A 56258-nucleotide genomic window follows, 5' to 3' on the forward strand; every position below is an offset into this window, starting at 1 on the left:
GACCGCAAGGCCGTCGGCCTGCCGAGCGAGGAAGAATATGTCGCGCTCTACTGCCGGCGGCGCGGCATCGCCGGCATCGACAACTGGACGTTCTATCTCGCCTTCTCCTTCTTCCGGCTCGCCGCGATCTGCCAGGGCGTCTACAAGCGCGCGCTCGACGGCAATGCGTCCAACCCGGAAAAGGCGAAGACCTATGGCGAAGCGGTCCGCCTCCTGTCCGCACTGGCTGTTGAACTGATCGACGGAGAATGATGTGGCGCGTTTTTCAGGGCTGACCGCGATCATCACGGGCGCCACGGGCGGCTTCGGCCGCCGCACGGCGGAACGGCTGGCCGAAGAGGGGGGGCGCCTCGTGCTCTCCGACGTGCGCGAGGAACCGCTGCGGGAATTCGCCGCCTCGCTGCCGACCGAGACCGCGATCCGCGCCGGCGACATTTCGGACGAGGCGCTATCGGAGGCGCTGGTCGCGCTCGCAGTCGAGCGCTTCGGCGGGCTCGACATCGCCATCAACAATGCCGGCGTGGCGCAGAGCTTCGTCAAGCTGCCGCTGGTGCCTTCGGACGAAGCTCGGCGCATCCTCGAGATCGACCTGCTCGGAGTGTTTTTCGCGCTCAAGCACCAGCTGCCGGTGATGGAGAAGCAGAACCGCGCTTCGGGCCGGCTCGGTGCCATCGTCAATATCGCGTCCGTGGCAGGCGTCTCCGGTGCGCCGCGGCTCGCGGTCTATTCCGCCGCCAAGCACGGCGTCGTCGGCCTCACCCGCTCGGCGGCGGCCGAATACGCCACCAAGGGCATCCGCGTGAACGCGGTCTGCCCCTCCTTCGCCCGCACCGCGATGGCGCTCGACTTCCTGAAGATGTCGCCGGCCGGCATCGAGGAAAGTGCCGCCAACCTGACGCGCGGCGTGCCGATGAAGCGGCTGGCCGAAGTGGACGAGGTGGTCGAGGTGATCCTCTTCGCCTGCGACCCCAAGAACACCTTCATGACCGGCCAGACCTTCGGCGTCGACGGCGGCATCACCGCCATCTGAGCCGCCTACTGGACAAGCGCAGCGTCGGCCGCCGCCTCTTCCAGGAAGTCGAAGGCATAGGCCGAGAACGACCGCCAGCACTCGACACGGAACGTCGCCTCGCCGGTGCGCCAGATCACGACCTCGATCTTGCCGAGGATGGTGCGCGAGCACGCGCCGACCGGGAAAGCGGACAGCGACAGGTCCTGCGGGCAACCGGCATTGAGCGTCGCCTCCGCTCCCCTGCCCTCGACCAGGATCGCGGTGTTGCGGTGTGAGATGTCGACGGCGGAGTGAAGCGCCTTCGCCTTGGCGCAGTCTGCAAGCGGATCGCCGCTGGCGGTGTCGATGACGAGCCACTCGTCGGGGCCGAGCCAAAGGGCTGCGCGCCCGCCGGACTTCGACAGGGCGGATGTCTTCGGCTTCACCGGCAGCTTGACACCGACAGCCTTGGACAGCGCAGCGACGCCATCCGGCCCGGCGCGCAGCGACAGGCGCGCGGCGGGTTCGGCGGGCGTGACCGTCACGGCGGGATTGGCGACCGTGCGGCCGGCGAGCGGGTGGGTGCGCAGCAGCTCAGCCATGGAGACGCTCTCCCTTCTCATCGAAGAACACCTGCCCGACCACCTCGACCTCGATGGTGCGATCCGGCATCGGCACGTGAAGCGTCTCACCCATGCGGTCGAAGCCGCCGGCGACCAGCGCCAGCGCGATGGAGCGGCCGCAGTTCTCCGACCAGTAGCTCGACGTCACATGGCCGATCATCTTCATCGGGATCGGCTGTTTCGGGTCCTCGACGATCTGCGCGCCCTCTTCCAGAACCACCTTCGGATCCTTCGTCCTCAAGCCGACGAGCTGCTTGCGGCCCTTGGCCGTGAGGTCCGCGCGCTTCAGGCCGCGGATGCCGACAAAATCGGTCTTCTTCTTGCCGATCGCCCAGTCGAGGCCGGCGTCCTGCGGCGTCACCGTGCCGTCGGTGTCCTGGCCGACGATGATATAGCCCTTCTCGGCGCGCAGGATGTGCATCGCCTCGGTGCCATAGGCGCAGGCGCCGTGCTTCTGGCCTTCGGCCCAGACGGCATCCCAGACAGCGGCGGCGTAGTCGGCCGGCACGTTGATTTCAAAGCCGCGCTCGCCGGTGAAGGACATGCGGAACAGCCGCGTCGGCACACCGCAGATCCTGCCTTCGCGCACCGACATGTGCGGCATGGCGGCGTCGGACATGTTGATGCCCTCGACCAGCGGCTGAATGATGTCGCGACTCTTCGGACCCTGAACCGCGATGACCGCCCACTGTTCGGAGATCGAGGTCAGCCAGACGTCGAGATGCGGGAACTCGGTCTGGAGGTAGTCCTCCATGTGGTTCATCACGCGGGCAGCGCCGCCGGTCGTCGTGGTGACGTGGAAGCGGTCGGCTGCCAGCCGGCCCACGACGCCATCGTCGTAGATGAAGCCGTCCTCGCGCAGCATGATGCCATAGCGGCAGCGGCCGGGCTCCAGCTTCTCCCACGGATTGGTGTAAAGCAGTTCCATGAACTTCGCCGCATCCGGGCCGACGATCTCGATCTTGCCGAGCGTCGATGCGTCGAAGATACCGGCGGCCTTGCGCACGGTGACGCACTCGCGGTCGACGGCCTTGTGCATGTCCTCGCCGGCGCGCGGATAGTGCACCAGGCGCGCTTCCACTGGCCGACATCCTCGAACACCGCGCCGAGCTTTTCCTCCTGCGCATGGAACGGCGTGCGGCGGGTCGGGTCGAACAGCTTGCCCTTGGCGTGGCCGATCAGCGCGCCGAAGGTGACGGGCGTGTACGGCGCGCGGAAGGTGGTGAGGCCGACCTCCGGCATCTCCTTGCCGAGCGCTTCCGCCGCGATCGCCAGGCCGTGGATGTTCGACGTCTTGCCCTGGTCGGTCGCCATGCCGTTGGTGGTGAAACGCTTGACGTGCTCGATCGAGCGCATGCCCTCGTGCACGGCCTGGCGGATGTCCTTCGCCGTGACGTCGTTCTGGAAGTCGACGAAGGCCTTTCCGGTCGATCCCGATCCGGCGCCCGGGGCAGCACCCACTATGCCGCCGGCCCAGCTCTCGGTCGTATCGGCCTTCAGCTTCGTTCCTGAAACCTTGGCAGCACCGGCGGCTTTCGCCGCCTTCTCGCCGGCGGCGAGCGCTTCCTTGACGGTGTCGGCGAGCGTGTCGGTGCCGGCGCAGGCGCCGACCGAAACGCAGTCCTGCGCATAGGTGCCCGGCAGGAAGCGGCGCGTGGCGCTGTCGAAGGCGACCTTGCCGCGCGACTGCGAGAAGAGATGCACCGACGGCGTCCAGCCGGCCGACATCAGCAGCGCATCGACCGGGATCGAGCGCTCCGGCCCGCCCGCGGACGCACGGACGGAAATGGAGGAGACACGCAGGCCCCCCCGACGCCTTGACCACCGTGCGGCCAGGCAGAACCTCGATGCCGAGGCGGCGCGCCTCGTCGAACAGCGGTCCAGCCGGGTTGTCGCGCAGGTCGACGATCGCCGCGATGGAAGCGCCGGCCTTCTTGAGGTCGATCGCAGCGGCATAGGCCGAATCTCCGGCCGTGAAGACGCCAACATTCTTCCCGACCAGCACGCCGTAGTGGTTGAGATAGGTGCGCGCGGCCGACGCCAGCATCACGCCGGGCTTGTCGTTGCCGTCGAACACCATATGCCGCTCGATCGCGCCGGAGGCGAGGATCACGCGCTTCGCCCGAACCTGCCACAGCCGCTCGCGCGGCAGGTCGCCGGGGGCGGCGAGATGGTCGCTGACGCGTTCGACCAGACCGACGAGGTTCTGGGCGTAGTAGCCGAAGGCGGTGGTGCGGGTGAGCACGCGGACGTTGCCGAGCGCCGCGAGCCGCACCGCCGTCGCCTGCGCCCAGTCCCAGCCGGCCGCGCCATCGATCGTGGCGCCTGCCTCGAAGCGCAGCGCGCCGCCAAGCTGAGCCTGCTCGTCGGCGAGGATGACACGCGCGCCGCTTTCGGCCGCGGCAAGGGCTGCGGACAGACCGGCCCCGCCGCCGCCCAGCACCAGCACATCGCAATGCGCGTAACGCGAGGCGTAGCGGTCGGGGTCGGCCTTGTCCGGCGCGACGCCCAAGCCCGCGGCTGCGCGGATGTTGGGCTCGTAGACCGATTTCCACGCCGCCTTCGGCCACATGAAGGTCTTGTAGTAGAAGCCGGCCGAGAACATTGGCGAGGCGATGTCGTTGACCGCGCCGACGTCGAAGGCGAGCGACGGCCAGCGGTTCTGCGACACGGCGGTCAGGCCGTCATAGACCTCCTGCACGGTGGCGCGGACGTTCGGCGTTTTCCTTGCCTCGTCGCGGTGTATACCGACCAGCGCGTTCGGCTCCTCGGCGCCGGCCGAGAGCACGCCGCGTGGCCGGTGATACTTGAACGAACGACCCATGAGATGAACGCCGTTCGCGAGCAGCGCGGAGGCCAGAGTGTCGCCCTCGAGCCCCTGATAGGACGCGCCATCGAAGGAAAAACGGACGGCCTTGCCGCTGAGGCGGCCGGCGCCGGTGGTGCGAAATGCCGCGGTCATTTGCCCGCTCCCTTCGGCTTCTCGTTCAGCTGGTCCGGCGGGCGGTTGCCCCACGCGGCGGGGCCGCTGTCGCTGGCGCTGATCGCCGGCTTCTTCTCGCCGGCCTTGTATGTCGTCAAAAACTTGTCGGAGACACTGTCGCGCACCGCGTTGAAGAACCGCCCGCAGCCGTGGATATGCCGCCAGCGCTCGTAGACGAGACCCTTCGGATTCGAGCGGATGAAGAAGAACTGCGCGAATTCCTCATCGGAAATCTCGGCGATGTTCGCCGGCCGCGCGATGTGCGCCTCGCCGGCGCCGCGGAACTCAAGCTCCGGGCGCTCTTCCTCGCAATAGGGGCAGTGAATCAGAAGCATCAGTGCGTAACCCCCGAAGGAGACAGTGTTTCGATCGATGCGAGGATGCGCCTGCCGGCTAGGTCGGGTGCTTCCAACTGCGGTAGGTGTCCAACGTCCTTCAGCACCTCGAAGGTCGAGCCCGGCATGATCGCATGCAGCTGGCGACCGCGTGAGAGCGGAATCCACGGATCCTTTTCGCCCCACAGAATGGCCACGGGGCACCGCATCTGGTCGAGCTTCTCGGCGAACTCGCTTGTGTAGCGTTCGTCGGCCTGTGCGAACTGCCGGTAGAAGCTGACCCGTCCTTCCGCGCTCAGCCACGGATCGCATAGCTGCTGGAAGTCGTCATCCGCGAGATCGTTGATCAGCGCACCCTCGATATAGGCGCCGACGATCGCGCGATGGATGTGCGGTGGAACGCCGACGAACGCGTCGATATGGCGCCTGACATGGTCGAAGAATTCGGACCCCCAGGGGTTGAGCGCAACGACATTCATCATGACGAGCGCCCGGTAGTCGACCCCGTGCAGAAGGTGGGCCCGCAGAGTGACGGCCCCGCTCATATCATGCGCGACGACGCAGGGGTTCTCCAACCCCCAGATTTTCAGCATCTCGGCGAAGACCTCGCCCTGCACATTCAATGCCGTTGAAGCGCGGGCCGGCATTTCTGACCTGCCATAGCCGGGCATGTCGAACCAGTAGACCGTGTGGCTCTTGGCAAGCAGGGAAATCACCCGGTGCCAGCTGAACGACGACCAGGGCCAGCCATGCGCCAGGACGAGGGATGGGCCGTTGCCGGCCATACCCCACGCAACCTCACCGGCTCGTGTGTCGGTCCTGTGATCGACGGTCCACACCCGCGTTGACCTCAGTGCGCCACGGCGGCCGCGGCCGCTTCGTCGATCAGCCGGCCGGAGCGGAAGCGCTCCAGCGTGAAGCCGGCATTGATCGGGTGCGGGTTGTCGTTGGCGATGGTGTGGGCGAAGACGTGGCCGGAGCCCGGCGTCGCCTTGAAGCCGCCCGTTCCCCAGCCGCAGTTGACGTAAAGGCCCGGCACCGGCGTCTTGGCGAGGATCGGCGAGCGGTCGGGCGTGACGTCGACGATGCCGCCCCAGGAACGCAGCATCTTCATGCGGCCGAACATCGGGAACATCTCGCAGATGGCGTCCAGCGTATGCGTCAGGATGTGCATGCCGCCGGTCTGCGAATAGGAGATGTACTGGTCGGTGCCGGCGCCGATGACCAGTTCACCCTTGTCGGACTGGGAAATGTAGGCGTGCACCGTGTTGGACATGACCACGCAGGGGAAGACCGGCTTGACCGGCTCCGACACCAGCGCCTGCAGCGGGTAGCTTTCGAGCGGCATCCGCACATCGGCCATCTGCATCAGCACCGACGTGTGGCCGGCCGCGACCACGCCGATCTTCCTCGCGCCGATGAAGCCGCGCGTGGTCTCGACGCCGGTGACATGACCGTTGGACGAGCGACGGATGCCCTTGACCTCGCAGTTCTGGATGATGTGGACGCCGCGGTCCGACGCCGCGCGCGCATAGCCCCAGGCGACCGCGTCATGGCGGGCCGTGCCGCCGCGCCGCTGCAGCGTCGCGCCGACGACCGGATACCGCGCGTCGGCCGAAATGTTGAGCGGCGGGCAGTAGTCCTTGGCCTGCTGCGGCGTCAGCCATTCGTTGTCGATGCCGTTCAGCCGGTTGGCATGCACGTGACGCTTCAGCGACTGCACGTCGTGGACGTTGTGCGCCAGCATCATCACGCCGCGCGCCGAATACATGACGTTGTAGTTGAGGTCCTGTGACAGCCCGTCCCACAGCTTGACGGCGTGGTCGTAGATACCGGCGCTCTCGTCATACAGATAATTGGAGCGGATGATCGTGGTGTTGCGGCCGGTGTTACCGCCGCCGAGCCAGCCTTTTTCCAGCACCGCGATGTTGGTGATGCCGTGCTCCTTGGCGAGGTAGTAGGCGGTCGCGAGCCCGTGGCCGCCCGCGCCGACGATGATGACGTCGTATTCCGAGCGGGGCTCGGGCGAAGACCACTGCTCCTCCCAGCCCTTGTGGGCGCGCATGGCCTCGCGGGCAATCGCGAACACGGAGTATTTGCGCATCGTCTTGACCTCTGGACGGGTTCGGCACCGGGAGCATGGCGGCCCCGCGGACACCGAGCGTATCACTACCGAAAATGCGTCGGAAGCAAGTGCGCTGTTTGCGACGGCGCTTGCCGCTTTGCGCCATCGCGCAAACAACCCGTTCTCCGACCCCGGCCGAACCTTTCCACCTGCCGTACCACATCCCGGTTGTATTAACTTTTAGTTGCATTAAAGAGGATATACTGTAATCTTAAGTTGCATATCGATCTTGGGGAGGGGAAGGATGGCGGCTGATCTCGGTTTGTTGGTGCCCGAGTTTGGGAAAGCATGCCGTGAGCTGATCAAGAATTGTCAGGCACGCGGCATCGAGATGCGACCCAATGAAGGGCTGCGAAATCCGTGGAAGCAGGCGAAATACTGGCGGCAGTCGCGCTCGATCCAGGAGATCAACGACAGGATCGCAGGACTGAAAGCAGCGGGTGCTCCGTTCATCGCTCACATGATCGACAGTGTCGGCCCCCAGCACGGTCCTCCGGTCACCAACGCCTTGCCGGGCGCGAGCTGGCATCAGTGGGGTGAGGCACTCGATTGCTTCTGGGTCGTTGGCGGCAAGGCCGAGTGGAGCACGACTAAGAAGGTCAACGGTCTGAACGGATACCGCACCTATGCCGAGGAGGCGGTGAACCTCGGCCTCACTGCCGGCGGCTTGTGGACCTCGATCAAGGACTGGCCGCACGTGCAGAAACGTGCGGCTGCCAGTCCGCTCAGCGGCGGCTTGTCCTGGCCCAAGATCGACGCGGAAATGCGCACCCGCTTTCCGAATCCATAGTCTCCGCCGAGCGGGAGTTGCAGCAAGTGCCAAGAACATATTTCCGCAAGGCAAATGCCGGCGACGTTCTGGTCTCGGGAATTGCCGTTTCCTCGCTGCAAGAGGGGCTGAATGCCCTGTCGGTCGTCAACATTGTGGCCGACGGCATCTACGGTTCGAACACGCGGGATGCCGTAAAGGCTTACCAGAGCTCTGCCGGCCTTCCGCCCACCGGCGAAGTCGACGACGCGACATGGCGATCGCTGATGCGCAGCGACGAACCCTCGATCTTCGCCCGCTGCCTGCAGGTGACAGCACATTTTGAGGGGACCGGATTCGAACGCTGCGTCGGCAACTTCGATGGCGCAGGCCTCACCTGGGGCATCATCGGCTTCACGCTGTCCAACGGCGAACTGGGTGCGGTGCTGAAAACGATAAATGCAACGGTCCCCAACCTCCTGAGCAAGGCATTCGGCAGCGACGCCAAGACGATCATGGAGGTGGTCGCGCTGCCGGCGGCTGAACGCATCGCGTGGGGGAATTCAGTTTCGCGAGGGTCAAACAATTTGTCCGTCGCCGAGCCCTGGCGCACCTACTTCCACGATCTGGGCACTTACCGCGAAGTCCAGTTGATCCAAATGGCACGCGCGCGCGACATCTACTGGGCTATCGCGACGCGCGACGCGGACAGTCTCGCCATGCACGAGGAATGCGACTACGCACTGCTGTATGACGTGGCGGTGCAGAACGGCGGTATGGAGAGCAAAGGTCGGCGCAAGACGGCGCTGCAAGAGTTCGCCAAACTGAACCCGGACACGCCAACCGGTCGGCGTCGCGTCGTCACCGAAACAGTGGTCGTCACATCAAAGAAGGTTTGGCAAGCGGACGTGCGAAGCCGCAAGGCGGCGATCTCCGACGGCGCCGGCACGGTGCACGGCGGGAGATATGTCCTGGAAGATTGGGGCATCATGGCAGGCGTAACACCGCTCGATCGGAACGCCTGAACACGCGCCTGTGGCCTGGACCCGTCGCGCGGACGAGCGGCGACGTCAACGAAACTTGCGCTGCGCGTCGAGCGCAAGCCCGAGACCGACGCTGCCGAAGGCGTCGCCCTCGACGACACGCGCACCCGGAAACATGGCGCGGACGGCGTTGCGCATCTGCGGGATTGCGGTCGAGCCGCCGGTGAGGAACAGCGTCTCGATCTGCGCCGGCGCGAGACCGGCGTCGCGGACCGTGGCCGAAGCGATCTCGACGATGCGGGCGATGGCGGGCGCGATCGCCGCGTTCATCCGCTCCTGTGTCAGCGGAATGTCGACCCTGTCGTCGACGAGCGGCAGCGGAATCGATGCGAGCGGCTGCGCGGTCAGCTCGATCTTGGCCTGCTCTACGCGTCCGGCCAGCGCATGCCCCTGGCGATGGCGGACAATGTCGATCATGCGCTCGACCAGATCCGGCTCGGCCGCCTCCTGCCGGATCTGCCTGAGATCGGTCATGGCGCGATTGGAATAGAGCTGGTTGATGCGCTGCCACGTGGCGAGGTCGTTGAAATAGGAGACCGGCAGGTTGCGCTTGCCATCTTTGGTCGGCGTGCCGTAGCCGAGAGCCGGCATGACGTTGGCGATGCTGATCAGCCGATCGAAATCCGTGCCGCCGACATGGACGCCGGAATTGGCGAGCACGTCGGCCTTGCGGTCGGGCCGGCGCGCGCCTTGCGGCGATACGCGCACGATCGAGAAGTCGGACGTGCCGCCGCCGATATCGACGATGAGCGCCAGTTCCTCGCCGCTCACGCTCTGTTCGTAGTCGAGCGCGGCGGCGATCGGCTCGAACTGGAACTCGATGTCGCGAAAGCCCTGCGCGCGTGCCGCCTGCTCCAGCTCGGACTGCGCGGCGCGGTCGGCGGTCTCGTCGCCGTCGACGAAATGGACCGGGCGCCCGAGCACGACGCGCCCGACGTCGCCGCCCGCGGCCGCGTCGAGCTGCCGCTTCAGGTTTTTCAGGAACAGGCCGATGATGTCGGTGAAGGCCATCGAACGCGCCTTGATGCGCGTCTTCTCATTGACCAGCGACGAGCCGAGCACGCTCTTGAGCGCCCTCAGCAGCCGGCCTTCCGAATTCAGCGTGTAGTCCTCGATCGCGCGGCGGCCGTAATAGGTGCGATCGTCCTCGAAATTGAAGAAAACGGCGCTCGGCAGCGTGACATGGTCGCCCTCGAGCGGCACGAGGCGCGGCCGCCCGGCCCGCATGATGCCCACGGTCGAATTTGACGTGCCGAAGTCGATCCCGCCGAAGCTGGTCTGCATGATGGTGGCTCCGCTCGGGATGCTGGAAAGAGGAGCGGGATAGTCGCGCAGGCGCGGCAAGTCCACCACCAAACACGAAAGGCAGGTATCCTCTCGACAACCGCGATCGATTCTGCTAACAGCCGCCGCAATTCGCGGTGGGTGTCCATCGCGGACGCCTTTCGCTTACCCGTCCGTCTCACGACCAGCCAGGCCAGCGACAGCGTTTTATCCCGGTTTCGAAGCTACAGGATCGCACGTGCAGGTGCTCGTCCGCGACAACAATGTTGACCAGGCGCTCCGCGCTCTGAAGAAGAAAATGCAGCGCGAAGGCATCTTCCGCGAGATGAAGATGCGCGACCACTACGAGAAGCCGTCGGAGAAGCGCGCCCGCGAGAAGGCGGAAGGCATCCGCCGCGCCCGCAAGATGGCCCGCAAGAAGCTGCAGCGCGAAGGCCTGCTGCCGCCCTCGCCCAAGCCGGCGGCGACTGCCCGTCCCGCGGCTCGCTGATCTCCGCCGCTATTTCGTCCCTTTCGGGCCATAGGAACGTGGCGCGGTTTCGGCCGCGCCATTTTCGTTTCATCGCCTGTGGGGACAGGTTGCATTCGAGCGAAAGCCGGTCGCGGGGGGAAGACCGGTCAGAGGACGAAGGGATTCGCCTGCGATGAATGATGTGCGTCTCAACCGCTCGGCCACCAGGGGCGCGGCAGTTGCGCTGCTTCTGGCCGCCGCACTCGGGCTCGCCGGCTGCCAGACGGCCGCGATCAGCGACATCGCGACCGTCGAGGAGGCGCAGGGTTCTTCGGAGAACATCTCCTCGCTGACGGCGGTGATCGCGCGCAACCCGAACGATCCGGAAGCCTACAACGTGCGCGGCTTCGCCTATGGCCGCGGCGGGCGCTACACCGAGGCGCTGAAGGACTTCGACACCGCCATCAAGCTCAATCCCGGCTTCTACCAGGCCTATGCCAATCGCGGCTTGATCTACCGCTTCCTCGGCAGGAACGCGGAAGCGATCGCCGACTACAACCGCTCGATCCAGCTCAATTCGAGCTACGACACCGCCTATATCGGCCGCGGCGAGGTCTACCGCACCTCCGGCCGCACCCAGGAGGCCTTCAACGACTTCGAGAAGGCTATCCAGCTCGACACGACCGATCCCCGCGCCTACCATCGCCGCGGCCTGCTCTACCAGATCCGCGGCCAGCACGACTTCGCCATCGAGGATTTCTCGACCGCGATCTCGATGTCCGGCGGCTCGCCCGAGCCGTACAACGGCCGCGGCCTGTCCTATCTGGCACGCGGCGACGAGGACAATGCGTTCGCCGACTTCAATACCGCCATCAGCCTCAACGACAAGGTCGCCGAGAGCTGGGCCAACCAGGCGCTGATCTACGAACGCCGCGGCGACAAGGCACGCGCGGCCAAGTCCTACGCCCGCGCGGTGCAGCTCGATCCGAACTACAAGCCCGCCGTCGACGGCCTCTCGCGTACCAAGACCTCCTGATCCGGCATGCCGGCCGGGAACCATGCGCCGCGCCGGAAGTTGTGCTGTCTCAGATGGACATGTGCTCAGCTGGAGTTTCCAAGATGATGAAGGTTCTTGCTTCCGTCACCCTTCTCGCAGCGATCCTGGCGACGCCCGCCGGTGCGCAGAAGCAGGGCGTTGAACTCGGCGTGCTCGACTGTGTGATCGATGGCGGCACCGGTTTCGTCTTCGGCTCGACAAAGGATCTGAGCTGCACATTCCGTCCCGCCAACACCGCCAATGCGCCCGAGGACTATTTCGGCGTGGTGCGTAAATACGGGCTGGACGTAGGTACCACCGGCACGACCTTCATGCAGTGGGTGGTGCTCGCTCCGACCGCCAACATCTACGCACCCGGCGCACTGGCCGGCGACTATGTCGGGGCAAGCGCCGGCGCGACGGTCGGAGTCGGCGCCGGCGCCAATCTCCTGGTCGGCGGCTCCGGTTCCTCCTTCACGCTCCAGCCGCTGAGCGTCGAGGCGCAGACGGGCCTGAATCTGGCTATCGGCGTCAGCTCGTTCCAGCTGCGCAGCGCGGACTGATCCTTGCCCGCACGAGCCGCCCTTCCTGGGCGGATTCTCGACCGATGATTGCATTGACGCGCATCGATTTCACCAATCCTTAAACGCGCCTGTCTAGGGTGCCTCCCGTGTGGAGGTGCCTGAGTTGCGGCGTTTGAACAGACTGTCGATCTTCAAGAAGAACGGCGGACGTCGCAGCCTCCAGTCCCATCTCTTCGCGATCATGCTGTTTGCCGTAGTGCCGGTGGTTGCAGCGACTGCGCTTGCCGTCTGGCAGGCCGGCACAGCCTTTCACAGCTCGTCGGAAAGCCGACTGCGCGATACTGCACAAACCCTCGCAAACGCCGTCGAGGCGGAACTCGTCGGCACATTCACCTCGCTCTCGACCCTTGCCAATCTCTATGCCGGCGGCCGCAATACCGCCCAGTCGTTCGAACCCTGGCTGAACGAGGCCGGCACCCATCTCGGCGGAACGCTGCATGTCGTGGCCAGGGGATCGACCGACACAGGGCCGGGCAACGCGGCATACGCGACCGGACTGCGCGCGATCGAGAGCCGCAGCCGCGCCATCTCGAACCTGATCGATCCCGCCCTGGGCAAGGACGCCCGCATCGCCCTCGCGGTGCCGTTCGAAACCGTCGGAGGGCAGCTCCAGGCGCTCGTCTTCGTCGCGGGACCTGACAGGCTCGTGCACCTGCTCCAGGGGGCCGGACTGGAAGGGTCGGATTTCCTCGTCGCCGTGACCGACGGCGCCGGCCATCTCGTCGGGCGCTCGCGCGACGCCGACAGGTTCATCGGCAAGCCGGTGCCCGACTGGGGCAAGCTTCAGGGCATGGACCGTGCCAGCGGCATCTTCGACGCAACGACCAAGGAAGGCAGCGAGGTCATGTTCTCCTTCCGCAAGCTCGCCGGCACACCGGGCTGGGTCGTGGTCGTCGGCGAGAATCTGGATGCGTTCAACGCGCGCTGGCAGGGGCCGCTCGCGACCCTTGCGCTCAGCGCGATGATCGCCTTTTCCATCGCGCTCCTCGGCGCCGTGTGGATGGCACAGCGCATCCTGGCGCCCGTGAAAGCGCTGGCCGCCTATGGCCGCGGTATCGCCGAGGGCGAGCAGCTGTCCGACGGGGCACACCTGCGGCGCTCCTCGATCGCCGAGTTCGAAAGCCTCCGCGAGAGCTTCATCGCCGCGCAGACGGAGCTGCGCGAGCGGGCGGAGCGCGAGAAAGAGATCGCCGGCACGCTAGCGTTGAGCGAACGGCGCTACCGCGCGGTCGCCGAGGCGGGCGCGCTGGTCTTCTGGCAACGCGACCGCGCCGGCCCGATCACGCAGGTCACCGGCTGGCGCGAACTCACCGGCCGCAGCGACGCCGACGCCGTCGGCCTGGGCTGGATGGCCAGCGTCCATGCGGAGGACCTGCCGGTGGTGGAATCCGCCTGGGCCGAATGCGTTGCGAAGGGCAGCGACGTCGATGTCGAGGCTAGGGTTCTCACGCCGGCGGGATGGAAATGGGTCAGGGCCCGCGGCGCACCGATCCGCGATGCGGCGGGAGAGATCGTCGAATGGGTCGGCTCGCTGGAAGACATCGATGCCCGCCGCAACGCCCAGGCGCGCATCGCCCACATGGCGCACCACGATTCGCTGACCGGGCTCGGCAACCGCGCCCTCATGGCCAGGCGCATGGCCGAGGCGATCCAGGCAACACGCGACGGCGGCTGCTCGGCTTTGCTGTGCATCGACCTCGACCGCTTCAAGCTGGTGAACGACACGATGGGCCACCCGGTGGGCGATGCCCTGCTGTGCGCGGTCGCCGCGAGGCTGAAGCAGTGCGTGGCCGACACCGATGTCGTCATCCGCACCGGCGGCGACGAATTCGCCGTCATCCAGGCGAACTCCAGCTGGGCGACGGCGAGCCAGCTGTCGGCGAAGATCGTTAGGTCGCTGTCCGATCCTTTCACGCTGCGCCGCCAGCCCGTGTCCATCGGCGCGAGCATCGGCGTCGCGTTCATCGACGATCCGCGCATCGGGGACAGCGAGTTGATGCGGCGCGCCGACCTCGCCCTTTACGCAGCGAAGACGGCCGGGCGCGGGCAGTTCCATCTCTTCGACCCGAGGACGGACCTGCCGCGCCGACCGGCAAGACCGAAGCCGGCCGTGCGCGAGAAGATGCGCAGCCGCTGACCGGCCGCCCTGGCGCAAGTGCTCCGCCGGACTGCCTCCTGCCCCCGAGGCGCATCTCCGGTAATTGCTTCGACAGGCAAAGGCGCTGCGAAATGGTCGAACGATCCGGACAGCGGGTAGACTGGCGCGCGCTGTGGGCGAGCGGCGACCTCGGCCTGTTCTGCTTCGTCAGCCTCGGTATTCTTCTCCACGCCACCATGGAAACCATGATGGCGACGATCATGCCGGCCCTCGTAGGCGACCTCGAGGGCGTGACGCTCGTCGGCTGGACCTTCGCCATCTACGAACTCGGTGCGATCGTGGCCGGCACGGCCGCCGGCCGGCTGGTGTCCTATGTCTCCCTGCGCGGCAACATGGTCGGCGCGGCCACTCTCTACGGCTGCGGGGCGCTGATTTGCGCGCTGGCGCCGACGATGCCGATCCTGCTGGCCGGGCGGCTGATCGAAGGGCTCGGCGGCGGCGGGCTCGTCTCGCTCGCCTATGTCTCGGTCGAGCGGTTGTTCGCGCGGGCGATCTGGCCGCAGCTCTTCGGCATCATGTCCGCCATCTGGGGCGTGGCCGCGTTCAGCGGGCCGCTGCTCGGCGCCCTGATCTCGACGGCCTTCGGCTGGCGCTGGACCTTCGGCGCCTTCGCGATCGCCGGTGTCGCCATGGCGGCGGTCAGCTATGTGGTGCTGCGCATGCCCGAGGCGCGGCGCGTCACCGGCGACGAGCCGCCGCCATTTCCGGTTCCAGCGCTCGCCACACTGGCCTGCGCTGTGATCCTGATCGCGTTTGCCGGTGTCACGGCCAGTGCCTACGCCTCGCTCGCGCTGCTGGCGGCAGGCGTCTTCGGCCTGTGGCTGTTCTTCAGGGTGGACGCGCTGATGCCGCGGTCGCGCCTGTTTCCGCACCGGCCCTTCGACTGGTCGACGGCGCTGGGATCGGGCATGACGATGGTCGCCGCCCTGTCCGTCTCGACCGTGTCCTTCGCGATCTATGCGCCGTTGCTGCTGACCAGCCTGCACGGCGTCCCAGTGCTGACGACGGGCTACATCATCGCGGCCGAATCGATCGCGTGGTCGATCCTGTCGATCCTCGTGGCGGGCGCACCGCCGCATCGCGAGCGCCTCATCATCGTCGGCGGCGCACTGATGATCACGGCGGGGCTGGCCGGCTTCTCGGTGGCGATCCCCGCCGGCAACATCCCGGCGATCCTCTTTTGTGCGCTGCTGCAGGGCGGCGGCTTCGGCATCGCGTGGCCGTTCGTGACGCGGATCATCGTCGCATCCGCTCCCCCGCAGGACAGCACGGTCGCCTCCTCGGCGGTACCGGCGCTGCAGCGGATCGGCTACGCGACGGGGGCGGCGGCCGCCGGCATCGTCGCCAATTCCAGCGGCTTCGCCGAGGGGCTTTCGGGCGAGACCGCGGCAGGCGTCGCCCGCTGGCTGTTCCTCGCCTTCCTGCCGCTAGCGCTGATCGGCTGCGCGGCGGCGATCAGGATGTCGCGCGCCGGCTGACGGCTACAGCTTCTCCGCCCAGTCGAGCACGTAGGCCGCCACCTTCTCGTGGCCCGGCTCGGCCGCGAGGAAATGCGACAGCCCGGGGAACTCGACGAAATCGGTGCGCGCAGCCGACTTCTTCTGCTTGCGCCAGATGGCGCGGGACAACGCGGGCGCCACGGTACGGTCGTGCTCGGCCGCGGTGACCAGCAAGGGCTGCTTGCGCGCCTTCGTATCAACGCCGACGCCGATGCCGGTGGCCGCCTGCGCGAAGAGACGGCCCGAGGTCGGCACAACATACTTGTCGTAAGCCTCGTCACGCAGCGCCGGCGGCGCGGTGTTGGCGAAGCGGGCGTCGAACGTCGCCTTCGGCAGCGTGTAGGTGCGGTTCCAGGCGTTCCAGCGCAGCAGCACGGGAATGGCCGCGGTGAGCGACAGAAAGTCGGGGATGACACCCGCGATTGGACCCGGGTCCAGAGCCACGCCGGCGACGCCGTATCCCCTGTCGAGCAGGAGCTGGGTCACCAGCCCGCCCATCGAATGGCCGATGATCAGCGGCTTTTCCGGCAGCGTGTCGATGAACTTCGCGTAGTGATCGGCGATCGCGCCGGCGGTCAGCCGGCCAAGACCTTCCGGCGGGTTCGCGCGCAGTTCCGCGGCGGTGCCCTTCTCAAGATAGGGCCAGGTCGGCGTATGGACGGTGTAGCCAGCTGCCTCCAGCGGCTTGCGGAAGTTGTCCCAGGACGCCGACGTCATCCACGCGCCGTGGATGAGGACGATCGTATTGGTGAGGCGGTTGGGGTGGGAAGTCGTGGCCATCTCGGTGCTCTCCTATGGGGGGTGGCGGCATCGCTGTGTCTCTATAGTTTTGATTTAATCGTGCGCGATCTAATCGTCAACGAGTTCACAATTAGTTGATCGGCATTGCGATAAGATCGCGCACGATCTAAATGGACCGCATGACCGACGCCCCTTCCCCGCTCGACATCGATTTCGTCGCCCACCCCGAACTTATGGATCAGGTCACGCTCGACGTGATGCCCTGCTTCGCGATCTATTCCGCCGCCAATGCGGTGACGCGATTCTATCGCAAGGCGCTCGCCGAGACCGGGCTGACCTATCCGCAATATCTGGTGATGATGGTGCTGTGGGAGACCAAGGGCGTCACCATGAAGGCCCTGGGCGAACGCCTCGGGCTGGACTCCAACACCTTGACCCCCCTGGTGAAGAAGCTGGAAACGCGCGGGCTGGTGACACGCGCCCGGAGCAAGGCGGACGAGCGCCTGCTCGACATCGCGCCCACCGAAGCCGGCATGGCGCTGCGCCGGACCGGCTGCGAGGCGGCGATCGCCATGACCGCCAACTCGGGCGAAACCTTCGAGAGTCAGGCGGAGCTTAGGGCGCGCATCATGCGGGTGCGCGACGGGCTTGACGCCTTCGCCGCGGACATGCCGGCCGATGCGGCCTGAGCTCAGTCCAGCGGCTTTGCCATGTTGGTGGAGTGCGAGCGGAAGCCGAACTTCCGATAGGCCTCGGCTGCGCCGTCATTACCTTCGATGACGTGCAGCATCATCCGCGACAGGCCGCGCTCCCGCGTCAGGCGCTCCGCCTCTTCGAGGAGCGCCTTGCCGACGCCCTTGCCACGATGCCTTGTCGCGACCACAAGCGCGTCGACCTTGCCGTAGCGGCGGAATTTCTCCGCGAGATAGCTCTCGCCGGTGGCGACGTGACCAGATCAGCAGGCCCGCCGGCTCGCCGTCGATTTCGGCCAGCACCACAGCCGCGTCCCATTCGGCCAGGATCTCCTCCGCCTCTATCGCCCCGATCTCGGCCGTTTCCGCATCGACCAGCGATTCGCCCGAGATCGCGTTCTCATGCCGATTGAGATCGAGCAGCAGCGCCGTCATGACGGCACGGTCGGAAGGCTGATACGGCCGCAGCAGGATCGTCACGGCGCGCCACCCTCGACGCGCAGCAGGTCGAGGGCCTCCCGCAGCGCGGCCAGATGCGCCTCCCCTTTTCCGTCCGACCAGCCTCCGACCGGGTCGGCCTCGACGTCGGGCGACCAGTAGTCTGTATGGGTGAACAGGCGCGGGCTGAGCCATCCGCCCGGCTTTCTGATCTCGACCTGGAACTCCTTGACGCCCCAGCCGAAATTCTCCCGCACCGACCCCGAGATCGGGTCGCCGCTCCATAGGAAGTTGCCGAGGTCGTAGATGTTGCTCCAGCGCGTCGCCGCAAAGCAGGCGGCGTGGTGCACGGCCCAGACCTTCGGCTTGCTGTTGTACCGCACGTCTGGCTCGGTCGCCTTGTTCGACTGCGGTGGCGAGGTGGAGAACAGCCGCTCCGCGATACCCTTCCGAAGTTCCTGCCCATCCTGCGCCATCAGGAACTCGGCATGCGTCAGCGGACTGCCGACTGTGACGAAGTCGCTGATCTTCCAGGACGGCTGTATGGCATCGCCGTCCCGCAGCGAGACATAGAGGCCCCATTGGGCGGCACGGAACTCGGAGACGTCCGTTCCTGCCGGCGCCGATCCGTCCGCCAGCGTGGCGAAACGACCGACGGCGCGGATCGTCTTCATCAGCGCGCCGTGACCTGCCACGGTCATGTCGCGCGGCCGGCGCTCGTCCCAGAGAAGCTGCAGCAGGTCGTAGGCGAGGATCGAGCCAAGGCTGTGGCCGACCACTACGATCCGGTCGTATTCCGGATCATCTGAGAGCTTGCGCAGGAGCCCGAGACCCCGTTCCCGCACGGCGGCGCGCTGTGCAACCGTCTCGGGCGTCGCCCGCGCATAGCTCGCCACATCGCCGAGATAAGGCAGGAGGAGACGGTCCCCAATCCAGGACAGAAGTGCCGCGATCGCCGCGACGACCACGGCCACGAACGGGCTGAGGACCACCGAGACGGCGACCAGCAGCCCGATCGCCAGATAGACGGTGGCCGCCACCATGGTCGCGCGATAGATCGGCAGGGCGTCGGACGGGATCGTGCTCTTGTCGCGCCAGAGCAGTTCCTTGATCCAGGCGAAGAGCCGCGACCGGGTGCTCCCCTGCATCAGGTCGGCCCAGTAGAGCTCGTAGAAGTCGGTGCGGATCTTGACCTTCTCCGCCTTGGGTGGATGGAAGACGTAAGCCGTTACGATGCGTCGCAACTCGTGCGATCCGGTCCGCTCGTCGGGGCTGATCCACGTCTTGGCGCCGTTGGGGTGGCCGGCGGCCTCGACGACCTTCGGGTCGCGGGTCCACACGCCCTCGACAAAGCTGCGCAGCGTCGACATCGGCCACTGCTCGCCCATGCCGTGAACCACGACAACGGCCTGTTTCAGCCGCCTCTCGTCCGCCGGCGGCCCGTCCTCCGGCTCTGTCGTTTCGGGGGCAAGCGCCAAGCAGATACTCCCTGCGGCAAACGTAAAATCTACTACGACATGGTCCTGGACGGAAGGGTAGCTCGCCGCAGCAGGCCCCTAGCGCACGTCGCGCTGCTCGAACCATTCGACGACGAGGTCGCGCACCCACTCTGCGCCGACGCCCGTCTCCAGCGCACCGGCATATTCCGACAGCCGCATCGCCGCGGTGAGAAGGAAGATGCGCCGCAGGCTCACCTCGCGTCCCGACGCCGCGGCATAGGCGCGGGCAGTGCGCGCGGCGAGGTCGGGAGCGACGAGCGATACAGGCGCAAACTCGCGGTGCACCGGCCCGAAGCCGGAATCGGCGAAGTCGAAGATCCCGTTCAGCCGCCCGGCCCTGACATCGAAGGCCATGTTCCAGCCATGGGCGTCGAAGAAGCCGTAGCGCTCGCCGAGCGGATCGGGCGGCAAGTTCCGATAGGCCGCAATCGCCTTGCGCCCCTCTTCGGCGATCGAACGCGGCAGACGCTCCCACACTGGTGCCAGGGTCTCATCGTGCGTGTCCCACCAGCCGACGGGTTCCGCCCCGGCGGCGCGCATGGCCTGCGGCTCGATCGCGTGCAGGTCGGCGAAGAAGCGCGCGAGATCGCCGGCGAGCCCGTCGCGTTGCGCCTGTGTCAGCGCATCATAGGCGGCTCGCTCCAGCGTGACGCCGGGCAGCTTGTCGTGACGGGAAAAAAGCGGCGGCCCGTCATGCAGCGTCATGCGGGGAACGGGCAGAGAGACACGTGGCGCCACCGCCTGCAGCAGCCTGGCTTCGCGCCGCAGCGCCGTCTCGGCCTCCTCGCCTTCGGGGAACTTGAAGATCAGCCGGTCGTCGACCTCGATCGCGAGGCTGTGCCAGCCTTTGCCGGCGACCGAGAAATCCGCGTCGGCGAGTTCGGGAAAGACCGTTTCGACGGCCCGGCGCAGTTCCGCCGGGACCGTCTGAGGTGGCGTCAGGATGCTCAGTGATCCAGCGCCTTGACGATTTCCTCGGTCATCTTCTTGGCGTCGCCGAGCAGCATCATGGTGCCGTCCTTGTAGAACAGCGTGTTGTCGATGCCGGCATAGCCGGAGCCGAGCGAGCGCTTGACGAACAGGCAGGTGCGGGCCTTGTCGACGTCGAGGATCGGCATGCCGTAGATCGGCGAGGACTTGTCGTCGCGCGCGGACGGGTTGGTCACGTCGTTGGCGCCAATGACATAGGCGACGTCGGCCTGCGCGAACTCGGAGTTGATGTCCTCCAGCTCGAACACCTCGTCATAGGGCACATTGGCCTCGGCGAGCAGCACGTTCATGTGGCCGGGCATGCGGCCCGCGACCGGATGGATCGCATATTTCACCTCGACGCCCTTGGCCTTGAGCTTGTCGGCCATCTCGCGCAGTGCATGCTGCGCCTGGGCGACCGCCATGCCGTAGCCAGGCACGATGATGACCTTCTGCGCATTGGCCATCAGATAGGCGGCATCGTCCGCCGAACCCTGCTTGACCGTGCGCTGGATGCCGTCGTCGCCGGCAGCCGCCGCCGTCTCGCCGCCGAAGCCGCCGAGGATGACGGAGATGAAGGAGCGGTTCATGCCCTTGCACATGATGTAGGACAGAATCGCGCCGGACGAGCCGACCAGCGCGCCCGTGATGATCAGCGCGAGGTTGCCGAGCGTGAAGCCCAAGGCCGCCGCCGCCCAGCCGGAATAGGAGTTCAGCATCGACACGACGACCGGCATGTCGGCGCCGCCGATCGGCACGATGAGCAGCACGCCCAGCACCAGCGAGGCGATCACGATCAGCCAGAAGATGGTGTAGCTCTGCGTCGTGACGAGCAGCACGATCAGCACCACCAGCGCGATGCCGAGCGCCGCATTGATGACGTGGCGCATCGGCAGCAGGATCGGCTTGCCGGACATCCGCCCGTCGAGCTTGAGGAAAGCGATGACCGAGCCGGTGAAGGTGATCGCGCCGATGGCGACGCCGAGGCTCATCTCGACCAGCGCCTGGCCGTGGATGTCGCCGATGGTGCCAATGCCGAAGCTTTCGGGCGCATACATGGCGGCTGCCGCCACCATCACTGCCGCCATGCCGACCAGCGAATGGAAGGCGGCGACCAGCTGCGGCATCGAGGTCATGGCAATGCGCCGCGCGGTGATCGCGCCGACGCCGCCGCCGATGGCGAGGCCGACAAGGATCAGGCCGAAGCCGCTCGCCGACGGAGTCGCCAGCGCCAGCGTCGTGACGATGGCGATCGCCATGCCGATCATGCCGTAGATGTTGCCCTGGCGGCTGGTCGTCGGATGCGACAGACCGCGCAGCGCCATGATGAACAGGACGCCGGAGACGAGGTAGAGGAAAGAGGCGAGATTGGCGGACATCGGCCTTACTTCTCTTTCTTCTTGTACATCGCCAGCATGCGCTGGGTGACGAGGAACCCGCCGAAGATGTTGACCGAGGCGAGCACCAGCGCGACGAAGCCGAAGCCGGTGGCAAGGCCTGAGGCCGAGATGCCGACCGCGAGCAGCGCGCCGACCACGATCACCGACGATATGGCGTTGGTGACGGCCATCAGCGGCGTGTGCAGCGCCGGTGTCACCGACCAGACCACGTAGTAGCCGACGAAGATCGCCAGCACGAAGATCGCGAGGCGGAAGACGAAGGGATCGACCGCGCCGCCCGACACGCCGTGCGCCACAGCGCCCGCCGCGTCGGCGACATTGCTGTCAGAGAGCGCGATGCGAACCGCCGCGACCGCCTGGTCGAGCTGGTCCAACGCCCTTTCGAGAGCCGATTTTTCCATTATGCCTCTCCCTTCTTGGCCGCCGGCTTGCGCGGGTCGCGCTTCTTGGGCTCGGTCGTCTCGACAGGCGTCGCCGGAGCGGCCTCGGCAGCCTTGGCAAAGGCCGGATGCACGACGGCGCCGCCATTGGTCAGCATCGTCGCCTTCTGCAACTCGTCCTCCGGATTGATCCGGATCGTCTTCGTCTCCTTGTCGACCATTGTCTCGAGGAAGGCGAACAGGTTCTTGGCATAGAGCAGCGAAGCGGATGCGGCGATGCGGCCCGCCACGTTGAGATGGCCGACGATCTTCACGCCGTTCGCCGTGGTGACGACCTTGCCGGCTTGCGCGCCGTCGACATTGCCGCCGCGCTCGACCGCGAGGTCGACGATCACCGAGCCCGGCTTCATCGAGGCGACCATCGCCGCCGAGACCAGCTTCGGTGCCGGCCGGCCGGGGATCAGCGCCGTGGTGATGACGATGTCCTGCTTGGCGATGTGCTCGGCGGTCAGCGCCGCCTGTTTCGCCTGGTATTCTTTGGACATTTCCTTGGCGTAGCCACCGGCGGTTTCGGCCGCCTTGAACTCCTCATCCTCGACGGCGAGGAACTTCGCGCCGAGCGAGGCGACCTGCTCCTTGGCCGCAGGCCGCACGTCGGTCGCGGTCACCACTGCGCCCATGCGGCGCGCGGTCGCGATCGCCTGCAGGCCGGCGACGCCGACGCCCATCACGAACACCTTCGCAGCAGGCACGGTACCGGCCGCCGTCATCATCATCGGCAGCGCCCGGTCATATTCGGCCGCCGCGTCGATCACTGCCTGGTAGCCGGCAAGGTTCGCCTGCGAGGACAATACGTCCATGACTTGGGCGCGCGTGATGCGCGGCATGAACTCCATCGCGAATGCGGTGATCCCGGCCTTCGCCATAGCCTGCACGGCGGCGTCGTTGCCGTAAGGGTCCATCGTCGCGATGACGACCGCGCCGGTCTTGTAGCCCTTGAGGTCGGACGGACGGCGCACCCTGAGCACGACATCGGCCTTCGAGACATCGGAAGCCTTGCCGATGGAGGCGCCTACCTTGGCGAATTCGTCGTCGGGAATGCGGGAACCCTCGCCCGCGCCCGTCTCGACGATCACGTCGAAGCCGAGGCCGGCAAGGCGCTTGACGGTTTCCGGCGACGCGGCGACACGCGGTTCGCCCGCGCCTCCCTCAGCCGGCACGAAGATGATCTGCCCCACGCCTGGTTATCCTCCCTGGAAGTCGAGCCTGCGGGTGATCCCGCCGAAGATGTATCGATCCGTCTGGCGGCGGTCGGCCGCCGACGGCAGCCTAGCGAAGCAGGAAAATCCCGACTGCGCAGATCAGGACGAACAGGATGGTCGAGGAGACGAATCCGCCGCCGGCGAAGAAACCGAACGCCATGGCGATCATCAGCGCTGCGCAGACGACCGTGCCGTATTTCACGAGATGGATGAAGAGCGAATAGGTCTTCTCATGCTCGGAGTAGTCCATCTTCGCGCCCATCTCGACCGGACCCGTCGGCGAATGATCAGCCATCGTCTGTTTCCCCTGCAAAGTGACCGTGGGCCGACATAGCGAAAAGGTTACGTGATCGCAATGGCGTCGATGCCGCATCGCGACGTCTTCCCGCGGAATGCCATTATGCAAGGGCGATGCGCCGGCCGATGTCCAGGCTTTCGAGGAAATCCTCGTCATGGCTGACGACCAGCAAGGCGCCGTCGCACCGCTCCAGCGCGGATTCGATCGCGGCGACCGAATGAAGGTCGAGATGGTTGGTCGGTTCGTCGAGGATGAGCAGCGCCGGCGGCGTGCTTCCGCCCAGAACGCAGGCCAGGCCGGCGCGCAGCTTCTCGCCGCCGCTGAGTTCGGCGGGCGTCTTCAGCGCCTCGTCCGCCCTGAACAGGAAGCGCGCAAGCGCGGCGCGGCACATATTGTCGTTGTCCTGTGGATTGATCCGCCGGAAATTGTCGACGAGCGTCCGGTCCGGATCAAGCAGCCGCACATGCTGGTCGAGCATGGCAAAGGGCACATGCGGCACGACGGTACCGAACAATGGCGCGAGATCTCCCGAGGCAAGCCGCAACACGGTCGTCTTGCCCGATCCGTTCGCACCGGTGATCGCCACACGCTCCGGCCCGACGATGGAAAAGCTAACGTCCCGCACCACCGGCCGCTGTGGATCGTATCCGCCGGTCACATGGTCGAAGGTAAGCACCGCCCGTCCCGCCGGGAGGCCTGTGCCCGGAAGTGCGAAGGACAGGTTTCTCGCCCGCTCGACATTGGCGCGCGCCTCCTCCAATGCGGCCGTCGCCTCCGCGCGCTGTCGCGCGGCGAGGTTGCCGCCGCGCCCCCCGCTCTGCTCGGCCCGTTCCTTCTGTGCATCGAGCAGGATCGGCGCCTGTCCGCCGCGGGCGCGCGCCTTCTGGCCGGCTGCATCCCGCCTCGCCTTCCGCTCGCGCGCAAGCTGGATTTTCTCCTCGGCGAGCTTCGCCTGCCGCTCGGCCGACGCAAGGGCCGATTCCGCATTGGCAAGTTCCTCGGCCTTGCGCTCGGCGTAAAGGTCCCAGTTGCCGCCATAAACCTTCGCGCCGAGGCCGGAGAGTTCGACGATGCGGTCCATCTGCCGCAGGAGGGCGCGGTCGTGACTGACCACGACGGCCCCGCCCCGCCATCGCGCCAGAATCCGCCCGACCAGCGCGCGGCCGGCCGCATCGAGATTGTTGGTGGGCTCGTCCAACAGGATCATGTCGGGGCGATCGAAGGTCAGCGCGGCGAGCGCAATGCGCGTGCGCTGGCCCCCGCTCAGCGACGACAGCGGCCGCTCCAGCTCCATGCCGGCGAGACCGACGGCGGCGAGCGCCTCGGCCAGCCGCTCCTCCAGCGTCCAGTCGGCCTGCGCCACATCATCGGCGGAGCCTTCGCCGGCCAGCGCCCGGCGCAATTGCGCGAGCGCGCCGGCAACGCCGAAGGCGCCGGCCACCGTCTGACCTGGACCGGCGGGCAGCTCCTGCCGCAGGACGCGGATCGTTCCCGCGCGCGTCACCGTCCCCGCAAGCGGAGCGAGTTCGCCCGTCGCGAGCTTGAGCAGCGTCGACTTGCCGGAGCCGTTGCGCCCGACGATGCCGGTGCGCTCCGCGCCGAAGGAGAGATCGATGGTATTGAAAAGGCTGGTGCCGTCAGGCGTGGCGCAGAAGACGGCGTGGAACGAGAGAATGGGCATGGCAGACTGCGATAACGGTTGCAAAGCGGGCGAAAGCTGCTTGCACTCCGAAATCCATGGCCTGCGATCCTCATCGTTCGTCGAAAGCGACTAGATAGGCGGCGAGGCGTGCTCGATCAACCCTTGATTGGCACCTTCATTCGCCGCGCCCCGCTTGCTGTGCTGCGGCGAGCGGCAGGGAAGCGCCATGCGAACCTACCACTCGCCAAGCTCCACGACGGAGCAGAGTCCGACCCGGTCTGACGTCTAGGACAGCCAGCGCTTGCGCCGCTTGTAGTGTTTCACATCCTTGAACGAGCGCCTGCCTTCTCCGCCGACACCGAGGTAGAATTCCTTCACGTCCTCGTTTTCGCGCAGCGCCGCCGCGTCGCCGTCCAGCACGATACGGCCGGATTCGAGGATGTAGCCATATTTGGCATAGCGCAGCGCGACATTGGTGTTCTGCTCGGCAAGGAGGAAGGACACGCCCTGCTCCTCGTTCAGCTTTCGCACGATCTCGAAGATTTCTTCCACAAGCTGCGGCGCCAGTCCCATCGACGGTTCATCGAGCAGGATCATCTTCGGCCGGCTCATCAGCGCGCGGCCGATCGCCGTCATCTGCTGCTCGCCACCAGATGTGTAGCCCGCCTGGCTGGCGCGCCGCACCCTGAGACGCGGAAAGTAGTCGTAGACCATTTCAAGGTCCTGGCGGATCGCGGATGCCCCGTCGCGGCGCGTGAAGGCGCCCGTCATCAGGTTGTCCTCGACCGAAAGGTGGCCGAAGCAATGCCGGCCTTCCATCACCTGGATGCAGCCCCGCCGCACGAGTTCATTCGGCGACAGCGACTGAACCTCCTGGCCCTCGAACAGGATGTTGCCCTTGGTCACAGCGCCGCGCTCGGCATGCAGCAGATTGGAGATCGCCTTGAGCGTCGTCGTCTTGCCGGCACCGTTTGCCCCGAGCAACGCCGTGATGCCGCTCGCCGGCACGGTGAGGGATACGCCCTTGAGGACGAGGATGACGTGATCGTAGATCACCTCGATATTGTTGATCGAGAGGATCGGCTGGGCCGTCTCGGGCATCGGCACTGCGTTCGACATCAGTCTCTTCCTCTACTTGTCTGTTCGATCATCGCAGCCAGCCGCTTCGGCAAGACCAGCCGATAGCTCCGCCTCACGATGGCATCGACTTCGTCCCAGTCGGGACCGCGGTCGAGCCGCATGCCAATCCATCCCTTCGGACCGACGTAGGGCGGCACGAAGAAGGTGTCCGGATCGGCACCGACCAGCACCTGCTGGCTGCCGGGCGGCGCCTTGCACCAGACCGAGACACGGCCATCGCCGGTCTTCACCATCGCGAAGATCTTGTCCCTTACCCGGAAGGTCGCGTCGCCCCACGCTTCCTTTTCTACGGCCTCGGGCAGACCCAGGCAGATGGAGCGGAGGTGCTCTGTCACCGCTTCTGACTGGCTCCGGTTCATCCTCGTCTCATCGAAAATGGCCGGCCGGTTGCCCCGGCCGGCCACGCTTCGTCACTTGCACTCGGTCGAGATCGGCCAAGGCTTGTTGGCCTCGGCATATTCCTTCGCCTTGACCTCGACGAGCGGGTCGATCGCAGCGCGGTCGGCCTGCATGACGTCTGACGCCTTGACGAACTTCGAGCCGTCCCATTCAAGGATCCATGCCCCGGCATGCCCGGTATGGTTGGCGCAGGTCGTCTTGAATGGCGGAATCATGCCATCCAGTCCGAGCTCCTTGATGCGCGCCTCGGAGAAGTCGAGGTTCTCGAGACCCCAGCGCACCTGCTCGGCATTGACGACCTTGGTGCCGAACTTATCCTGGGCGACCTTGATGCCTTCAACCCCCATGGCCGCGATCAGCACGCCGCGCTGGTAGAACACCGTGTCGAACTCGCCGGGTGCTGCCTGCGACTTGCCGGCGTCGATGACGAGCTTCTTGATGTCCTTCATCGCCTGGGCTTCGTTGTTCGGGAAGCTCCACGACACGGCACGATAGCCCTTGCCGGCCTCGCCGACGAGCTTCAGGTCTGCATCATGGCTCGCCCACCAGATGCCGAGGAACTTGTCCATCGGATACTTGGTCTTCGCGGCTTCGGTCAGCGCGCCGCCGTTCATGGCGCCCCAGCCCCACATCAGCACGAAGTCCGGCTTCTCGCGGCGGATCTGCAGCCACTGCGCCGACTGGTTCTGCATCTCCTTGAGGCCGACCGGGATCGGCAGCAGGGTGAAGCCGTGCTTGGCGGCCAGCGCCTCCATCAGCGGGATCGGTTCCTTGCCGTAGGGATGGTCGAGGTGCAGCAGCGCGACCTTCTTGCCCTTTAGGTTGTCCAGGTTGCCGTCGGCGATCGTGTTGAGCAGGATCGAGGCACCGTCCCAGTAAGACGACGGCGGATTGTAGGCCCATTCGAAGGTCTTGCCGTCCTGCATGGCCGAGAAGCCGTAACCGGGCGCCAGGATCGGGATCTTGTCGACATGCGACTTCGGCAGCACCTGCAGCGTGATGCCCGTCGACCAGGGCTGGGTCAGAACCGCGTTGCCCTTGGTCTTCTCGTAACACTCGACGCCCTTTTCGGTGTTGTAACCCGTCTCGCACTCACTGCCGTCGAGCTTCACGCCGTTGATGCCGCCGTCGCGCTCGTTGAGCATGTTGAGATAGTCGAGCTGGCCGTTGGCGAGCGGCGTGCCGCTCGTGGCGAAGGGTCCGGTCCGGTAGGACAGGTTCGGCACGTGCAGCACGTCCTGCGCGAAGGCAGGCACGGAGAAGGCCCCGGCGACGAGCACACTCGTCGCCAGAAGGGTCGATTTCAGGATCTTCCTCATTCTCATTTCCTCCACTAGTCCGTTTTCCCGATGTGGTGGGGTGAACCAACCCCGTCTCCTGCGGCCTGGAACAAGTCCTTGGCCGCGATCAGCGCCGCCCCTCAGTGAGGGAACGGCCAGATGATAAGCTTCTCCCTGAGCACAGCCCAGAACCGCGCCAGCCCGTGCGGCTCGACAATCAGGAAGAAGATGATAAGCGCGCCGACGACCATGGTGTTGAGATGCTCGACCATCGAGGAGCTGACCGGAATGCCGAGCGCACCCGGCAGGAAGCTCAGCACGACCGGCAGCGCGACGATCAGCAAAGCGCCCAGGTAATTGCCGAGGATCGAGCCGAGACCGCCGATGATGGCGATGAACAGCACCCGGAACGACAGGGGGATGTCGAACAGGTTCGGCTCGGCGGCACCGCGCCACAGGAACACGAACAGCGCGCCCGAGATCCCGACGATGTAGGATGACACGAAGAAGGCCGACAGCTTGGCCTTCATCAGGTTGATGCCGACCAGTTCGGCGGCGATGTCCATGTCGCGCACGGATTTCCAGATGCGTCCGATACGTCCGCGCGTGATGTTTATGGCAAGGATCGTGACGACGGTGACGACCGCAAGCACGAAGTAGTATTGCGTGATCGCCTTGGCGTTCGGACCTGCCACGACGACGCCGAACATCTCGATCGTCGGCACCTGGATCGCGCCGGAGGCCGAGTAATTGTAGAGCCAGGCCCATTTCTCGAACAGCCACACGAGAAAGAACTGCGCCGCGAGCGTGGCGATGGCGAGGTAGAAGCCCTTGATCCTAAGCGACGGGACGCCGAACGCCACCCCTACGGCGGCCGAGAAGAAGCCGGAGAGGGCAATCGCGATCAGAAGGTTCATCTCCGGGAAGATCGTAATCAGCTTGTAGCAGGCATACGCCCCCACGCCCATGAAGGCGCCGGTGCCGAGCGAAAGCTGCCCCGCATAGCCGGTCAGGATGTTCAGCCCGAGCGCGGCCAGCGTGTAGATCAGCACCGGCACCAGCAGTGCCTTGAATGCGAACTCGTTGGCGGTGAGCGGCAGCACGACCCAGGCTATGGCAAGGATGACCGCCAGCAGGATGGCGTCCTGCCGGACGGGAAACAGCGCGTGGTCGGCTTCGTAGGTGGTCTTGAACTGGCCTGCGGTCCTGTAGAGCATGTCGTCCTCACACCCGCTCGATGATGCGTTCGCCGAACAGGCCCTGCGGCCGGAACAGCAGGACGATGAGCGCCAGCACGAAGGCGAACCAGGTTTCGGTGTTGCCGCCGAGCAGCGGCTGGCCCCAATAGATCTCGAACAGCTTCTCGAGGATGCCGATGGCGAGCCCGCCGACGATCGCGCCAAGCACGCTTTCCAGCCCGCCCAGCATCAGCACCGGCAGCGCCTTGTAGGCGATCACCTCCAGCGCGAAGGAGACGCCGGCGCGGGAGCCCCAGACGATGCCCGTCGCCAGCGCAATGACGCCGGCGATGAACCAGACGACGACCCAAATGGTCGACAGGGAGATGCCGACGGACAGTGCGGCCTGGTGGTCGTCGCCCAGCGCGCGGATGGCGCGGCCCATCTTCGACTTGTTGAGGAAGAGGAGGAGCGCTGCAACCAGGAGCACCGCGCCGACGACCGCGGTCACGTCGCGCTGCTCGATCGAGAGAAAGCCGCCGAAGGGCTCGAACTCCCACGAGCCTGTCGGGATGCCAAGCTGCTCGGTGATCATCACCTTGTTCTCGCCGCCGAAGATGATCTCGCCGAAGCCGATCAGGAACAGCGTGATGCCGATGGTCGCCATGAACAGGATGATGTCCGGCTGGTTGACCAGCGGCCTCAGCACCACCCGCTCGATCGAAACGGCGAGCAGGAACATGACGAAGAGCGTCAGCGGAAGCGCGAGCCAGGCAGGCACCCCCTTCTCGTGCAGGCCGACCAGAGTCAGCGCCGCGAAGACGACCATGATGCCTTGCGCGAAGTTGAAGATGCGCGACGACTTGTAGATCAGCATGAAGCCCAGCGCGATCAGCGCATAGAGCACGCCGGAGACCAGCCCTTCCCACAACACCTGCATGAGGAAGTCGGGCGCGCCGAACATGTCGGCGAACGGCTTGATGAGGATGGAGTTCAGGAATTCCATGCCGTTGGCCTTTCAGTATCCGGCGCGCATTCGTTCATTGCATCACCCTGCCAGCTGCGGGAACAGGCCGAGCAGGCCGACCACGATGAGGTAGATCGCCACGATGTAATTGAGCAGCCGCGGCATCAGGAGGATGAGCACGCCGGCGATCAGCGAGACGAGAGGGGTAAGAGGAAGAGTTCCGAGGTCCATGATCGTTCCTTTCAGTGTGCGACGCCAAGATAGGCGTCGATGACGTCCTGGTTGGACTTGACCTCCTCCGGCGTGCCGTCGGCGATCTTGCGTCCGTAGTCGAGAACGACCACCCGGTCCGAAAGGTCCATGACCACGCCCATGTCGTGCTCGATCAGTGCGATCGTGGTGCCGCGCTGCCGGTTCACGTCGAGGATGAAGCGGCTCATGTCCTCCTTCTCCTCGAGGTTCATGCCGGCCATCGGCTCGTCGAGCAGAAGCAGCGACGGCTCCATCGCCAGCGCGCGGCCGAGTTCCACCCGCTTCTGCAGCCCGTAGGGCAGCTTGCCGACCGGCGTGCGGCGGATGTGCTGGATCTCGAGGAAGTCGATGATCTCCTCGACCGCCTTGCGGTGCTCGATCTCCTCGGCAAGCGCCGGCCCGTGCCACAGCATCTGCCAGCCCAACCCGCGCTTCATCATCACCGAGCGGCCGGTCATGATGTTGTCGAGCGTCGACATGCCCTTGAACAGCGCGACGTTCTGGAAGGTGCGGGCGATCCCCTGCCCCACGGCATGGTGCGGCTTCATGCCGACGCGTTCCTTGCCGCGGAAGACGATCGTGCCCTTCTGTGGCGTGTAGAAGCCGTTGATGACGTTGAGCATCGACGTCTTGCCGGCGCCGTTGGGGCCGATGATGGCGCGGATCTCGCCTTTGCGGATGTCGAAGGAGATGTCGGTGATCGCCTTCACGCCGCCGAAGGCGAGCGACACGTTGCGCAGGTCGAGCAGCACCTCGCCATCGGCCATGCCCTCCAGCTTCGACGCGAATTCCCTGGGGTCCACCGGCCGGTTCATTCCGCAGCCTCCCGCACGGGTTCCGCCGCGCCACCATAGGTGGGCGCGTCGACGATCCTGACGGTCGCGGCGATCTTTGCCTTACGGCCATCCTCGTAGGTGATCTCGGTCTCGACGCGCTTCGACGTCGAGCCGTCGTAGAGCGCCTCGATCAGTTCGCCGTAGCGCTCGGCGATGAAGGAGCGGCGCACCTTCTGGGTGCGGGTCAGCTCGCCATCGTCCGCATCGAGCTCCTTGTGCAGCACGAGGAAGCGCCGGATCTGCGAGGCGGCCATCATCGGCTCGGTCGCGAGCTTGCGGTTCGCCGCGTCGACATGCTCGGCAACCATCCTGTAGACGTCCGGATGGTTGGCGAGCTCCTGGTAGGAGGCATAGGCGACGTTGTTGCGCTCGGCCCAGGAGCCGACCGACTGCAGGTCGATGTTGACGAAGACCGCGCAGAAGTCGCGCCCGTCGCCGAAGGCCACCGCCTCCTTGATGTCGGGGAAGAACTTCAGCGCGTTCTCGATGTATTTCGGCGCGAACAGCGCGCCCGACTTCAGCCGCCCCACGTCCTTGGCGCGGTCGATGATCTTGAGATGCCCGTCGGCATTGAAGAAGCCGGCATCGCCCGTCTTCACCCAGCCGTCCGGCGTCTTGGTTTCCGCCGTCGCCTGATCGTTCTTGTAGTAGCCGATGAAGGTGCCGTCGGAACGGTAGAGCACCTCGCCATTGTCGGCGATCTTGATCTCGACGCCCGGCGACGGCAGCCCGACCGTGTCAGCCTGGATCTGCCCGTCCGGCTGGGCGGTGATGTAGACCGTCGCCTCTGTCTGCCCGTAAAGCTGCTTCAGGTTCAGCCCGATCGCTCGGTAGAAGCGGAAGAGCTCCGGCCCGATCGCCTCGCCGGCGGTGTAGGCGACGCGCAGCCGCGACAGGCCCATGCGGTTCTTCACCGGCCCGTAGACCAGGAACTCGCCCAGCGCGTATTTCAGCCGGTCCCACGCGCCGACGCTCTCGCCGTTGAGGATCTTCTCGCCGACCTTGCGCGCGTGCGCCATGAAAGTGTCGAACATCCGCTTCTTGGTGCGGCCGGCGTCCTCCATGCGCACCATCATCGCGGTGAGCAGGCCCTCGAACACGCGCGGCGGCGCGAAGAAATAGGTCGGCGCGATCTCGCGGCGATCTTCCGTCACCGTCTCCGGGCTTTCCGGGCAGGCGACGCAGAAGCCGGCCGTATAGGACTGCGAATAGGAGAAGACGTGGTCGCCCACCCAGGCGAGCGGCAGGTAGGCGATCGTCGTCTCGTTCTCGGTGAGGTGGTCGAAGGCGTTGCCGTGCAGCGCCGACTTCACGAGATTGTCGTTGGAGAGCATCACGCCTTTCGGCCGCCCGGTGGTGCCGGACGTATAGAGCATGATGCCGAGATCCGAGCCCCTTCCCCTGGCGATCTCTGCCAGCCAGGCCTCGGCGGCGCCGTCGACCTCGAGCCGCTTCAGGCCGGCCTCGCGCACCTTCTCGTAGTCGTGCAGGCGCTTCGGGTCGTAGTCGCGCATGCCGCGCGGCTCATCGTAGACGATGTCGTGCAGCGACGGCACTTTGTCGGCGATCGACAGCAGCTTGTCGACCTGTTCCTGGTTCTCGACGACGGCAAAGCGGACCTCGGCGTGGTCGAGCACGTAGGCCATCTCCTCGGCGACCGAGTCGGCGTAGACCGGCACCGGGATGCCGCCCAGCGCCTGCACCGCGGCGAAGGTCCAGTAGAGGCGCGGGCGGTTCGAGCCGACGACGGCGACCTTGTCGCCGCGCACGACGCCGATCGCCTGCAGGCCGAGCGACAGCGCCCGCACCTCGGCAAGCTGCTCCTTCCAGGTCCAGCTCTGCCAGATGCCGTAGTTCTTGAAGCGCATCGCCGGGCGGCCAGCGAAGCGCTCGGCGTTCCACAGCAGATACTTCGGAAACGTATCAAGCGGCCTTTCGGCGGCAGGTGCCGTCGAATCCATCTCGCCAACTCCTCCCGGTCCGCATTATTCGCGGTTTGTCCGGATTTTGATGCCCGTATGGCAGACGCGCAACCTATCTTTCGAAGTAGATGGCGCCGCCGGCCGGATCCAATCCCGTGACTGTTCCTCGACAGGGAGAGTTTCACGTTGCGGCCTGCGGTTCAACGCCGCCATTGACAGACAGGTCGGGGAATTGTCAGTTAGCGCTGCGCCAATCATTGTCCCCGGCTACGCCAAGGGCGCGCGCGACGGGCAAAATCAATCGTCTTCGTAGTTTCCAAGCGCTTCGACGTCGAAGACGACGATTCGCGAATGCTCGACGCGCAGCAGCCCTTCCGCCTCCAGAGCCTGCAGGCTCTTGCTGACGACCGGCCGCGACACGCCCGCCAGCAGGCCGAGTTCCTCCTGCCCGATCTCGATCTCCGGTTTCGTCACCGGATAGAGGATCGGATTGAAGAACCAGGAGATGTTGCGCGCCACCCGCGCCTTGGGCGACAGGATGCGATCGTATTCGATCGTCGCGATGAACTGGCCCATGCGCTCGTTAAGCTGCCGGACGAGGAAGCGGTTGAAGCCGGTCGAATTCTCGTAGAGCCACATGAAGGTGGCGCGCGGCATCATCGCCAGCCGCGTGTCGGCGATCGCCACCAGATCGTATTTGCGGGGCTCGTCCTTGAGGACCGAACCCTCGCCGAACCAGCCGCCCGCCCCCGCGCCGGCAAACGTCATCGCCTTGCCGCTGGCCGAGATGGCGCTGATCTTGACCAGGCCGCTGATCACCCCGGTCCAGTGGTCCAGCTTGTCGCCGCGATGGCAGATGTAGCCGCCTTTCGAGAACTGCTTCTCGATCACGCCACGGCGCGCACGCTCGATCTCCTCGGAAGTAAGCTCCCGGGCCCAGATGGCGTTGCGGACGAAATCGTCCCTGGTTTCCTTCATCGACTGCTATGTTGGCCCAAGGACGGCCGTAAATGCAAATCCACGATCAAGCGGCGCGTGCGACCACGCTCGCCGTGGGGATGATGGTCAGCGGCGCTGGCTCGCCCTTCGCAGGCTTGCCGAACAGAAGCCGCTGCTCGGCCGGCGTTGCGTTGAAGAACGGATAGCGCCGCAGCGTCTTCTGCAGATTGATGGCGCAGTTCGAGTCGTAGAGCATGACTGGCACCGTGAACGGTGGATAGGCGCGCGGCTCGCCGACCTGCACGGCGCCGAAGATGCGGCGATAGAAGGCCGTATGCTCCTCGCGCACAACGCAGATGCAGCTCGTCGTGTCGAAATACGAGTTGGCGGCCACAGCCAGCCGCAGCGTCACATAGGGCAAGGCCGGAAAGACGCCGACGATCGACGGATCGGCCGCGAACAGGGTCGGGTTGATGAAGGTCTCGCCCCGCGCCAGCCGCGGTCCGATGATGTCCTCGAAGGTGCTCAAGATCGACGAATACGGCTCCGCCGCGGTCATGTGATGGATGCGCACCGTCGAGATGAGCTGATCTTCGAGCCAGACGCCGAAGCGGTAGCTGTTAGGCGTCTCGTCATACGCGTCGGTCGTGATGCCGTCCGCGGATTCGGGTACGAAGCCGTGTGCGCGATAGGCGCGATAGCGCAGCCGGCAGATCGCCTCGAAGTCCTCGCCGCTGTCGCAGCGACGGTATTCGATGCGTTCGAGCATGGCCGAGACCTGCGCGACGAAGCCGGAAGGCTTCACGTCCACTTCAAGCGACTGCGCCACAGCGCGCAGCGCTGTACCATCCGTAATCATGCCGATCTTCCCCGAAATCCGCCGTACGAGGACGTTAGGAAAATCGACATCCTAGTAAAAGCCGAAAATGGTATTTCGTGCGTTTACCTATAGTTAACCTTAACGAACGGTAAATTTTCGCTAAATTTTAGCGTTTTTGGCTGAAGACGGCGGAATTTCGGGAGACAGGACGGCAATCGCGCCGCTCACTCCGCGCTAGGCGGAAAGGTGGTGCGAGGCGCGGCGGACAGCGTGGATGTCCTTCGCAAAGGGCCAGGTCGTGGTCGACATGGTCTCGATGCCCGAGGCCGACAGGGCAGAGCCGAACAGGAAGCCCTGAACCAGGTCCGGCTTCACGTCGAGGGCGAGCACCTTGAGCTGTTCGAACGTCTCCACGCCTTCGATCGTGACGGAAAGGCCGAGCGGGCGCGACAGGTTCACGACGCCGCGCAGCAGGTCGAGCGAACGCTCGTTGCGGGTGATGTCCTCGATGAAGGACCGGTCGATCTTGACCTTGTCGAGCGGCAGCGTGTGCAGGTAGCTCAGGCTCGAATAGCCGGTGCCGAAGTCGTCAAGCGCGATGCGGACGCCCAGCGCCTTCAGTTCCTCGAGGAGCACGCGCGTCGAAGACTTGTCGTCCAAAAGCGCCGTCTCCGTGACCTCGATCTCCATACGGTCGGGCGCGAGGCTTGCCTCCGTCAGCGCCTCCCTCACCAGCGCAACGATGTTTCTGCTGCGAAAATCCTTGGCGGACAGGTTGATCGAGACGCGGATGTGTTCCGGCCACTTGGCGCATTCGGCGCTGGCGGCCTTAAGCATGAACTCGCTGATCGCCGAGATGATGCCCATTTCCTCGGCGAGCGGGATGAAGACGCCCGGAGAGACCGGTCCGATCTCCGGGTGGTCCCAGCGGCAGAGGGCCTCGCAGCTTGCGATGCGCATCGTGTCCATCGCCACGATCGGCTGGTAGACGACGCGCAGCAGCTTGTTCTCGACCGCGTGGCGAAGGTCCGCCTTCAGCACCTGGCGGTTGCGGAACTCCGCATCCATCGTCGCTTCGAAGACCTGCCAGCCGTTCTTGCCGAACTCCTTCGCCTTGTAGAGTGCGAGGTCCGCCTTGACGAACATTGAATCGACGTCGGTCTCGCTCACCTTCGCCAGCACGGCGCCGGCGCTCGCCTGTATCCGCAGCGAATGCCCCGCCACGTCGACCTCGCCCTGAAGCGCCTCGAAGATGCGCGAAAGCTCGAAGTGCAGCGCCTCTGTGCTCTCGACCTTGTCGAAATAGAGCATGAATTCGTCGCCGCCGAAGCGGCTGATCTTGACGTTCTCGCGGGCGAGCCCGGCGAGCTTCTGCGCCACGGAATAGATCATGCCGTCGCCGACCGGGTGGCCGAGCGTGTCGTTGATGTTCTTGAAGTCGTCGAGGTCGACGACGGCGAGCGCGCAATTCCGCTGCTGGTCGCCGCTGATGAGGTATTCCGCGACCATCTCGTGGAAATAGGCGCGGTTCGGCAGGCCGGTGAGGTTGTCGTAGCGCGCCATGTAGCGGATCTTTTCCTCCGCCTCGACGCGCGCCGTCACGTCCTCGAAGGTGATGACGCCGAGTTCGTCGCGGCCCTCGCGGGCCGAGAACTCGAAGTGCCGCCCGTTGGTGAAGTTCACCAGGAGCTTCCGGTCGCGGCCGTCGCGCAGTGCGCGGGCCAGCTGCGTCTCGACGTAATGCGAATCCCGCATCGACAGCAGCCCGCCGGCAACGCCGCGCATCAGCAGCGCCTTCAGCGTCCGGCCGAGCAGCTTGTCGGGCGAGGAGACCGAGAACAGGTCGGCTGCCTCGGCGTTCGCGACGGCGACGCGGCCCTCGCTGTCGAGCATCACCAGGCCGTGCGACATCGTGTTGAGCGCGCGGTCGAAGCGCAGCGCCAGCCCCTTCGCCTTCTTTTCCTCGCTGATGGCCGTGAACAGCACCGTCCGCACTGTCCTGGCCATCTTGACGATGGTGAACATGAACGGGACGACGAGCAGGCCGAGCGCGAAGTGGTAGATGTCGCCCTTCAGCATGAAGCCGGCAGCGATCGGCACGATCACCGAAAGCGACAGGATCACCACCATCTTGCGGGAGCCGAAGTTGCGCCCCGCGATCGTCACCGTCATCGCGAGCACGAGCGACATCCCGGCGAGTTCGCCGAAGAGGTCGGGCACAAGATAGAGGCAGACGAAGGTGAACAGGCCGACGGTCAGGCCCTGGATGGTGCCCGCCACGATGTAGTAGCGCTCCCATTCGAGAGCCGATTTGTAGGTCAGGATCTGCGAGGGGTCGACACGGCGTAGCGCATAGTAGCGGCCGACAGCAGCGGCCACCAGCATCAGGGTGAGGACGAGATAGATCGGCTGCTGCGTCTTCCAGAGAACGAGCGATCCGATCAGCCCCTGCGCGAACGCGCCGACGAGCAGGACATTCGTCTCGTCGAACAGCGACCTGACGAAGCCAATGTAGACGTCCTCTGAGATGTCGTCAGTTTTGTTTTTTTTCATCGACTGCGCGGCCGCGGAAGCTTCGCGGTTATGACATGGCCGTCTTAAGAAAGCCTTAGACGACAATGCGGCGCAAGCCCGCAGACATCTATTCCGCCGCCTGAAGGTTGGGCTCTACCGGCGGTGAGACGAGACGGTCGACCAGCCGCGCCCGTTCGCCCCTCGCCTTTTCGACATTGCGCATCTTGACGTGACCGTAGCCGCGGATGAGGGCTGGGACCGATGCAAGCGCCACGGCCGCGTCGACCGAAGGCGGCGAAAGGTGCTTCTCGATCAGGTCGAGGTCCGCCTCGTAGTCCGCGATCAGCCTGCGCTCCATCTTGCGCTCGGCAGTGTAGCCGAAGATGTCGAACGCGGTGCCGCGCAGCCCTTTGAACGCTGCAAGCACGCCGAACCCCTTCATCATCCACGGCCCGAAGGAGGATTTCCGTGGCAGGCCGTCCGCACCCTTGCGGCCGAGGATGGGCGGCGCGAGGTGGAATTCGAGCCGGTCGAAATCCTGGAACTGGGACGCAAGCTGCTTGCGGAAGGAGCCGTCGGTGTAGAGCCGGGCGACCTCGTATTCATCCTTGATCGCCATCAGCTTGAAGAGGTTGCGCGCGGCGGTCTCCGTCACGGCCGTCGACCCCGCGACGGCGGCGGCTTCCGCCTTGCGCAGCCTATCGATGCGCTCGGCATAGCGCCGCGCATAGGCCGCGTTCTGATAGGCGGTCAGGAACTCGACCCGCTTCGCGACGATCTCGTCCAGCGTCTGCGCCAGCGGCGCGGCCACCGCACCCTGCACGGACTGAACGAGCTTGCGCACCGTCTCCGGATCGTGCGCGGCGCGGCGCCCCCAGCGGAACGCGGCAACGTTCATCTTCACCGCCTCACCGTTGAGCTCGATCGCCTTCTCGACCGCCTCCGCCGACACCGGCAGGCCGCCGTACTGATAGGCGAAGCCGAGCATGAACATGTTCGCGCCGACCGAGTTGCCGAACAGCGTCGTGGCGCTGCGGGTAGCGTCGAAGAAATGCGCCTTGTCGTCGCCCACCGCCTGCCGGATCGCCTTCTTCAGCCGCTCCGTCGGCAGCGAGAAGTCGGTCGAGCGCGTGAAATCGCCGGGCATCACCTCCGCCGTATTGGCGACGAAGAGCGTGCGGCCCTCGCGCGCCGAGGCGAGCACCTTCTTCGCGCCGGAGACCACCAGGTCGCAGCCCAGCACGAGGTCGGCCTTGCCGGCCGAGACGCGGATGGCGCTGATGTCGTCCGGCGTCGGTGCGATGCGGACATGCGAGAACACCGCCCCGCCCTTCTGGGCAAGGCCGGCCATGTCGATCATGCCGCAGCCCTTGCCTTCCAGATGCGCCGCCATGCCGAGGATCGCACCGATCGTCACCACGCCAGTGCCGCCGATCCCGTCGACGACGCAGGCCCAGCCGCCCTGGCCGAGCGGGAAGAGCGCCGGCTCCGGCACGCCTGCCAGAGGATCCGATGCGCTCGCGACGCCTTCCGCCTTGCGCAGCTTCGCGCCGTGCACCGTCACGAAGGACGGGCAGAAGCCGTTGACGCAGGAGAAGTCCTTGTTGCAGCTCGACTGGTCGATGCGGCGCTTGCGGCCGAATTCGGTCTCGACCGGCTGCACAGAGACGCAATTCGACTTCACGCCGCAGTCGCCGCAGCCCTCGCAGACCAGCTCGTTGATGATGACCCGCTTGTCCGGGTCCGGGAACGTGCCGCGCTTGCGGCGACGGCGCTTCTCGGCGGCGCAGGTCTGGTCGTAGAGCAGCACCGACACGCCCTTCACGTCTCGCAGCTCGCGCTGCACCGCATCGAGATCGTCGCGATGGCTGAAGCTGACGCCGGCGGGGAATTCGGCCTTGCCCGCATATTTGCCGGGCTCGTCGGTGACGACGGCGATCCGGTCGACGCCCTCCGCCCGCACCTGGCGGGCGATCATGTCGACGGTGAGATTGCCCTCATGCGGCTGGCCGCCGGTCATGGCGACGGCGTCGTTGTAGAGGATCTTGTAAGTGATGTTGGCCTTCGAGGCGAGCGCGAAGCGGACCGCGAGCGAGCCGGAATGGTTGTAGGTTCCGTCGCCGAGGTTCTGGAACATGTGCTCGCGCTTGGAGAATGGCGCCTGGCCGATCCACTGCGCGCCCTCCCCGCCCATGGCGGTGAAGCCGACGGTCGAGCGGTCCATCCACAGCGCCATGAAATGGCAGCCGATGCCCGCGCCGGCGATCGAGCCCTCCGGTACCTTGGTCGAGGAATTGTGCGGGCAGCCCGAGCAAAAATAAGGCGTCCGGTTGGAGACGTCCTTGGTGTCGGCCAGCATGGCCTGGTACTGCTTGAGCTGCGCCACCCGCGCGGCGATCTCTTCCGAATGGCCGATCTTCTTCAGCACCCGCTCGCCGATGGCGATGGCGATGTCGTTGGGATCGAGCGCCCCCTTGGCCGGGAAGAGCCACTCTCCCCGCGCGTCCTTCTTGCCCTCGATCAGCGGCTGCATCGCGGTGCCGTAGAGGTTTTCCCGCATCTGCACTTCGATCAGCGAGCGCTTCTCCTCGACCACCAGCACGGTCTCGAGGCCGCGGGCGAATTCCGAGATATGTTCGACGTCCAGCGGCCAGGGAGCGGCGACCTTGAACAGCCTGAGACCGATCTGCGCCGCCCGCGCCTCGTCGATGCCGAGGTCGTCGAGCGCCTGGCGCACGTCGAGATAGGACTTGCCGACGGTGATGATGCCGATCTTCGGCGCACTTCCGCCCGAATAGATGATCTTGTTCAGCCCGTTGGCACGGATGAATGCCGCCGCCGCCGCGCGCTTGTAGACGTGCAGCCGCTCCTCCTGGCCCATCTGGTCGAGCTCGTGGCGGATGCTGAGCCCGCCGGGCGGCAGGTCGATCTCGGGCAGCACGATGTTCAACCGGTCGAGCGACACGTCCACCGACGCGGTCGATTCGATATTGTCCTTGACGCATTTGATCGCCGTCCAGGTGCTGGAGAACCGGGACATGGCAAAGCCATAGAGGCCGTAGTCGATCAACTCCTGCACGCCGGCCGGATTGAGGATCGGCATCATCGTATCGACGAAGAGAAACTCGGTCGCATGCGCGTTCGTGGATGATTCGGCCGTGTGGTCGTCGCCCATCAGCGCCAGCACGCCGCCATTCTTCGAGGTGCCGGCGAGGTTGGCATGGCGGAACACGTCGCCCGAGCGGTCGACGCCCGGCCCTTTGCCGTACCAAACGGAGAACACGCCGTCGTGCTTGCCTTCGCCGAGAAGCTCGGTCTGCTGCGAGCCCCAGACGGCGGTGGCGGCAAGCTCCTCGTTGAGACCGGGCTGGAAGACGATGCTGGAGGCTTCAAGCTGCTTCTTCGCGCGCCAGAATTGCTGGTCAAGGCCGCCGAGCGGCGAGCCGCGGTAGCCCGAGACGAAGCCTGCCGTGTCCAGCCCGAGGCGGCGATCGCGTTCGCGCTGCATAAGCAGCATCCTGACGATCGCCTGCGCGCCCGACAGAAAGATTCGTTCCTTGGAAAGGTCGAACTTGTCTCCGAGCGTCACATCGTGAAGCGTCATCAACGATCTCCTGCGGACGGCTGGGTATCACCTGACCGCCCTCCGTGGAAGCAGTGTTTCTGTGGCAGTCGACAACGTCAAACGAAATCAACGCGATCCGCAAAAGAGCAATCGCCGCCACGCATGCGGCTATCCAACGAATATTTTATGTCGTCGGGATGATGGCAGGCGAAATTTCCTGAGCGGCGATCCGCAGGAATCAACCCCGGCCGGGACAGCCCGCCTCGTTGGTGACGTCGAGCTTGCCGTCGGGACGGCCCTTCAACTCCGGATTCGGCGTATAGACCGGTCCGACGACGAGGGGGCGATCCGGCAGCACCTCCTGGTCCAGATTGGATGCGATCGTCGTCTCGATTTCCTGCCGCACGGCGCCGTCCGGTCCCTCGATGCGGATCGCGACCGCGTAGGGATGGTCCTTGCGCACGCAGCGCAGCGGCGGGCTTTCCAGCACCGCCTTGTCGAGCTTCGGCCAGATCCGCTGCCGTACCACGATCGGCTCGCCGCCGGCCGGATCCTCGAAGCTCGCCACCGCAGTCTGCCCGTCCTCCATCGGCCCCAGCGGCTTGAGCGTCACCAGATAGGTCGCCGTGGCGACGCGGTAGTTGAAGACGAACAGCTTGCCCGAGATTTCGAACAGCTTGCCGGGACGGCTCTCGTCACGGCATGCTCCGAGAGCCATCAGTGCGATGGCGACCGCCAAGACGAAAAATCTAGGCATCGACCGTCCTTCCCTCGTCGTCGCGCCGGCGGCGGTAATGCCGCCGCGCCTTCTGCCGGTTTCCGCACACGGTCATGTCGCACCAGACACGGCTGCCGTTGCGGCTCCTGTCCAGGAACAGCCAGCCGCAATTGCCGCAAATGCGGATGCGCCGCTGCATCTCGGGAGCAAGCAGCGAGAGCGCCGAGACCGCCACGGCAGCCTCCAGCTCGATCGTCCCCTGCCCTGCTCTCAGGCCGGCCTGGCCGGCGGCGAACATCACCGGCGCGGCCTCGAGTGCGCGCGCGCACTGGTCGAGCAGCGGGGCCAGGCGCTCGGATCGGATGGCGCCGCTCACCGACGCGTCCCTGAACAGCGCATCCGTCGTCTCGCGCAGCGCGACCATCCGCGGCTTCGCGCCTGACGGATCGGAAACCACCAGCGTATTGCCGCCGATCTCTTCGGCGCGGAAGGCCGTCGCCGCCCTGGCGAAACGGACGATCTCGTCCGCCTGCTCGAATCTGTCGAACCTCCGGTCCGGATCGTCGCGCAGCACCACCGTGTTCGCCACGTCGAGCGCAAGCACTTCGCCCGAGAACCGGTGTGGCGTCCAGATCGTTTCCATGCGGAAAATCTAACTTGTAAAATACATCTTGCAAGTTAGTTTGTCAGGAAATGTTCCTCGCCGCGACAGGAAGCCTCTGTCGCCATGGGTCCTGCGCCGACGCCGATGGCCTATTTCCTGCAGCAGATCCTGAACGGCGTGCACATCGGCGCGATCTATGCCCTGCTCGCCTTCGGCTATGCGATGACCTACGGCGTCCTCAGGCGCGCAAACCTCGCGCACGGCGCGATCTTCGCCTTCGGCGGTCAGGTCGGCATCCTTGCCACGGTATTCGGCTGGAACGTGCTGTGGCTGACGCTTCCCGCCGCGCTGGGGCTGGGCGTTGTCCTCGCCTTTGCCTTTGCCGGCCTCGCCTCCCACCTGATTTCCCGCGCGGTACTCGAACCGCTGCGCGCCGGCAATCCGAACACGATCGTTGCCGCCACGCTCGCCGTCGCGATCGTGCTCATGGAACTCGGACGCCTGGCGATGGACAGCCGCGACCTCTGGCTGCCGCCGATCCTTGCCCGCACCGTCGTCTTCTGGCGCGACGGCGTGTTCCTGGTCACGCTGACCGCGATCCAACTCGTCGACGTGGCGATCGTGATCCTCTCAATCGCGATCGCGGCGGTCTGGCTCTCCCGGTCGCGCTTCGGCCGCGGCTGGCGCGCGATCTGCGACGACCCGTTGGCGGCCGCCATGTGCGGCGTCGACGCACGCCGGACATTCCGCGCGACGGTCGTCGCCAGCGGCATGCTCGCGGCGCTGGCCGGTGTGCTGGCGGCGATCCATTTCGGCAATATCAGCTTCGACACCGGTCTCGTCTTCGGCCTGAAGGTGCTGTTCGTCGCGGCCCTCGGTCTCGGCGGCTCGCCGCTCGCCGCGGCATTCGGAGCGGCCGGCATCGGCATCGCGGAATCGCTGTGGACCGGCTATTTCGCCGGCGAGTGGCGCGACGCCGGCATCTTCTCCGCGCTCGTCCTGCTGCTGGTTCTCCGCTCGGCGGATCTCGCCCGCGACAGGAACGTCTGAGTTCCGCAGCGATATACGACCAAAGTCGCGGCGGACTCGTAGTTTCACCATGCTGTCTCGCAGTGCACAAAAGTGTTAGGCACGGTTTCGGCAATGCGGCGATGCGAATCGGCGCTTGTTTCGTGTGCGTATTTTCGGCACTAGGAGACAGCGGCGGAGATCGCAAAGCGACACGACGCGTGACATGGGAGGAAGATTGATGGCGGGGCTTCTGGCTCTCTCGCGCCTGATCGACGGACTCAACGAATTCATCGGCAAATGGATATCGTGGGCGATTCTCGCCGCGGTCCTGATCAGTGCGATCAATGCGATTATCCGCAAGACGCTCAATACGTCTTCGAATGCCTGGCTGGAGATGCAGTGGTATCTCTACGGCGCTGCATTCTTGCTCGCAGCCGCTTACACGCTGAAGCAGAACGAGCATATCCGTATCGACATCGTTTACGGCGCCTTTTCGCGCCGGGTCCAGCACTGGATCGACCTGCTCGGGCACGTCTTCTTCCTGATGCCCTTCGTGCTTTTGATGATCTACTACTTCGTGCCCTACTTCCTACTGTCCTTCCGGTCCGGCGAGGTCTCCACGAATGCGGGCGGCCTGATCATCTGGCCGGCGAAGCTGCTGCTGCTGATCGGCTTTAGCCTGCTCGGCCTGCAGGGCATCTCGGAGATCATCAAGAAGATCGCCGTCATGCGAGGCGACATGGAGGACCCCAACCCCTTCATCTCGGCGCATGAGGCCGCCGAGCTCGAAGCCAAGGCGCTGGTCGAGGAGCTCAAGCAATGATGGAGTTCATCGCCCAGAACATGGCGCCGATCATGTTCTTCTCGCTCATCATCTTCCTGCTCATCGGCTATCCCGTCGCCTTCGCGCTCGCCGCGAACGGCCTGCTCTTCTTCTTCATCGGCGTCGAGCTCGCGCCGCTGTCGAACGGTTCGATCAATCTGTCATGGCCGCTGCTCTACGCCTTGCCAGAGCGCTTCTACGGCGGCGTCATGGCCAACGAGACGCTGCTTGCGATCCCTTTCTTCACCTTCATGGGCATCGTGCTGGAACGGTCCGGCATGGCGGAGGACCTGCTCGACACGATCGGCCAGCTCTTCGGCCCGATCCGCGGCGGCCTTGCCTACGCGGTCATTTTCGTCGGCGCGCTTCTGGCGGCGACGACAGGCGTGGTGGCGGCGTCTGTCATCGCGATGGGCCTGATCTCGCTGCCGATCATGCTGCGCTACGGCTATGATCGCAGGCTCGCCTCGGGTGTCATCGCGGCATCCGGCACACTGGCGCAGATCATCCCGCCCTCGCTCGTGCTGATCGTCCTCGCAGATCAGCTCGGCCGTTCCGTCGGCGACATGTACAAGGGTGCGTTGATTCCCGGCCTGATCCTGACCGGCATCTACATGGGCTACATCCTGTTGATGTCGATCATCCGGCCCAAGTCGATGCCGGCGCTGCCGCTGGAAGCCCGCACGCTCGGTTCGGGCATCACATCGCTCGCCGTCGCCCTGCTCGTCGCCTCGGTCATCGCCTACGGCGCCCATGTGTGGCTTTCCCCCACCCACGGCGACAACGCCGACATTCTCGGTGCCTGCGTGGGCATCATCCTCATCTACGTCGTCGCTATCGCCGACCGGTCGATGAAGCTCGGCCTGATGTCGCGGCTCGCCCAGCAGGTCATCATCGTCCTGATCCCGCCGCTGGCGCTGATCTTCCTCGTGCTCGGCACCATCTTCCTCGGCATCGCGACGCCGACGGAAGGCGGCGCCATGGGCGCGGTCGGCGCGCTGATCATGGCCGCCGCCAAGGGCCGGCTGACCCTCGACGTGATCAAGCAGGCGCTCGCCTCGACAACCCGCCTGTCGGCCTTCGTGATGTTCATCCTGATCGGTGCGCGCGTCTTCTCGCTCACCTTCTACGGCGTCAACGGCCATATCTGGGTCGAGCACCTGCTCACCTCGCTGCCGGGCGGCGAAGTCGGGTTCCTGATCGCGGTGAACATCCTGGTGTTCCTGCTGGCGTTCTTCCTCGACTTCTTCGAGCTCGCCTTCATCATCGTGCCGCTGCTGGCCCCGGCCGCGACGGCGCTCGGCATCGACCTGATCTGGTTCGGCGTCCTGCTCGGCGTCAACATGCAGACGAGCTTCATGCATCCGCCCTTCGGCTTCGCGCTGTTCTACCTCCGCTCGGTGGCGGCGCGCGCACCCTATCTCGACAAGGTCACCGGCCGGCAGATAGCGCCGGTCACGACCGGACAGATCTATTGGGGCGCGGTGCCGTTCGTCTGCATCCAGGTGATCATGGTGGCGATCGTCATCGCCTTCCCCGGCATGGTGATGCACTACAAGGGCAGCGGTCCGGTCGTCGATCCGAACACGATCAAGATCGAAGTGCCCGGCTTCGGCGGCCAGGGCGGTGGCCTGGGCGCACCGGGAAGCCTCGGCCTGCCGCCGCTCGGCGGCTCGCAGCCGGCGCAGCCCGCACAGCCCTCCGGCAACGATCTCAGCCAGCCGCCGAGCTTCGGCGCGCCGGCGCAGCCTGCCCAGCCGGCGCCGTCGAACGACCTGTCCCAGCCGCCGAAGTTCTGACGGCGGACGGAGCGGAAAACAAAGATCCCGGGGCGTCGCCGCCCCGGGGTTTTCTTTTCGACCGGGAAATGTCGGTCAGCCGAGCTTGCCGGCCCGCTGTTGGATCATCATGAACGTGTCGTAGGTGTATTCCGAGATCTGCGCCCAGAGATAGGCGTCCTTGCGGAACTCGGACTGGTTGTCGAATATCTTCTTGAACATCGCATTCGAGGCGCCGATCTCGGCATAGGTCGCCGCCGAGGCATCGAACGCGGCGGACAGGATCTCCTGGCTGAACGGCTTCAGCACCGCCCCACCCGCGACCAGGCGGCGAAGCGCCGCCGGGTTCTTGGCGTCGTAGTTCGCCATCATGTCGCAGTTCGCCGCCTCGCAGGCCGCGCGCAGCAGCGACTGGTAGTTCTTCGGCAGTTCGTTCCACTTGGCAAGATTGACCAACGCATGCAGCGTCGGGCCGCCCTCCCAGAAGCCCGGATAGTTGTAGTATTTCGCCACCTTGTAGAAGCCGAGCTTCTCGTCGTCATATGGCCCGACCCACTCGGCCGCGTCGATCGTGCCCTTCTCCAGCGCCGGATAGATGTCGCCGCCGGCGATCTGCTGCGGCACGACGCCGAGCTTTTCCATGATCTTGCCGGCGAAGCCGCCGATACGCATCTTGAGGCCCTGCAGGTCGGCGACCGTGTTGATCTCCTTCCGGTACCAACCACCCATCTGGGCGCCGGTATTGCCACAGGCGAGCCCGTAGAGGCCCTGCGTGGCGTAGAACTCGTTGAGGAGCGCCTCGCCTCCGGCATGGTAGATCCAGCCGTTCATCTGGCGCGCGTTGAGCGAGAACGGCACGGCGGTCGCGAGCGCGAAGGTCGGGTCCTTCCCCCAGAAGTAATACGAGGCGGTGTGGCACATCTCGACCGTGCCCGCTGCTGTGGCATCGGCAGCCTGCAGGCCGGGGACGATCTCGGCCGCGGCGAAGACTTGGATCTGGAAATTGCCGTCCGAAGCCTCGTTGACATATTTCGCCATCGTCTCGGCCGCGCCGTAGATCGTGTCGAGCGCCTTCGGGAATGAAGACGTGCAACGCCAGGCAATTTTTGGCGAGCTCTGCGCGATGGCAGGCGCGGCGAGCGTCGACGCCGCTGCGGCGCCTGCGCCGGCCAAGCCGGCCTTGGTGATGAATTACGACGATCCATTGAATATCCTCCCAGATGTGGATCCAACGGCTCCGGCAGGACATTCTGTAATAGGGAATTATGGTCGCCCCGCCCGACCGTTGGTCCAATCAATGCACGCTGGACCAATCAAGTAAAGACGGGTGAAAATACCCGACGCGCCACCCCGCTCCGGAAACGAAAAACCCCGGAGCGTCGCCGCTCCGGGGCCAATCAGGCAATACGGTCGGGTCAGATCTTGCCGGCGCGCTGCTGGATCATCATGAAGGTGTCGTAATTGTACTCCGCCACCTGCGCATTGAGGTAGTACGAGCCGCGGAACGCGGTGATCGAATCCCAGATCTTCTTGAACTCGGGGATCGTCGACGTCATCTCGGCATAGACCTCGTTCGACTTGTCGAAGCAGGCCGACAGGATCTCCTGGCTGAACGGACGCAGCTGCGCGCCGCTGGCGACCAGGTTCTTGATCGCGGTCGGGTTCTTGTAGTCGTATTTCTGCAGCATGTCGGCGTCAGCGGCCTGAGCGGCCGTGCGCAGCAGCGCCTGGTAGTTCTTCGGCAGCTCTTCGTACTTCGCCTTGTTGAACAGGAAGTGGACAGTCGGACCGCCTTCCCACCAACCCGGATAATAATAGTACGGCGCGACCTTGTAGAAGCCGAGCTTCTCGTCGTCATAGGGGCCGACCCACTCGGCCGCGTCGATCGTGCCTTTCTCCAGCGCCGGATAGATGTCGCCGCCGGCGATCTGCTGCGGCACCACGCCGAGCTTCTCGACGACCTTGCCGGCGAAGCCGCCGATGCGCATCTTCAGGCCCTGCAGGTCGGCGACGGTGTTGATCTCCTTGCGGAACCAGCCGCCCATCTGCACGCCCGTGTTGCCGCCCGGCAGGCCGTAGAGGCCCTGCGTGCTGAGGAACTCGTTGAACAGGTCGATGCCGCCGCCGTGATAGTGCCAGGCGTTCATGCCGCGCGCGTTGAGCGCGAAGGGAACCGCTGCACCCAGCGCCCAGGTCGGGTTCTTGCCCCAGTAGTAGTAGGAGACGGTGTGGCAGGCCTCGACCGTGCCCGCCGTGGTCGCGTCGGCCGCCTGCAGGCCGGGGACGATCTCGCCCGCGGCGAAGACCTGGATCTGGAAATTGCCGTCGGTCGCCTCGGACAGCATCTTCGACAGCACTTCGGCGCCGCCATAGATCGTGTCGAGCGACTTCGGGAACGACGACGTCATGCGCCAGGTGACCTTCGGCGCGCTCTGGGCGATGGCGGGCGCGGCAAGCGCCGTGGCGGCGACGGCACCGGTGCCGGCAAGACCCGCCTTCTTGATAAATGACCTGCGATCCATGATTTCTCCTCTCGGGACTTCCAGTCGAATCTGTTCGCGTTGCAGGGAAATGCCCACGCGACCTCCACTTAGGCGGGCGATACATACACGCCGCCGCGCTTCTGTCTAGGATTTCAGAGCCTTACGATATGACTACCGTATTTCTACCTTAGACTATGGTTTAAGATCGTCCAGATGCTTCCCCGGCCCGGCCGACGCCGGATGCATCCCGTGGATTTCGACCGCGGACAGGTGTAGGAAGCGGCCTTGAACGTGACACTGCCAAATGCGGAACGCATGCCCATGACACAGCCCCTCGTCGCCGTATCGACCGACGTCCGCCAGTTCGAAAACTACACCTGGCACGCCGCCCCGAAGCAGTATCTCGAAGCGGCGGTAGCGGGCGCGGGCGTCTTCCCCATCCTCGTCCCCTCCTTCGGCGACCGGCTCGATCTCGACGAACTGCTCGACCGCGTCGACGGGGTGATGATCACCGGCTCGAAATCCAACGTCTATCCCGGCCTCTACGGCGGCGATCCGAGCGAGGCCAACGGCCCCTACGACCACGACCGCGACGCCACCACTCTGCCGCTTATCCGCAGGGCGATCGAGCGCGGCGTGCCGCTGCTGGCGATCTGCCGCGGCATCCAGGAGCTGAACGTCGCGCTCGGCGGCACGCTGCACACCGAAGTCCAGGAGATCGAGGGCCGCATGGACCATCGCGCTCCGGTCAGCGACGACCAGGACGAGCGCTTCGCCATCCGCCAGCGCGTTTCCATCAAGCCCGGCACCTGCCTCGCCGGCATCTTCGGAGCGGGCGAGGTGCCGGTGAATTCCGTCCACCGGCAGGCGGTCGACCGCCTTGGCGAGCGTCTCCAGGTCGAGGCGGTCGCGGATGACGGCACGGTCGAGGCCGTTTCCGTGGTGGGTGCACCGGCCTTCGCGGTCGGCGTGCAGTGGCACCCCGAATACTGGGTGAAATCCGACGACGCCTCGGCGAGGATATTCAAGGCCTTCGGCGATGCGGCCCGCGCCCACAGCGCGGCGCGGTCGGGACTGCGCGTCGCAGCGGAATAGAGCGCCGGTCTAGCGCGGCTTCCGAGCGCCCGGATTGACAGAAGCCGTTTCCGGCACGGGCGTCAGCGGTCTGCCCTCGGTGAACCACGAGACGAGGTTGTCGACCGCGAGGTCCGCCATCGCCGTGCGCGTGTGCACCGAGGCGGAACCGACATGCGGCAGCAGGCTGGCATTGGCGCTCTTGAGCAGCGCTTCCGGCACCTCCGGCTCGTTGCGGAACACGTCCAGCCCCGCGGCGAGGATCGTCCCGTCTGCGAGCGCTTGCGCCAGCGCGTCCTCGTCCACGGTCGAGCCGCGCCCGACATTGACGAACACGCCGTTCGGTCCCAGCGCTTCCAGCACCTTACGGTCCACCGCCTTCTCGGTCGAGGAGCCGCCCGGTGCGACCGAGATCAGCGTATCGACCGCGCCGGCGAGCTCGATGAGTGTCGGATACCATGTGTAGGCCACGCCTTCGACGGCGCGCCGGTTGTGATAGCCGACCGGCAGCCCGAATGCCTCGATACGGCGGGCGATCGCAAGCCCGATCCGGCCCATGCCGAAGATGCCGACGCGGCGTCCGCGCAGCGTGCCGCGCGTCAGCGGATAATTGCCTTCCGACGCCCAGCGGCCGGCCCTCAGCCATGCCTCGGCCTTCGGCAGTTCGCGGACCGTATTGAGCAACAGCCCGATCGCCGTGTCCGCCACCTCTTCCGTCAGCACGTCCGGCGTGTTGGTCACCATTACGCCGACGGTGCCGGCATGCCGCGCGTCGACCGCGTCATATCCGACGCCGAAATTCGCGATGATCTCCAGATTCGGCAAGGCGTCGATGAAGGCGGCGCTGATCGTCGTCATCGCCGACATGCCGCGCACCTTGTCGGCGATCTGCGGCGTTACCAGTCCGGGGTCGGCGGCGGGCAGCGCCACGAGTTCGAACTCCCTGCCGATTCGCGCCACCGCATGCGGGTGGAGCAAGTCGGGCACAAGCACCGCTATCTTGTTCGTCGATCCCATTAAGTCACCTCCGGCCGACTGTTTAAACGATGCGCAATCGCGTTTGAAGGTGCTCGCACCCGTTTGCGGAATGACGTTCCACCTCCGTCAGGAAAGACGGAACGCTTTCCTGGAAAGCGCATTGACCTGCAGATCGGACGATCCCCGTCCGAGCGAAACCAGCCATCACTGAGAGCTGACCAAAACCTGGAGGAAATCGTGAAATTCAAGACCGTTGCAGCCGCCACGGCGGCTTTCCTCATGCTTGCCGGAGCGTCCTTTGCCCAGCAGGCCCCGCAGGGCACTGCACCTACCGCGCAAGGCACCCCCGCCTTCGCTTCGGATGCCGAGAAAGCGATGTACGAGCAGAACATGAAGTCGATGAGCGGCTTCTTCACCGACCAAACCATGGGCACGCTCAAGCCCGATGCCGAAGTCAAGGCGACATTCGAAGCCATGGACGCCGACAGCCAGGCCGGTATGAAGTCCGCCTGCGAAAAGGCGATGTCCGATCGCGGCTCATACGGCACGGTGACGACGGCTCTCTGCCAGCAGGTTATGGTGATGTAGTCCAGCCGATCTGGTTCGCAGCAGGATGTAAAGAGGGCGCGGAGCCATTCGCGCCCTCTCAGCGTTGCGACGGCCGGCCTGTCGATTGCCTGACATGCAGCTCCGGCCGGATGAGGTCGGGCGTGACGGGCTCGTGATTGCCGCCGAGCCGGTCGAGAAGCGCGCGCGCCGCGCGGCGGCCGACCTCCCTCTGGCCGTTCCACACCGTCGTCAGCGCCGGCGTGGCGATCGCGGCCTCCTCGAGGTCGTCGTAGCCGGTGACGGAAATGTCGACGCCCGGAACCAGCCCCGCGCGCGCGATGCCGTTCATGAGGCCGATCGCGACCAGATCGTTCCAGCACACCGCCGCCGTCGGCTTGTCCTTCAGCGCCAGGAACTGTCCGGTTGCCTCGAAGCCGCCCTGTTTGGTGCGAGGGCCGGGAACGCGCCAGTCCGGCTTCACCTCCAGCCCGGCCTTCTCCATCGCCAGCACGTAGCCACGGTAGCGGTCGCGGCCCGTCGAGGTCTGGTCCGTGCCGCCGATCATCGCGATGCGGCGGTGGCCGAGCGAGATCAGGTGGTTGGTCGCGAGTCCGATGCCGTAGGCGTCGTCGCCGCGGAACACCGGCACGAGCGCCCCCTCGACCTGGCGCGCGATCAGCACGACGGGCAGGCCGTTCTCCTCCATCATCTCGATGTCTTCGCGCGGTGTGCCGATCGCGGGCGACATGATCACTCCGTCGGCGCCGAGCTGCAGCAGAGTGTCGATGAAGGTGCGCTGCTTCTCGAGCTGGTCGTAGTGGTTGGAGAGGATGAAGGTCTGGCCGCTGCGGTCGAGCTCGCTTTCGATCGAGCGCAGGATTTCGGCGAAGAACGGGTTCATGATGTCGTGCACGACCACCCCGACGATGCCCGAACGAGAGGTCCTCAGGCTGGCGGCGCGGCGGTTGTAGATATAGCCGATCGTCCGCGCATAATCCTTGATCCGGTCGCGCGTGGTGTCGGCGACCAGCGGACTATCCCGCAAAGCCAGCGACACGGTGGCGGTCGATACTCCAAGCGCATCCGCTATGGTCGAAAGCTTGATTTTCTGCGCCAGCCCCCCCTCCACCGCCGGTGAGTTAAACAGTTTAAAGAAACTATGTCAGAGGAGCGTGGCGATCAAAGCTTTTTTGCCAGATCGCTCGATTCCGAGTTCGGCTCGGTGACGCTGGCGAGGCGGAGCTCGCGCTCGCGGTGCACGATGTAGAGGCCGCTCGCGACAATGATGGCGGCCCCTATGACCGTGTATCGGTCAGGAATGTCGCCGAACAGGAGGTAGCCCCACAGCGTCGCCCAGATGATCTGCGCATAGGGATAGGGCGCGAGGCCCGAGACCTGCGCCCGCTTGTAGGCGTGGATGATCAGCCAGTGCCCTAGCCCGCCGAAGAAACCGAGCGAGATCAGGACGGCCCAATGCAGCAGGTCGGGCGGCACCGATCCGGCGAGCGGAAGGGCGGGCGACATGAACACCACAGGCGCGAGCGCCGAATAGAAGATCAGGCTCGCGGACGTCTCCGTCGCCGCCATCCGCCGCGTCATCAGCACGTAGAGCGAATAGGAGAGCATCGACAGCAGCGCATAGGCGTGGCCGAGCCCGAACGTGCCGAGACCCGGGCGAATCACGATCACCATGCCGAAGAAGCCCACGCCGATCGCCACCCACCGGCGCCAGCCGGCCCATTCACCGAGCAGCGGGCCGGCCAGCGCGGTGATCACCATCGGGGCCAGGAAGTAGATCGCCATTGCGTCGGCAAGCGGAAGCGTCAACAGCGCCAGGAAGTTGAAGATGGTCGAGCCGAACAGGAACACGCCGCGCAGCACCTGCAGCGGCAGGCTCCTCACCCGGTACATCTCGCGGTTGCGCCATCCCTGGAAGAGGATCAGCACCAGAACGACATGGACGGCGAACCGCACCCAGACGACGAAGGACGCCGACATGCCCGACAGAACGAGCCACTTCGCGCCGGCGTCGAGGAACGAGAACAGGATGCCCGAAGCGAGGATGAGCAGGATCGCCGCGACGGGCGTTGCCTGTTCTCTACGTGGGGAATCACTCGCCAAGGGACAGACGCCGTAAAATGTTAGATTGAACGGCTCTTCATCCTTGATGCGCCGGCTGATCGCAAGTGCAAAAAAGCCGCGCCTGCTATTCCTCTTCGTCCGGCTCGTCGTCGTCTGCCACGACGCCGAGGCTCTGCGACAGGTTCGCCTCGATCCGGCTCAGCATCTTGGCGAAGGCCTTTACGTCCTTCTTGTCGAGACCGCGCATCGCCTGTTTCTCGGTCTTGCGGACCGACTTCTCGATCGACCTGATCGCGTCGGCGCCGCGCTCCGTGAGGAAGATATGCGCCTGCCGGGCGTCCGAATCGGAGGCGCGCTTTTCGAGGAAGCCCTGCGTCTGCAGGCGGTTGATCGTCTTGGTGATGGTGGGCGGGCGCACGCCGAGCCGAGCCGCCAGCTGTCCCGGCGTCTGGCCGCTCTCGATGCTGAGCGCCATCATGATCTGGTCCTGCCCGGCATAGAAGCCGTGCGCGAGCAGCCGCGAGGCGAGCACCGTGCGGGCCAGCCGCGAGGTGGACTGGAGTCTGGCCATCGTGGCGCCCTTGGCAGCTTTCGCCATGTCGTCCCCTGCTCCTGGACCCGTTGCTGCCGCGGATTGTCGCGACGCGCCGGGAATGCGCAAGCCGTTTCTTTGCCGGCAACACGGCCGGTGCGCGGGAACATCTGGCAGAGCAATATTGCAGCGGAATGACAGCCGGCTGGCGGATGGGCGACACGCGCGCCTCGCTGGCGGCGGGGAGGTGCAATCGGCGTTGCGGCATCCTATATGCATTTCGACCCTTCACCTTCCTGCGAGCAGACCCATGGCAGACGCCCAGACCAGTGCCCAGATTCCCGTGACCGTGCTCACCGGCTATCTCGGGGCAGGCAAAACCACCCTCCTCAACCGCATCCTCTCCGAGAATCACGGCAAGCGGTACGCCGTTATCGTCAACGAGTTCGGCGAGATCGGCATCGACAACGACCTCATCGTCGAGATCGGACGAGGAGATCTACGAGATGAACAATGGCTGCATCTGCTGCACCGTGCGCGGCGACCTGATCCGCACCGTCGAGGGCCTGATGCGCCGTCCGGGCCGCTTCGATGCGATCCTGGTCGAGACGACCGGCCTTGCCGACCCCGTCCCGGTTGCGCAGACCTTCTTCATGGACGACGACGTCCGCGCCAAGACCAAACTCGACGCGGTGGTGGCGCTTGTTGACGCCAAGCACCTGCCGCTGCGGCTCAAGGATTCGAAGGAAGCCGAGGACCAGATCGCCTTTGCCGACGTGATCGTGCTCAACAAGACCGACCTCGTTAGCCCGGAGGAGCTGGCGAAGGTGGAAGGCCTGATCCGCGCCATCAATCCGACCGCCCGCATCCACAAGACCAGCCGCTCGGCGGTGGAGCTGTCGGCCGTGCTCGACCGGGGCGCCTTCGACCTGAAGCGCGCGATCGAGAACGACCCGCATTTCCTTGATGTCGATGATCACCATGATCATGACCATCACGACCACCACCATCATCACGACCATGGGCCGTCGGACATCCACGACGTGACGGTGAACTCGATCTCCCTGCGCGCCGGCGAGATGGACCCCAAGAAGTTCTTCCCATGGATCGAGAAGATCACCCAGGCGGAAGGGCCGAACATCCTGCGTCTCAAGGGTATCATTGCCCTGAAGGACGACCCGGACCGCTATGTCGTGCAGGGCGTGCACATGATCATCGAGGGCGACCACCAGCGCCCGTGGAAGGAGGGCGAGAAGCACGAGAGCCGGCTGGTCTTCATCGGTCGCAACCTCGACGCCGAACGCCTGAAGCGCACCTTCGAGGCCTGTCAGGCGGCCTGACGTGCCGCTGCTGACTGAACTGGAGGACGCGCGGCTCTATGCGGGCGATATGCTGCGCCTGCCGCACAGCTATGATCTCGGCCCGGGCTCCGGGCCGGTCGACCTTCTTGTGTTCGACCCGCGCGACGGGGAGGCAGGGCTCGGCCTGATCACCGCTTCGGGCTACAAGGCGGGGCTGGTGTTCTGCGTTCTTCCGAAGGACAGCACCCATTCCGGCGGCGCCGGTCTCAGCGCCAAATGGCTGATCCGCAATTGGGACCGGTGGATCACCTACACCTACCATCCCGAAACGCGGATTCCGGTTGAAAAGGCAGTCGTTCTGCGCAAGGACGCCCGCACGCTTCCCGAGGAACGCTGAACGGACATGCCCACAGTCGCCCCTTTCGATCTTTCCGGCCATTGCATCGCCGCCGCCTTCCTCGACGACATCCCGCATTTCGCGTTGGCCGACGGGACGATCCACCGCCTCGACCACGGGGCGAAGTCCGTCCAGGCGCATGACGGCCTGCTCTCTGCCTCTGTGACCTGGGACGGCAAGGCGTTGGTGACGGGCGGCGAGGATGGCAAGGTCGTGCTGACGCGCCCCGACGGCACAGCCGAGACGCTGGCCGAAGTGCCGCGCAAGTGGATCACGTCGGTCGCGACCGGCCCGCAGGGTGCCGTCGCCTATGCCACGGGCCGCACGGCCTACGTCCGCTTCGCCGACGGAAGGACGAAATCCTTCGACCATCCGCGCTCGGTGGAAGGCATCGCCTTCTCGCCCAAGGGCATGCGCATCGCAGTCGCCCGCTACAACGGCGCGACGCTGCATTTCCCCGCTACCGACGGCAAGCCGGCCGAGCTCGAATGGGCCGGCGCCCACACCGGCGTCACCTTCTCGCCCGACGGCAATTTCCTTGTCACCACCATGCAGGAGAACGCCCTGCATGGCTGGAAGCTCGCCGACGGCCGCCACATGCGCATGACCGGCTATCCCGCCAAGGTGAAGAGCTGGTCCTGGAGCGTGAAGGGCAAGTGGCTCGCCAGCTCCGGCGCGCCGGCCGCGATCGTCTGGCCCTTTTCCGCAAAGGACGGGCCGATGGGCAAGGCGCCTGTGGAGCTCGGCACACGCGGAAATATGATGGTGACGGCCGTCGCCTGCCACCCCGGCGACGAGATCGTCGCCATCGGCTATGCCGACGGCATGATCCTCGCCGGCCGCATTGCCGACCAGAAGGAAGTGGTGCTGCGGCGTGGCGGCAAGAGCGCGATCACGTCGATGGCCTGGGATACGAAGGGCACGCGCCTCGCCTT

At 65.6% G+C, this 56258-nt stretch carries 50 protein-coding genes and 4 pseudogenes (2 of these 54 cut by a window edge); 19 read left to right on the top strand and 35 right to left on the bottom strand.

Going from position 1 to position 56258, the window contains the following annotated elements; translation table 11 throughout:
* Both LRS09_RS04535 and LRS09_RS04540 read left to right on the top strand, forming a co-directional pair.
* Window positions 1-252, top strand: the final stretch of a protein-coding gene (locus tag LRS09_RS04535; RefSeq protein ID WP_257804512.1) for a phosphotransferase family protein. The gene continues 780 nt to the left of window position 1, outside the view; 252 of the gene's 1032 nt are visible here — the last part of the coding sequence; its start codon lies beyond the left edge, outside the window; the stop codon is at window positions 250-252.
* Window position 253: 1 nt separating this feature from the next.
* Window positions 254-1030, top strand: a complete 777-nt coding sequence (locus LRS09_RS04540; RefSeq protein ID WP_257804513.1) for an SDR family NAD(P)-dependent oxidoreductase — start codon at window positions 254-256, stop codon at window positions 1028-1030.
* Between the two features lie 5 nt (window positions 1031-1035).
* On the opposite strand, the gene LRS09_RS04545 is transcribed toward LRS09_RS04540, so the two are convergent.
* From LRS09_RS04545 to LRS09_RS04565, 5 genes and pseudogenes are all read right to left on the bottom strand, one after another.
* On the bottom strand, window positions 1036-1593 hold the full coding sequence (locus LRS09_RS04545; RefSeq protein ID WP_257804514.1) for a sarcosine oxidase subunit gamma: 558 nt from the start codon (window positions 1591-1593) through the stop codon (window positions 1036-1038).
* A pseudogene (locus LRS09_RS04550) lies at window positions 1586-4576 on the bottom strand (sarcosine oxidase subunit alpha). The gene LRS09_RS04545 and the pseudogene LRS09_RS04550 overlap by 8 nt, the downstream one beginning before the upstream one ends.
* On the bottom strand, window positions 4573-4932 hold the full coding sequence (locus tag LRS09_RS04555) for a sarcosine oxidase subunit delta (protein ID WP_257804515.1): 360 nt from the start codon (window positions 4930-4932) through the stop codon (window positions 4573-4575). Before LRS09_RS04555 ends, LRS09_RS04550 begins: the two are co-directional and overlap by 4 nt.
* Complete coding sequence (locus LRS09_RS04560; RefSeq protein ID WP_257804517.1) at window positions 4932-5717, bottom strand: alpha/beta fold hydrolase; 786 nt, start codon at window positions 5715-5717, stop codon at window positions 4932-4934. Before LRS09_RS04560 ends, LRS09_RS04555 begins: the two co-directional genes overlap by 1 nt.
* A gap of 65 nt (window positions 5718-5782) precedes the next feature.
* Window positions 5783-7036, bottom strand: a complete 1254-nt coding sequence (locus LRS09_RS04565; protein WP_257804518.1) for a sarcosine oxidase subunit beta — start codon at window positions 7034-7036, stop codon at window positions 5783-5785.
* 265 nt (window positions 7037-7301) lie between these two features.
* On the opposite strand from LRS09_RS04565, the gene LRS09_RS04570 reads away from it, so the two are divergent.
* Entirely contained in the window at window positions 7302-7847 is a 546-nt protein-coding gene (locus LRS09_RS04570; protein ID WP_257804520.1) for a M15 family metallopeptidase, read from the top strand.
* Window positions 7848-7873: 26 nt separating this feature from the next.
* Window positions 7874-8830 carry a peptidoglycan-binding protein gene (locus LRS09_RS04575; protein WP_257810120.1) on the top strand — a complete coding sequence of 319 codons (957 nt, stop codon included), beginning with the start codon at window positions 7874-7876 and terminating at the stop codon, window positions 8828-8830.
* A 45-nt stretch (window positions 8831-8875) separates the two neighbouring features.
* Here LRS09_RS04575 and LRS09_RS04580 read toward each other — a convergent pair whose 3' ends face one another.
* Window positions 8876-10132, bottom strand: coding sequence for an Hsp70 family protein (locus LRS09_RS04580; RefSeq protein ID WP_257804522.1), 1257 nt, complete (start codon window positions 10130-10132; stop codon window positions 8876-8878).
* A 238-nt stretch (window positions 10133-10370) separates the two neighbouring features.
* Here LRS09_RS04580 and rpsU point away from each other — a divergent pair, with 238 nt between their 5' ends.
* The 5 genes from rpsU to LRS09_RS04605 all read left to right on the top strand — a co-directional run bounded on the left by rpsU (window position 10371) and on the right by LRS09_RS04605 (window position 15839).
* Window positions 10371-10622, top strand: coding sequence for a 30S ribosomal protein S21 (gene rpsU, locus LRS09_RS04585; protein WP_257804524.1), 252 nt, complete (start codon window positions 10371-10373; stop codon window positions 10620-10622).
* Between the two features lie 154 nt (window positions 10623-10776).
* A complete protein-coding gene (locus LRS09_RS04590) occupies window positions 10777-11619 on the top strand; it encodes a tetratricopeptide repeat protein (RefSeq protein WP_257804525.1) in 843 nt (280 codons plus the stop codon).
* Between the two features lie 83 nt (window positions 11620-11702).
* A complete protein-coding gene (locus LRS09_RS04595) occupies window positions 11703-12182 on the top strand; it encodes a DUF992 domain-containing protein (RefSeq protein WP_257804529.1) in 480 nt (159 codons plus the stop codon).
* A 124-nt stretch (window positions 12183-12306) separates the two neighbouring features.
* Window positions 12307-14340 (top strand): diguanylate cyclase domain-containing protein, encoded by a 2034-nt coding sequence (locus LRS09_RS04600; RefSeq protein ID WP_257804531.1) that lies wholly within the window; start codon window positions 12307-12309, stop codon window positions 14338-14340.
* 92 nt (window positions 14341-14432) lie between these two features.
* A complete protein-coding gene (locus LRS09_RS04605) occupies window positions 14433-15839 on the top strand; it encodes an MFS transporter (protein ID WP_257804533.1) in 1407 nt (468 codons plus the stop codon).
* A gap of 3 nt (window positions 15840-15842) precedes the next feature.
* On the opposite strand, the gene LRS09_RS04610 is transcribed toward LRS09_RS04605, so the two are convergent.
* Window positions 15843-16640 carry an alpha/beta hydrolase gene (locus tag LRS09_RS04610; protein ID WP_257804534.1) on the bottom strand — a complete coding sequence of 266 codons (798 nt, stop codon included), beginning with the start codon at window positions 16638-16640 and terminating at the stop codon, window positions 15843-15845.
* 140 nt (window positions 16641-16780) lie between these two features.
* Here LRS09_RS04610 and LRS09_RS04615 point away from each other — a divergent pair, with 140 nt between their 5' ends.
* Window positions 16781-17290: a MarR family winged helix-turn-helix transcriptional regulator gene (locus LRS09_RS04615; protein WP_257804535.1), complete on the top strand. Its 510-nt coding sequence runs from the start codon at window positions 16781-16783 to the stop codon at window positions 17288-17290.
* 2 nt (window positions 17291-17292) lie between these two features.
* Here the strand turns inward: LRS09_RS04615 and LRS09_RS04620 are convergent.
* The 3 genes and pseudogenes from LRS09_RS04620 to LRS09_RS04630 all read right to left on the bottom strand — a co-directional run.
* Window positions 17293-17505 (bottom strand): annotated as a pseudogene (locus tag LRS09_RS04620) (GNAT family N-acetyltransferase); the annotation flags it as partial.
* 264 nt (window positions 17506-17769) lie between these two features.
* Window positions 17770-19209, bottom strand: coding sequence for a hypothetical protein (locus LRS09_RS04625; protein WP_257804537.1), 1440 nt, complete (start codon window positions 19207-19209; stop codon window positions 17770-17772).
* Window positions 19210-19287: 78 nt separating this feature from the next.
* A complete protein-coding gene (locus LRS09_RS04630) occupies window positions 19288-20040 on the bottom strand; it encodes an aminoglycoside phosphotransferase family protein (RefSeq protein WP_308240347.1) in 753 nt (250 codons plus the stop codon).
* On the opposite strand from LRS09_RS04630, the gene LRS09_RS04635 reads away from it, so the two are divergent.
* Window positions 19924-20184, top strand: coding sequence for a hypothetical protein (locus tag LRS09_RS04635; RefSeq protein WP_257804538.1), 261 nt, complete (start codon window positions 19924-19926; stop codon window positions 20182-20184). The genes LRS09_RS04630 and LRS09_RS04635 overlap by 117 nt on opposite strands.
* Here LRS09_RS04635 and LRS09_RS04640 read toward each other — a convergent pair.
* The 19 genes from LRS09_RS04640 to LRS09_RS04730 all read right to left on the bottom strand — a co-directional run bounded on the left by LRS09_RS04640 (window position 20178) and on the right by LRS09_RS04730 (window position 42354).
* Window positions 20178-21578, bottom strand: coding sequence for an NAD(P)(+) transhydrogenase (Re/Si-specific) subunit beta (locus LRS09_RS04640; RefSeq protein ID WP_257804539.1), 1401 nt, complete (start codon window positions 21576-21578; stop codon window positions 20178-20180). The genes LRS09_RS04635 and LRS09_RS04640 overlap by 7 nt on opposite strands.
* Before the next feature lie 5 nt (window positions 21579-21583).
* Window positions 21584-22000: an NAD(P) transhydrogenase subunit alpha gene (locus LRS09_RS04645; protein ID WP_085466426.1), complete on the bottom strand. Its 417-nt coding sequence runs from the start codon at window positions 21998-22000 to the stop codon at window positions 21584-21586.
* The gene (locus LRS09_RS04650) at window positions 22000-23217 is read right to left on the bottom strand and encodes a Re/Si-specific NAD(P)(+) transhydrogenase subunit alpha (protein WP_257804540.1); all 1218 of its coding nucleotides are present in this window, start codon (window positions 23215-23217) and stop codon (window positions 22000-22002) included. The genes LRS09_RS04645 and LRS09_RS04650 overlap by 1 nt, the downstream gene beginning before the upstream one ends.
* Window positions 23218-23308: 91 nt before the next feature.
* Window positions 23309-23536: an aa3-type cytochrome c oxidase subunit IV gene (locus tag LRS09_RS04655; protein ID WP_257804541.1), complete on the bottom strand. Its 228-nt coding sequence runs from the start codon at window positions 23534-23536 to the stop codon at window positions 23309-23311.
* A 103-nt stretch (window positions 23537-23639) separates the two neighbouring features.
* A complete protein-coding gene (locus LRS09_RS04660; RefSeq protein ID WP_257804543.1) occupies window positions 23640-25220 on the bottom strand; it encodes an ABC-F family ATP-binding cassette domain-containing protein in 1581 nt (526 codons plus the stop codon).
* Between the two features lie 246 nt (window positions 25221-25466).
* Complete coding sequence (locus LRS09_RS04665) at window positions 25467-26300, bottom strand: ABC transporter ATP-binding protein (protein ID WP_257804545.1); 834 nt, start codon at window positions 26298-26300, stop codon at window positions 25467-25469.
* The gene (locus LRS09_RS04670) at window positions 26300-26680 is read right to left on the bottom strand and encodes an MmcQ/YjbR family DNA-binding protein (protein WP_257804547.1); all 381 of its coding nucleotides are present in this window, start codon (window positions 26678-26680) and stop codon (window positions 26300-26302) included. The genes LRS09_RS04665 and LRS09_RS04670 overlap by 1 nt, the downstream gene beginning before the upstream one ends.
* Before the next feature lie 51 nt (window positions 26681-26731).
* The gene (locus LRS09_RS04675) at window positions 26732-28039 is read right to left on the bottom strand and encodes an ABC transporter substrate-binding protein (protein WP_257804548.1); all 1308 of its coding nucleotides are present in this window, start codon (window positions 28037-28039) and stop codon (window positions 26732-26734) included.
* Between the two features lie 101 nt (window positions 28040-28140).
* Window positions 28141-29217 carry a branched-chain amino acid ABC transporter permease gene (locus LRS09_RS04680; protein ID WP_257804549.1) on the bottom strand — a complete coding sequence of 359 codons (1077 nt, stop codon included), beginning with the start codon at window positions 29215-29217 and terminating at the stop codon, window positions 28141-28143.
* A 7-nt stretch (window positions 29218-29224) separates the two neighbouring features.
* The gene (locus LRS09_RS04685) at window positions 29225-30184 is read right to left on the bottom strand and encodes a branched-chain amino acid ABC transporter permease (RefSeq protein WP_257804550.1); all 960 of its coding nucleotides are present in this window, start codon (window positions 30182-30184) and stop codon (window positions 29225-29227) included.
* Window positions 30185-30226: 42 nt separating this feature from the next.
* Window positions 30227-30376, bottom strand: a complete 150-nt coding sequence (locus LRS09_RS04690; RefSeq protein WP_257804551.1) for a DUF3096 domain-containing protein — start codon at window positions 30374-30376, stop codon at window positions 30227-30229.
* 11 nt (window positions 30377-30387) lie between these two features.
* Window positions 30388-31212 (bottom strand): ABC transporter ATP-binding protein, encoded by an 825-nt coding sequence (locus LRS09_RS04695; protein ID WP_257804554.1) that lies wholly within the window; start codon window positions 31210-31212, stop codon window positions 30388-30390.
* The gene (locus LRS09_RS04700) at window positions 31209-33194 is read right to left on the bottom strand and encodes a long-chain fatty acid--CoA ligase (RefSeq protein ID WP_257804555.1); all 1986 of its coding nucleotides are present in this window, start codon (window positions 33192-33194) and stop codon (window positions 31209-31211) included. The genes LRS09_RS04695 and LRS09_RS04700 overlap by 4 nt, the downstream gene beginning before the upstream one ends.
* 258 nt (window positions 33195-33452) lie before the next feature.
* Window positions 33453-34133: a Crp/Fnr family transcriptional regulator gene (locus LRS09_RS04705; RefSeq protein WP_085466439.1), complete on the bottom strand. Its 681-nt coding sequence runs from the start codon at window positions 34131-34133 to the stop codon at window positions 33453-33455.
* A gap of 46 nt (window positions 34134-34179) precedes the next feature.
* Window positions 34180-34953 (bottom strand): hypothetical protein, encoded by a 774-nt coding sequence (locus tag LRS09_RS04710; protein ID WP_257804556.1) that lies wholly within the window; start codon window positions 34951-34953, stop codon window positions 34180-34182.
* Window positions 34954-35148: 195 nt separating this feature from the next.
* Window positions 35149-37467: a bifunctional diguanylate cyclase/phosphodiesterase gene (locus LRS09_RS04715; protein ID WP_257804557.1), complete on the bottom strand. Its 2319-nt coding sequence runs from the start codon at window positions 37465-37467 to the stop codon at window positions 35149-35151.
* An 88-nt stretch (window positions 37468-37555) separates the two neighbouring features.
* Window positions 37556-41032, bottom strand: coding sequence for an indolepyruvate ferredoxin oxidoreductase family protein (locus LRS09_RS04720; protein ID WP_257804559.1), 3477 nt, complete (start codon window positions 41030-41032; stop codon window positions 37556-37558).
* Between the two features lie 199 nt (window positions 41033-41231).
* On the bottom strand, window positions 41232-41750 hold the full coding sequence (locus tag LRS09_RS04725; protein ID WP_257804561.1) for a hypothetical protein: 519 nt from the start codon (window positions 41748-41750) through the stop codon (window positions 41232-41234).
* Window positions 41743-42354 carry a CGNR zinc finger domain-containing protein gene (locus LRS09_RS04730; RefSeq protein WP_257804562.1) on the bottom strand — a complete coding sequence of 204 codons (612 nt, stop codon included), beginning with the start codon at window positions 42352-42354 and terminating at the stop codon, window positions 41743-41745. The genes LRS09_RS04725 and LRS09_RS04730 overlap by 8 nt, the downstream gene beginning before the upstream one ends.
* 84 nt (window positions 42355-42438) lie before the next feature.
* On the opposite strand from LRS09_RS04730, the gene LRS09_RS04735 reads away from it, so the two are divergent.
* The 3 genes from LRS09_RS04735 (at window position 42439) to LRS09_RS04745 (ending at window position 45948) form a co-directional block, all read left to right on the top strand.
* Window positions 42439-43365: a branched-chain amino acid ABC transporter permease gene (locus LRS09_RS04735; RefSeq protein WP_308240278.1), complete on the top strand. Its 927-nt coding sequence runs from the start codon at window positions 42439-42441 to the stop codon at window positions 43363-43365.
* Window positions 43366-43564: 199 nt separating this feature from the next.
* Entirely contained in the window at window positions 43565-44149 is a 585-nt protein-coding gene (locus LRS09_RS04740) for a TRAP transporter small permease subunit (protein ID WP_257804563.1), read from the top strand.
* On the top strand, window positions 44146-45948 hold the full coding sequence (locus LRS09_RS04745; protein WP_257804565.1) for a TRAP transporter large permease subunit: 1803 nt from the start codon (window positions 44146-44148) through the stop codon (window positions 45946-45948). The genes LRS09_RS04740 and LRS09_RS04745 overlap by 4 nt, the downstream gene beginning before the upstream one ends.
* 75 nt (window positions 45949-46023) lie before the next feature.
* Here the strand turns inward: LRS09_RS04745 and LRS09_RS04750 are convergent.
* Together LRS09_RS04750 and LRS09_RS04755 are read right to left on the bottom strand one after the other, a co-directional pair.
* Window positions 46024-47132 (bottom strand): annotated as a pseudogene (locus LRS09_RS04750) (TRAP transporter substrate-binding protein).
* A 210-nt stretch (window positions 47133-47342) separates the two neighbouring features.
* Window positions 47343-48449 (bottom strand): TRAP transporter substrate-binding protein, encoded by a 1107-nt coding sequence (locus LRS09_RS04755; RefSeq protein WP_257804569.1) that lies wholly within the window; start codon window positions 48447-48449, stop codon window positions 47343-47345.
* Between the two features lie 282 nt (window positions 48450-48731).
* Between LRS09_RS04755 and LRS09_RS04760 the strand changes: the two genes are divergently transcribed.
* The gene (locus LRS09_RS04760; RefSeq protein WP_257804570.1) at window positions 48732-49505 is read left to right on the top strand and encodes a gamma-glutamyl-gamma-aminobutyrate hydrolase family protein; all 774 of its coding nucleotides are present in this window, start codon (window positions 48732-48734) and stop codon (window positions 49503-49505) included.
* A 9-nt stretch (window positions 49506-49514) separates the two neighbouring features.
* Here the strand turns inward: LRS09_RS04760 and LRS09_RS04765 are convergent, their stop codons facing one another.
* Entirely contained in the window at window positions 49515-50501 is a 987-nt protein-coding gene (locus LRS09_RS04765; protein WP_257804572.1) for a 2-hydroxyacid dehydrogenase, read from the bottom strand.
* Window positions 50502-50699: 198 nt separating this feature from the next.
* Here LRS09_RS04765 and LRS09_RS04770 point away from each other — a divergent pair, with 198 nt between their 5' ends.
* A complete protein-coding gene (locus LRS09_RS04770) occupies window positions 50700-51050 on the top strand; it encodes a hypothetical protein (protein WP_257804573.1) in 351 nt (116 codons plus the stop codon).
* A gap of 58 nt (window positions 51051-51108) precedes the next feature.
* Here the strand turns inward: LRS09_RS04770 and LRS09_RS04775 are convergent, their stop codons facing one another.
* The 3 genes from LRS09_RS04775 to LRS09_RS04785 form a co-directional block, all read right to left on the bottom strand.
* On the bottom strand, window positions 51109-52128 hold the full coding sequence (locus tag LRS09_RS04775; RefSeq protein ID WP_257810123.1) for a LacI family DNA-binding transcriptional regulator: 1020 nt from the start codon (window positions 52126-52128) through the stop codon (window positions 51109-51111).
* Window positions 52129-52190: 62 nt separating this feature from the next.
* A complete protein-coding gene (locus tag LRS09_RS04780; RefSeq protein ID WP_257804575.1) occupies window positions 52191-53132 on the bottom strand; it encodes a DMT family transporter in 942 nt (313 codons plus the stop codon).
* 85 nt (window positions 53133-53217) lie between these two features.
* Window positions 53218-53691, bottom strand: coding sequence for a MarR family winged helix-turn-helix transcriptional regulator (locus LRS09_RS04785; protein WP_257804576.1), 474 nt, complete (start codon window positions 53689-53691; stop codon window positions 53218-53220).
* 244 nt (window positions 53692-53935) lie between these two features.
* Between LRS09_RS04785 and LRS09_RS04790 the strand changes: the two are divergent.
* The 3 genes and pseudogenes from LRS09_RS04790 to LRS09_RS04800 form a co-directional block, all read left to right on the top strand.
* Window positions 53936-54965 (top strand): annotated as a pseudogene (locus tag LRS09_RS04790) (GTP-binding protein).
* A 1-nt stretch (window position 54966) separates the two neighbouring features.
* Window positions 54967-55323 carry an Imm45 family immunity protein gene (gene imm45 / locus LRS09_RS04795; RefSeq protein WP_257804578.1) on the top strand — a complete coding sequence of 119 codons (357 nt, stop codon included), beginning with the start codon at window positions 54967-54969 and terminating at the stop codon, window positions 55321-55323.
* A 6-nt stretch (window positions 55324-55329) separates the two neighbouring features.
* Window positions 55330-56258: the 5' portion of a WD40 repeat domain-containing protein gene (locus LRS09_RS04800; protein WP_257804580.1), read on the top strand. 46 nt of this gene lie beyond the right edge of the window; the window shows 929 of its 975 coding nt (coding positions 1-929); the start codon lies at window positions 55330-55332; its stop codon lies beyond the right edge, outside the window.

The organism is Mesorhizobium sp. J428, assembly GCF_024699925.1.
Lineage (GTDB): Bacteria > Pseudomonadota > Alphaproteobacteria > Rhizobiales > Rhizobiaceae > Mesorhizobium_A.

What these genes read in the sequence shown, in the direction of transcription:
- LRS09_RS04595 (WP_257804529.1), top strand. Translation starts at nt 11,703, where the DNA reads ATGATGAAGGTTCTTGCTTCCGTCACCCTTCTCGCAGCGATCCTGGCG.
- LRS09_RS04700 (WP_257804555.1), bottom strand. Translation starts at nt 33,194, where the DNA reads ATGGATTCGACGGCACCTGCCGCCGAAAGGCCGCTTGATACGTTTCCG.
- LRS09_RS04560 (WP_257804517.1), bottom strand. Translation starts at nt 5,717, where the DNA reads ATGGCCGGCAACGGCCCATCCCTCGTCCTGGCGCATGGCTGGCCCTGG.
- LRS09_RS04725 (WP_257804561.1), bottom strand. Translation starts at nt 41,750, where the DNA reads ATGCCTAGATTTTTCGTCTTGGCGGTCGCCATCGCACTGATGGCTCTC.
- LRS09_RS04590 (WP_257804525.1), top strand. Translation starts at nt 10,777, where the DNA reads ATGAATGATGTGCGTCTCAACCGCTCGGCCACCAGGGGCGCGGCAGTT.
- LRS09_RS04705 (WP_085466439.1), bottom strand. Translation starts at nt 34,133, where the DNA reads ATGAAGGAAACCAGGGACGATTTCGTCCGCAACGCCATCTGGGCCCGG.
- LRS09_RS04695 (WP_257804554.1), bottom strand. Translation starts at nt 31,212, where the DNA reads ATGAACCGGCCGGTGGACCCCAGGGAATTCGCGTCGAAGCTGGAGGGC.
- LRS09_RS04785 (WP_257804576.1), bottom strand. Translation starts at nt 53,691, where the DNA reads ATGGCGAAAGCTGCCAAGGGCGCCACGATGGCCAGACTCCAGTCCACC.
- LRS09_RS04610 (WP_257804534.1), bottom strand. Translation starts at nt 16,640, where the DNA reads ATGGCCACGACTTCCCACCCCAACCGCCTCACCAATACGATCGTCCTC.
- LRS09_RS04635 (WP_257804538.1), top strand. Translation starts at nt 19,924, where the DNA reads ATGCAGCGTCATGCGGGGAACGGGCAGAGAGACACGTGGCGCCACCGC.
- LRS09_RS04735 (WP_308240278.1), top strand. Translation starts at nt 42,439, where the DNA reads ATGGGTCCTGCGCCGACGCCGATGGCCTATTTCCTGCAGCAGATCCTG.
- LRS09_RS04640 (WP_257804539.1), bottom strand. Translation starts at nt 21,578, where the DNA reads ATGTCCGCCAATCTCGCCTCTTTCCTCTACCTCGTCTCCGGCGTCCTG.
- LRS09_RS04615 (WP_257804535.1), top strand. Translation starts at nt 16,781, where the DNA reads ATGACCGACGCCCCTTCCCCGCTCGACATCGATTTCGTCGCCCACCCC.
- LRS09_RS04685 (WP_257804550.1), bottom strand. Translation starts at nt 30,184, where the DNA reads ATGGAATTCCTGAACTCCATCCTCATCAAGCCGTTCGCCGACATGTTC.
- LRS09_RS04570 (WP_257804520.1), top strand. Translation starts at nt 7,302, where the DNA reads ATGGCGGCTGATCTCGGTTTGTTGGTGCCCGAGTTTGGGAAAGCATGC.
- LRS09_RS04645 (WP_085466426.1), bottom strand. Translation starts at nt 22,000, where the DNA reads ATGGAAAAATCGGCTCTCGAAAGGGCGTTGGACCAGCTCGACCAGGCG.
- LRS09_RS04760 (WP_257804570.1), top strand. Translation starts at nt 48,732, where the DNA reads ATGACACAGCCCCTCGTCGCCGTATCGACCGACGTCCGCCAGTTCGAA.
- LRS09_RS04605 (WP_257804533.1), top strand. Translation starts at nt 14,433, where the DNA reads ATGGTCGAACGATCCGGACAGCGGGTAGACTGGCGCGCGCTGTGGGCG.
- LRS09_RS04675 (WP_257804548.1), bottom strand. Translation starts at nt 28,039, where the DNA reads ATGAGGAAGATCCTGAAATCGACCCTTCTGGCGACGAGTGTGCTCGTC.
- LRS09_RS04755 (WP_257804569.1), bottom strand. Translation starts at nt 48,449, where the DNA reads ATGGATCGCAGGTCATTTATCAAGAAGGCGGGTCTTGCCGGCACCGGT.
- LRS09_RS04720 (WP_257804559.1), bottom strand. Translation starts at nt 41,032, where the DNA reads ATGACGCTTCACGATGTGACGCTCGGAGACAAGTTCGACCTTTCCAAG.
- LRS09_RS04765 (WP_257804572.1), bottom strand. Translation starts at nt 50,501, where the DNA reads ATGGGATCGACGAACAAGATAGCGGTGCTTGTGCCCGACTTGCTCCAC.
- LRS09_RS04670 (WP_257804547.1), bottom strand. Translation starts at nt 26,680, where the DNA reads ATGAACCGGAGCCAGTCAGAAGCGGTGACAGAGCACCTCCGCTCCATC.
- LRS09_RS04740 (WP_257804563.1), top strand. Translation starts at nt 43,565, where the DNA reads ATGGCGGGGCTTCTGGCTCTCTCGCGCCTGATCGACGGACTCAACGAA.
- LRS09_RS04690 (WP_257804551.1), bottom strand. Translation starts at nt 30,376, where the DNA reads ATGGACCTCGGAACTCTTCCTCTTACCCCTCTCGTCTCGCTGATCGCC.
- LRS09_RS04580 (WP_257804522.1), bottom strand. Translation starts at nt 10,132, where the DNA reads ATGCAGACCAGCTTCGGCGGGATCGACTTCGGCACGTCAAATTCGACC.
- LRS09_RS04565 (WP_257804518.1), bottom strand. Translation starts at nt 7,036, where the DNA reads ATGCGCAAATACTCCGTGTTCGCGATTGCCCGCGAGGCCATGCGCGCC.
- LRS09_RS04680 (WP_257804549.1), bottom strand. Translation starts at nt 29,217, where the DNA reads ATGCTCTACAGGACCGCAGGCCAGTTCAAGACCACCTACGAAGCCGAC.
- LRS09_RS04655 (WP_257804541.1), bottom strand. Translation starts at nt 23,536, where the DNA reads ATGGCTGATCATTCGCCGACGGGTCCGGTCGAGATGGGCGCGAAGATG.
- LRS09_RS04665 (WP_257804545.1), bottom strand. Translation starts at nt 26,300, where the DNA reads ATGTCGAACGCAGTGCCGATGCCCGAGACGGCCCAGCCGATCCTCTCG.
- LRS09_RS04745 (WP_257804565.1), top strand. Translation starts at nt 44,146, where the DNA reads ATGATGGAGTTCATCGCCCAGAACATGGCGCCGATCATGTTCTTCTCG.
- LRS09_RS04545 (WP_257804514.1), bottom strand. Translation starts at nt 1,593, where the DNA reads ATGGCTGAGCTGCTGCGCACCCACCCGCTCGCCGGCCGCACGGTCGCC.
- LRS09_RS04660 (WP_257804543.1), bottom strand. Translation starts at nt 25,220, where the DNA reads ATGCCCATTCTCTCGTTCCACGCCGTCTTCTGCGCCACGCCTGACGGC.
- LRS09_RS04715 (WP_257804557.1), bottom strand. Translation starts at nt 37,467, where the DNA reads ATGAAAAAAAACAAAACTGACGACATCTCAGAGGACGTCTACATTGGC.
- LRS09_RS04710 (WP_257804556.1), bottom strand. Translation starts at nt 34,953, where the DNA reads ATGATTACGGATGGTACAGCGCTGCGCGCTGTGGCGCAGTCGCTTGAA.
- LRS09_RS04730 (WP_257804562.1), bottom strand. Translation starts at nt 42,354, where the DNA reads ATGGAAACGATCTGGACGCCACACCGGTTCTCGGGCGAAGTGCTTGCG.
- LRS09_RS04555 (WP_257804515.1), bottom strand. Translation starts at nt 4,932, where the DNA reads ATGCTTCTGATTCACTGCCCCTATTGCGAGGAAGAGCGCCCGGAGCTT.